52 protein-coding genes and 1 tRNA gene (2 of these 53 cut by a window edge) are annotated in these 55,527 nt (G+C 63.0%); 33 read left to right on the top strand and 20 right to left on the bottom strand.

The features are described from left to right. From clpX to ACLEJU_RS05645, 4 genes are all read left to right on the top strand, one after another. Positions 1-1,269: the 3' portion of an ATP-dependent Clp protease ATP-binding subunit ClpX gene (gene clpX, locus ACLEJU_RS05660; RefSeq protein WP_054883550.1), read on the top strand. 15 nt of this gene lie to the left of the window's left edge; the window shows 1,269 of its 1,284 coding nt (coding positions 16-1,284); the start codon falls outside the window, past its left edge; its stop codon occupies positions 1,267-1,269. A gap of 165 nt (positions 1,270-1,434) precedes the next feature. Further along, positions 1,435-3,831, top strand: coding sequence for an endopeptidase La (lon, locus tag ACLEJU_RS05655; protein WP_435422494.1), 2,397 nt, complete (start codon positions 1,435-1,437; stop codon positions 3,829-3,831). 152 nt (positions 3,832-3,983) lie between these two features. Then, on the top strand, positions 3,984-4,256 hold the full coding sequence (hupB, locus tag ACLEJU_RS05650) for a nucleoid-associated protein HU-beta (protein ID WP_159409582.1): 273 nt from the start codon (positions 3,984-3,986) through the stop codon (positions 4,254-4,256). Between the two features lie 183 nt (positions 4,257-4,439). Beyond that, a complete protein-coding gene (locus ACLEJU_RS05645) occupies positions 4,440-6,311 on the top strand; it encodes a SurA N-terminal domain-containing protein (protein WP_435422495.1) in 1,872 nt (623 codons plus the stop codon). Positions 6,312-6,377: 66 nt separating this feature from the next. Here ACLEJU_RS05645 and ACLEJU_RS05640 read toward each other — a convergent pair whose 3' ends face one another. Beyond that, a complete protein-coding gene (locus ACLEJU_RS05640) occupies positions 6,378-7,418 on the bottom strand; it encodes a patatin-like phospholipase family protein (RefSeq protein WP_435422496.1) in 1,041 nt (346 codons plus the stop codon). 154 nt (positions 7,419-7,572) lie between these two features. Here ACLEJU_RS05640 and ACLEJU_RS05635 point away from each other — a divergent pair, with 154 nt between their 5' ends. The 3 genes from ACLEJU_RS05635 to ACLEJU_RS05625 all read left to right on the top strand — a co-directional run bounded on the left by ACLEJU_RS05635 (position 7,573) and on the right by ACLEJU_RS05625 (position 9,525). Continuing rightward, positions 7,573-7,851, top strand: coding sequence for a hypothetical protein (locus ACLEJU_RS05635; RefSeq protein ID WP_056800193.1), 279 nt, complete (start codon positions 7,573-7,575; stop codon positions 7,849-7,851). Positions 7,852-7,865: 14 nt separating this feature from the next. After that, a complete protein-coding gene (locus ACLEJU_RS05630; protein WP_435422497.1) occupies positions 7,866-8,645 on the top strand; it encodes a CHAD domain-containing protein in 780 nt (259 codons plus the stop codon). Between the two features lie 82 nt (positions 8,646-8,727). After that, the gene (locus ACLEJU_RS05625; RefSeq protein WP_435422498.1) at positions 8,728-9,525 is read left to right on the top strand and encodes an acyl-CoA thioesterase; all 798 of its coding nucleotides are present in this window, start codon (positions 8,728-8,730) and stop codon (positions 9,523-9,525) included. 3 nt (positions 9,526-9,528) lie between these two features. On the opposite strand, the gene ACLEJU_RS05620 is transcribed toward ACLEJU_RS05625, so the two are convergent. From ACLEJU_RS05620 to ACLEJU_RS05610, 3 genes are all read right to left on the bottom strand, one after another. Beyond that, positions 9,529-9,897, bottom strand: coding sequence for an Mpo1-like protein (locus ACLEJU_RS05620; RefSeq protein WP_435422499.1), 369 nt, complete (start codon positions 9,895-9,897; stop codon positions 9,529-9,531). A 99-nt stretch (positions 9,898-9,996) separates the two neighbouring features. Next, complete coding sequence (locus tag ACLEJU_RS05615) at positions 9,997-11,475, bottom strand: methyl-accepting chemotaxis protein (RefSeq protein WP_435422500.1); 1,479 nt, start codon at positions 11,473-11,475, stop codon at positions 9,997-9,999. Positions 11,476-11,563: 88 nt separating this feature from the next. Continuing rightward, the gene (locus ACLEJU_RS05610) at positions 11,564-12,361 is read right to left on the bottom strand and encodes a TatD family hydrolase (RefSeq protein ID WP_435422501.1); all 798 of its coding nucleotides are present in this window, start codon (positions 12,359-12,361) and stop codon (positions 11,564-11,566) included. A gap of 158 nt (positions 12,362-12,519) precedes the next feature. Here ACLEJU_RS05610 and ACLEJU_RS05605 point away from each other — a divergent pair, with 158 nt between their 5' ends. The 4 genes from ACLEJU_RS05605 to greB all read left to right on the top strand — a co-directional run bounded on the left by ACLEJU_RS05605 (position 12,520) and on the right by greB (position 15,492). Then, entirely contained in the window at positions 12,520-13,926 is a 1,407-nt protein-coding gene (locus tag ACLEJU_RS05605; RefSeq protein ID WP_435422502.1) for a transglycosylase SLT domain-containing protein, read from the top strand. A gap of 113 nt (positions 13,927-14,039) precedes the next feature. After that, complete coding sequence (locus ACLEJU_RS05600) at positions 14,040-14,474, top strand: DoxX family protein (protein WP_435422503.1); 435 nt, start codon at positions 14,040-14,042, stop codon at positions 14,472-14,474. Positions 14,475-14,698: 224 nt separating this feature from the next. Further along, positions 14,699-15,007: a hypothetical protein gene (locus ACLEJU_RS05595; protein ID WP_103448157.1), complete on the top strand. Its 309-nt coding sequence runs from the start codon at positions 14,699-14,701 to the stop codon at positions 15,005-15,007. Positions 15,008-15,018: 11 nt separating this feature from the next. Further along, positions 15,019-15,492, top strand: a complete 474-nt coding sequence (greB, locus tag ACLEJU_RS05590; RefSeq protein WP_435422504.1) for a transcription elongation factor GreB — start codon at positions 15,019-15,021, stop codon at positions 15,490-15,492. A gap of 44 nt (positions 15,493-15,536) precedes the next feature. Here the strand turns inward: greB and ACLEJU_RS05585 are convergent, their stop codons facing one another. Further along, the gene (locus ACLEJU_RS05585; protein ID WP_435422505.1) at positions 15,537-18,044 is read right to left on the bottom strand and encodes an ABC transporter permease; all 2,508 of its coding nucleotides are present in this window, start codon (positions 18,042-18,044) and stop codon (positions 15,537-15,539) included. Beyond that, positions 18,044-18,727: an ABC transporter ATP-binding protein gene (locus ACLEJU_RS05580; RefSeq protein WP_435422506.1), complete on the bottom strand. Its 684-nt coding sequence runs from the start codon at positions 18,725-18,727 to the stop codon at positions 18,044-18,046. Before ACLEJU_RS05580 ends, ACLEJU_RS05585 begins: the two co-directional genes overlap by 1 nt. A gap of 10 nt (positions 18,728-18,737) precedes the next feature. Between ACLEJU_RS05580 and ACLEJU_RS05575 the strand changes: the two genes are divergently transcribed. The 3 genes from ACLEJU_RS05575 (at position 18,738) to ACLEJU_RS05565 (ending at position 20,792) form a co-directional block, all read left to right on the top strand. Continuing rightward, complete coding sequence (locus tag ACLEJU_RS05575; protein ID WP_294333510.1) at positions 18,738-19,343, top strand: arylesterase; 606 nt, start codon at positions 18,738-18,740, stop codon at positions 19,341-19,343. Between the two features lie 58 nt (positions 19,344-19,401). Beyond that, positions 19,402-19,683 carry a hypothetical protein gene (locus tag ACLEJU_RS05570; protein WP_027919636.1) on the top strand — a complete coding sequence of 94 codons (282 nt, stop codon included), beginning with the start codon at positions 19,402-19,404 and terminating at the stop codon, positions 19,681-19,683. Between the two features lie 131 nt (positions 19,684-19,814). Beyond that, complete coding sequence (locus ACLEJU_RS05565; protein WP_110631653.1) at positions 19,815-20,792, top strand: L,D-transpeptidase family protein; 978 nt, start codon at positions 19,815-19,817, stop codon at positions 20,790-20,792. 139 nt (positions 20,793-20,931) lie between these two features. On the opposite strand, the gene ACLEJU_RS05560 is transcribed toward ACLEJU_RS05565, so the two are convergent. Continuing rightward, entirely contained in the window at positions 20,932-21,183 is a 252-nt protein-coding gene (locus tag ACLEJU_RS05560; protein WP_003250288.1) for an Lpp/OprI family alanine-zipper lipoprotein, read from the bottom strand. Positions 21,184-21,694: 511 nt separating this feature from the next. Between ACLEJU_RS05560 and ACLEJU_RS05555 the strand changes: the two genes are divergently transcribed. Further along, a complete protein-coding gene (locus ACLEJU_RS05555) occupies positions 21,695-21,976 on the top strand; it encodes a GNAT family N-acetyltransferase (RefSeq protein WP_008095521.1) in 282 nt (93 codons plus the stop codon). 65 nt (positions 21,977-22,041) lie between these two features. On the opposite strand, the gene ACLEJU_RS05550 is transcribed toward ACLEJU_RS05555, so the two are convergent. Continuing rightward, positions 22,042-23,118 (bottom strand): 3-deoxy-7-phosphoheptulonate synthase, encoded by a 1,077-nt coding sequence (locus ACLEJU_RS05550; RefSeq protein ID WP_435422507.1) that lies wholly within the window; start codon positions 23,116-23,118, stop codon positions 22,042-22,044. A gap of 234 nt (positions 23,119-23,352) precedes the next feature. Here ACLEJU_RS05550 and ACLEJU_RS05545 point away from each other — a divergent pair, with 234 nt between their 5' ends. The 3 genes from ACLEJU_RS05545 to cysB all read left to right on the top strand — a co-directional run bounded on the left by ACLEJU_RS05545 (position 23,353) and on the right by cysB (position 26,006). Further along, positions 23,353-24,300, top strand: a complete 948-nt coding sequence (locus ACLEJU_RS05545; RefSeq protein ID WP_435422508.1) for a putative 2-dehydropantoate 2-reductase — start codon at positions 23,353-23,355, stop codon at positions 24,298-24,300. 104 nt (positions 24,301-24,404) lie between these two features. Beyond that, positions 24,405-24,902, top strand: coding sequence for a universal stress protein (locus ACLEJU_RS05540; protein WP_435422509.1), 498 nt, complete (start codon positions 24,405-24,407; stop codon positions 24,900-24,902). 129 nt (positions 24,903-25,031) lie between these two features. Further along, the gene (gene cysB / locus ACLEJU_RS05535; protein WP_027593928.1) at positions 25,032-26,006 is read left to right on the top strand and encodes an HTH-type transcriptional regulator CysB; all 975 of its coding nucleotides are present in this window, start codon (positions 25,032-25,034) and stop codon (positions 26,004-26,006) included. Positions 26,007-26,060: 54 nt separating this feature from the next. Here the strand turns inward: cysB and ACLEJU_RS05530 are convergent, their stop codons facing one another. The 5 genes from ACLEJU_RS05530 to rloA form a co-directional block, all read right to left on the bottom strand. Continuing rightward, positions 26,061-26,795: a phosphoadenylyl-sulfate reductase gene (locus ACLEJU_RS05530; RefSeq protein ID WP_435422510.1), complete on the bottom strand. Its 735-nt coding sequence runs from the start codon at positions 26,793-26,795 to the stop codon at positions 26,061-26,063. 90 nt (positions 26,796-26,885) lie between these two features. After that, positions 26,886-28,229 (bottom strand): aminodeoxychorismate synthase component I, encoded by a 1,344-nt coding sequence (gene pabB / locus ACLEJU_RS05525; RefSeq protein WP_435422511.1) that lies wholly within the window; start codon positions 28,227-28,229, stop codon positions 26,886-26,888. Between the two features lie 117 nt (positions 28,230-28,346). Beyond that, positions 28,347-29,327: an alpha-L-glutamate ligase-like protein gene (locus ACLEJU_RS05520; RefSeq protein ID WP_435422512.1), complete on the bottom strand. Its 981-nt coding sequence runs from the start codon at positions 29,325-29,327 to the stop codon at positions 28,347-28,349. Continuing rightward, entirely contained in the window at positions 29,327-30,862 is a 1,536-nt protein-coding gene (gene rloB / locus ACLEJU_RS05515; RefSeq protein WP_294333384.1) for an osmotic stress tolerance membrane protein RloB, read from the bottom strand. The genes ACLEJU_RS05520 and rloB overlap by 1 nt, the downstream gene beginning before the upstream one ends. A 5-nt stretch (positions 30,863-30,867) precedes the next feature. Then, the gene (gene rloA / locus ACLEJU_RS05510) at positions 30,868-31,404 is read right to left on the bottom strand and encodes a retropepsin-like aspartic peptidase RloA (RefSeq protein ID WP_027919647.1); all 537 of its coding nucleotides are present in this window, start codon (positions 31,402-31,404) and stop codon (positions 30,868-30,870) included. 300 nt (positions 31,405-31,704) lie between these two features. Between rloA and ACLEJU_RS05505 the strand changes: the two genes are divergently transcribed. The 6 genes from ACLEJU_RS05505 (at position 31,705) to prpD (ending at position 39,923) form a co-directional block, all read left to right on the top strand. Continuing rightward, positions 31,705-32,421: a GntR family transcriptional regulator gene (locus tag ACLEJU_RS05505; RefSeq protein WP_435422513.1), complete on the top strand. Its 717-nt coding sequence runs from the start codon at positions 31,705-31,707 to the stop codon at positions 32,419-32,421. Further along, positions 32,418-33,308, top strand: coding sequence for a methylisocitrate lyase (gene prpB, locus ACLEJU_RS05500; RefSeq protein ID WP_060507956.1), 891 nt, complete (start codon positions 32,418-32,420; stop codon positions 33,306-33,308). The genes ACLEJU_RS05505 and prpB overlap by 4 nt, the downstream gene beginning before the upstream one ends. A gap of 62 nt (positions 33,309-33,370) precedes the next feature. After that, entirely contained in the window at positions 33,371-34,498 is a 1,128-nt protein-coding gene (gene prpC, locus ACLEJU_RS05495; protein ID WP_435422514.1) for a bifunctional 2-methylcitrate synthase/citrate synthase, read from the top strand. A gap of 79 nt (positions 34,499-34,577) precedes the next feature. Further along, positions 34,578-37,166, top strand: coding sequence for a Fe/S-dependent 2-methylisocitrate dehydratase AcnD (gene acnD, locus ACLEJU_RS05490; protein ID WP_435422515.1), 2,589 nt, complete (start codon positions 34,578-34,580; stop codon positions 37,164-37,166). A gap of 13 nt (positions 37,167-37,179) precedes the next feature. After that, positions 37,180-38,370, top strand: coding sequence for a 2-methylaconitate cis-trans isomerase PrpF (gene prpF, locus ACLEJU_RS05485; RefSeq protein ID WP_435422516.1), 1,191 nt, complete (start codon positions 37,180-37,182; stop codon positions 38,368-38,370). A gap of 68 nt (positions 38,371-38,438) precedes the next feature. After that, positions 38,439-39,923: a 2-methylcitrate dehydratase gene (prpD, locus tag ACLEJU_RS05480; RefSeq protein WP_435422517.1), complete on the top strand. Its 1,485-nt coding sequence runs from the start codon at positions 38,439-38,441 to the stop codon at positions 39,921-39,923. A gap of 73 nt (positions 39,924-39,996) precedes the next feature. Here prpD and acnB read toward each other — a convergent pair whose 3' ends face one another. Further along, positions 39,997-42,606, bottom strand: coding sequence for a bifunctional aconitate hydratase 2/2-methylisocitrate dehydratase (acnB, locus tag ACLEJU_RS05475; RefSeq protein WP_435422564.1), 2,610 nt, complete (start codon positions 42,604-42,606; stop codon positions 39,997-39,999). Between the two features lie 404 nt (positions 42,607-43,010). On the opposite strand from acnB, the gene ACLEJU_RS05470 reads away from it, so the two are divergent. Together ACLEJU_RS05470 and ACLEJU_RS05465 are read left to right on the top strand one after the other, a co-directional pair. Further along, a complete protein-coding gene (locus ACLEJU_RS05470) occupies positions 43,011-43,478 on the top strand; it encodes a DUF1289 domain-containing protein (RefSeq protein WP_435422518.1) in 468 nt (155 codons plus the stop codon). Between the two features lie 67 nt (positions 43,479-43,545). Beyond that, entirely contained in the window at positions 43,546-44,142 is a 597-nt protein-coding gene (locus ACLEJU_RS05465; RefSeq protein ID WP_435422519.1) for a hypothetical protein, read from the top strand. Between the two features lie 20 nt (positions 44,143-44,162). Here ACLEJU_RS05465 and queD read toward each other — a convergent pair whose 3' ends face one another. Both queD and ACLEJU_RS05455 read right to left on the bottom strand, forming a co-directional pair. Next, positions 44,163-44,519 (bottom strand): 6-carboxytetrahydropterin synthase QueD, encoded by a 357-nt coding sequence (gene queD / locus ACLEJU_RS05460; RefSeq protein ID WP_043202104.1) that lies wholly within the window; start codon positions 44,517-44,519, stop codon positions 44,163-44,165. Positions 44,520-44,570: 51 nt separating this feature from the next. Further along, positions 44,571-45,650 (bottom strand): patatin-like phospholipase family protein, encoded by a 1,080-nt coding sequence (locus ACLEJU_RS05455; protein ID WP_435422520.1) that lies wholly within the window; start codon positions 45,648-45,650, stop codon positions 44,571-44,573. 152 nt (positions 45,651-45,802) lie between these two features. Between ACLEJU_RS05455 and ACLEJU_RS05450 the strand changes: the two genes are divergently transcribed. From ACLEJU_RS05450 to ACLEJU_RS05430, 5 genes are all read left to right on the top strand, one after another. Beyond that, positions 45,803-46,111 carry a PepSY domain-containing protein gene (locus tag ACLEJU_RS05450; protein WP_435422521.1) on the top strand — a complete coding sequence of 103 codons (309 nt, stop codon included), beginning with the start codon at positions 45,803-45,805 and terminating at the stop codon, positions 46,109-46,111. After that, complete coding sequence (locus tag ACLEJU_RS05445; RefSeq protein ID WP_435422522.1) at positions 46,111-46,425, top strand: PepSY domain-containing protein; 315 nt, start codon at positions 46,111-46,113, stop codon at positions 46,423-46,425. Before ACLEJU_RS05450 ends, ACLEJU_RS05445 begins: the two co-directional genes overlap by 1 nt. Position 46,426: 1 nt before the next feature. Further along, on the top strand, positions 46,427-47,095 hold the full coding sequence (locus tag ACLEJU_RS05440) for a response regulator transcription factor (RefSeq protein WP_435422523.1): 669 nt from the start codon (positions 46,427-46,429) through the stop codon (positions 47,093-47,095). Further along, a complete protein-coding gene (locus ACLEJU_RS05435; protein WP_435422524.1) occupies positions 47,092-48,411 on the top strand; it encodes an ATP-binding protein in 1,320 nt (439 codons plus the stop codon). The genes ACLEJU_RS05440 and ACLEJU_RS05435 overlap by 4 nt, the downstream gene beginning before the upstream one ends. 227 nt (positions 48,412-48,638) lie before the next feature. Next, positions 48,639-49,787, top strand: coding sequence for an HPP family protein (locus tag ACLEJU_RS05430; protein WP_435422525.1), 1,149 nt, complete (start codon positions 48,639-48,641; stop codon positions 49,785-49,787). Here ACLEJU_RS05430 and ACLEJU_RS05425 read toward each other — a convergent pair. After that, positions 49,761-50,627 (bottom strand): LysR family transcriptional regulator, encoded by an 867-nt coding sequence (locus ACLEJU_RS05425; RefSeq protein ID WP_435422526.1) that lies wholly within the window; start codon positions 50,625-50,627, stop codon positions 49,761-49,763. The two genes, ACLEJU_RS05430 and ACLEJU_RS05425, sit on opposite strands and share 27 nt — an antisense overlap. Positions 50,628-50,807: 180 nt before the next feature. On the opposite strand from ACLEJU_RS05425, the gene ACLEJU_RS05420 reads away from it, so the two are divergent. Continuing rightward, positions 50,808-52,697 (top strand): propionyl-CoA synthetase, encoded by a 1,890-nt coding sequence (locus ACLEJU_RS05420; protein WP_435422527.1) that lies wholly within the window; start codon positions 50,808-50,810, stop codon positions 52,695-52,697. Positions 52,698-52,791: 94 nt separating this feature from the next. Here ACLEJU_RS05420 and zapE read toward each other — a convergent pair whose 3' ends face one another. Both zapE and ACLEJU_RS05410 read right to left on the bottom strand, forming a co-directional pair. Continuing rightward, positions 52,792-53,877: a cell division protein ZapE gene (gene zapE, locus ACLEJU_RS05415; RefSeq protein ID WP_435422528.1), complete on the bottom strand. Its 1,086-nt coding sequence runs from the start codon at positions 53,875-53,877 to the stop codon at positions 52,792-52,794. A 108-nt stretch (positions 53,878-53,985) separates the two neighbouring features. After that, the gene (locus ACLEJU_RS05410) at positions 53,986-54,228 is read right to left on the bottom strand and encodes a hypothetical protein (protein WP_435422529.1); all 243 of its coding nucleotides are present in this window, start codon (positions 54,226-54,228) and stop codon (positions 53,986-53,988) included. Positions 54,229-54,497: 269 nt separating this feature from the next. On the opposite strand from ACLEJU_RS05410, the gene ACLEJU_RS05405 reads away from it, so the two are divergent. Next, positions 54,498-54,572, top strand: a tRNA-Gln gene (locus ACLEJU_RS05405). 131 nt (positions 54,573-54,703) lie between these two features. On the opposite strand, the gene ACLEJU_RS05400 is transcribed toward ACLEJU_RS05405, so the two are convergent. Beyond that, a protein-coding gene (locus tag ACLEJU_RS05400; RefSeq protein ID WP_435422530.1) for a response regulator crosses the window boundary here: on the bottom strand, positions 54,704-55,527 show its final stretch. It continues 1,564 nt past the right edge of the window; 824 of the gene's 2,388 nt are visible here — the last part of the coding sequence; its start codon lies beyond the right edge, outside the window — the gene reads right to left on this strand; it ends in the stop codon at positions 54,704-54,706.

Below are 55,527 nucleotides of genomic sequence, written 5' to 3'. Positions count from 1 at the left end.
AACGGCGAGGACAGCGGCAAATTGCTTTATTGCTCCTTCTGCGGCAAAAGCCAGCACGAAGTGCGCAAACTGATTGCCGGGCCCTCGGTATTTATCTGCGACGAGTGCGTCGACCTGTGCAACGACATCATCCGTGAGGAGGTGCAGGAAGCCCAGGCCGAGAGCAGCGCGCACAAATTGCCTTCGCCGAAAGAAATCAGCGGCATCCTGGACCAGTACGTCATCGGTCAGGAACGCGCGAAAAAGGTGCTGTCGGTGGCGGTGTACAACCACTACAAGCGCCTGAACCAGCGTGACAAGAAGGGCGACGAAGTCGAACTCGGGAAGAGCAACATCCTGCTCATCGGGCCTACCGGCTCGGGCAAGACCCTGCTCGCCGAAACCCTTGCACGGCTGTTGAACGTACCGTTCACCATTGCAGACGCCACCACCCTGACCGAAGCCGGTTATGTGGGTGAGGACGTCGAGAACATCATTCAGAAACTGCTGCAGAAGTGCGACTACGACGTGGAAAAGGCCCAGATGGGCATTGTCTACATCGACGAGATCGACAAGATCTCGCGCAAGTCGGACAACCCGTCCATCACCCGTGACGTTTCGGGCGAGGGCGTGCAGCAGGCGCTGCTGAAGCTGATTGAAGGCACCGTTGCTTCTGTTCCGCCGCAGGGCGGCCGCAAGCACCCGCAACAGGAATTCCTGCAGGTTGACACCCGCAACATCCTGTTCATCTGCGGTGGCGCCTTCTCTGGCCTGGAAAAAGTCATCCAGAACCGCTCCACCAAGGGTGGCATCGGTTTCGGCGCCGAAGTACGCAGCAAGGAAGAGGGCAAGAAGGTTGGCGAATCGCTGCGCGAAGTCGAGCCGGACGATCTGGTCAAGTTTGGCCTGATCCCTGAGTTCGTCGGCCGCTTGCCGGTTCTGGCGACCCTCGACGAGCTGGACGAGGCTGCACTGATGCAGATCCTCACCGAGCCGAAGAATGCCCTGACCAAGCAGTACGCCAAGCTGTTCGAGATGGAAAGCGTGGACCTCGAGTTCCGCACCGACGCCCTCAAGGCCGTCGCGCGCAAGGCCCTGGAGCGCAAGACTGGCGCCCGTGGCCTGCGTTCGATCCTCGAAGGCGTGCTGCTCGACACCATGTACGAGATTCCTTCGCAGAAGGATGTCAGCAAGGTGGTGATCGATGAGAGCGTCATCGAAGGCACTTCGCAGCCGCTGATGATCTACGAGAACAGCGAGCCGCAAGCCAAGGCCGCGCCCGACGCCTGATTTCAGGTAAATGCCGGGTGATGGCAGCTAGCAAGAAAGGGGCCTACGGGCCCCTTTCTGCTTTTCCTATGCAAGCGCTTGTAATTTCCCAAGCGTGCCCCCACATTAGGTCCAAGCATCATTTCCACCGGTTTCCGGCCATAAGGCCGCTGTAGAGGCGAAATCATGAAGACCACCCTCGACTTGCCTCTTTTGCCATTGCGCGATGTCGTCGTCTATCCGCACATGGTCATCCCACTGTTCGTGGGGCGTGAGAAGTCCATCGAAGCCCTCGAGGCTGCGATGACGGGCGAGAAGCAGATCCTGCTGCTGGCCCAGAAGAACCCGGCCGATGACGATCCAGGCGAAGATGCCCTGTATCGGGTCGGTACCGTCGCTACCGTATTGCAACTGCTGAAGCTGCCCGATGGCACTGTCAAGGTGCTGGTCGAGGGCGAGCAGCGCGGTGCGGTCGAGCGTTTCACCGAAGTAGAAGGGCACATCCGTGCCGAAGTCTCCCTGATCGACGAAACCGACGCTGCCGAGCGCGAGTCGGAAGTCTTCGTGCGCACGCTGCTGTCGCAGTTCGAGCAATACGTGCAGCTGGGCAAGAAAGTCCCCGCCGAAGTGCTGTCGTCGCTGAACAGCATCGAAGAGCCTGGTCGCCTGGTCGATACCATGGCCGCGCACATGGCGCTGAAGATCGAGCAGAAGCAGGAAATCCTCGAGATCGTCGACCTGGCGACCCGTGTCGAGCACGTGCTGGCATTGCTGGATGCCGAAATCGACCTGCTGCAGGTCGAGAAGCGTATCCGTGGCCGGGTCAAGAAGCAGATGGAGCGCAGCCAGCGCGAGTACTACCTGAATGAGCAGATGAAGGCCATTCAGAAGGAACTCGGCGATGGTGACGAAGGCCACAACGAAGTCGAAGAGCTGAAAAAACGCATCGAAGCCGCCGGCCTGCCGAAAGATGCCCTGGCCAAGGCCCAGGCCGAGCTGAACAAGCTCAAGCAGATGTCGCCAATGTCCGCCGAAGCCACCGTGGTGCGCTCGTACCTCGACTGGCTCGTGCAGGTGCCGTGGAAGGCCCAGAGCAAGGTCCGTCTGGATCTGGCCAAGGCCGAGGAAATCCTCGATGCCGACCACTATGGCCTGGAAGAGGTCAAGGAGCGGATCCTCGAGTACCTCGCCGTGCAGAAGCGGGTGAAGAAGATCCGCGGCCCGGTACTGTGCCTGGTTGGTCCGCCTGGCGTGGGCAAGACCTCGCTGGCGGAGTCGATCGCTGCCGCGACCAATCGCAAGTTCGTGCGCATGGCCCTGGGCGGCGTGCGTGACGAGGCCGAGATTCGCGGTCACCGTCGTACCTACATCGGTTCGATGCCTGGCCGCCTGATCCAGAAGATGACCAAGGTGGGTGTGCGCAACCCGCTGTTCCTGCTCGACGAGATCGACAAGATGGGCAGCGACATGCGTGGCGACCCGGCTTCGGCGCTGCTGGAAGTGCTCGACCCGGAGCAGAACCACAATTTCAATGACCACTACCTGGAAGTCGACTACGACCTCTCGGACGTGATGTTCCTGTGCACCTCGAACTCGATGAACATTCCACCGGCGCTGCTCGACCGCATGGAAGTCATCCGCCTGCCGGGCTACACCGAGGACGAGAAGATCAACATCGCGGTCAAGTACCTGACGCCCAAGCAGGTCAAGGCCAACGGTTTGAAGACCGAAGAGCTGGACATCGACGTCTCGGCGATTCGCGACATCATCCGTTATTACACCCGCGAAGCCGGTGTGCGTGGCCTGGAGCGCCAGATCGCCAAGGTCTGCCGCAAGGTGGTGAAGGAACATACCGGGCAGAAACAGGTCAAGGTCAAGGTCACCAGCGAACAGCTCGAGCATCTGCTCGGCGTGCGCAAGTTCCGCTACGGCCTGGCCGAGCAGCAGGACCAGATCGGCCAAGTCACCGGCCTTGCCTGGACCCAGGTGGGCGGCGAATTGCTGACCATCGAGTCGGTGGTCATCCCTGGCAAGGGCCAGCTGATCAAGACCGGCTCGCTGGGTGATGTCATGGTCGAGTCGATCACTGCCGCGCAGACCGTTGTCCGCAGCCGCGCCCGCAGCCTGGGGATTGCCGCCGACTTCCACGAGAAGCACGACGTGCATATCCACATGCCCGAAGGCGCCACGCCGAAGGATGGCCCGAGCGCCGGTATCGGCATGTGCACCGCGCTGGTGTCCGCGCTGACGCAGATTCCGGTACGCGCCGATGTGGCCATGACCGGTGAAATCACCCTGCGCGGCCAGGTGCTGGCCATCGGCGGGTTGAAGGAAAAACTGCTGGCCGCACATCGTGGCGGGATCAAGACAGTGATCATTCCCGAGGAGAATGTTCGCGATCTGAAGGAAATTCCGGAAAATATCAAACAGGATCTGCAGATCAAACCGGTCAAATGGATTGACGAAGTCCTGCAAATTGCGCTGCAATACGCCCCGGAGCCCTTGCCAGATGTGGCTCCGGAGATTGTCGCTAAAGATGACAAACGCGACGGCGATGCTAAGGAAAGAATCAGCACGCATTAGTAGTTTTTGGCTGGGGGGCTTTCCTTGACAGTTTTTTCTGGGCCTTGCTATAAAGCGGCACGCTATTGTCAAGCTGCCACCCGGCACACGTTTCATAAGCTTTTCTTTACATACTTAGAAACAAACTCAATAGAGAAATAAGGGGACTTAGAGTGAACAAGTCGGAACTGATTGACGCTATCGCTGCATCGGCTGACATTTCCAAGGCTGCCGCCGGCAAAGCTCTGGACGCTGTGATCGACTCCGTGACTGGCGCCCTGAAACAAGGCGACGACGTCGTTCTGGTTGGCTTCGGTACCTTCTCGGTCAAAGAGCGCGCCGAGCGCACCGGCCGTAACCCACAAACCGGCAAAGCGATCAAGATCGCTGCTGCCAAGGTTCCAGGTTTCAAGGCAGGCAAAGGCCTGAAAGACGCCGTCAACTAAGTCGTCTCTTTCAGCCGGACCAGGCCTGGCCAGGTCCGAGCACGCTGATGGCGGGCCGCAAACGTTCCCGCCTGACACGTTTGCTAAGAAAAGGCGCATCCTCGGATGCGCCTTTCTTTTATCAGGATTCTACCCACGCTCCGCGGTTGTCGACGCAGTGGTACAGCCGTTTCTGGGGGACGCATGCTGCAAAATATCAGGGACAATTCACAAGGTTGGATTGCCAAGACCATCATTGGCCTCATCGTCGTGTTGATGGCGTTGACCGGCTTTGAAGCCATTTTCAAGGCCGCTACCCACAGCCAGGACGCGGCCAAGGTGAACGGCCACACCATCAGCCAGAACGAGCTGAGCCAGGCCGCCGACATGCAGCGCCGCCAGCTGATGCAACAGCTGGGCAAGGATTTTGACCCAGCGCTGCTGGATGACAAATTGCTGCGCGAGTCTGCGCTTAAAGGCCTGATCGATCGCAAACTGCTGCTGCAGGGTGCCGAAGACGCCAAGTTCGCCTTCTCCGAAGCCGCGCTGGATCAAGTGATCCTGCAGACGCCGGAATTCCAGGTCGATGGCAAGTTCAGCGCCGAACGTTTCGACCAGGTCATCCGCCAGATGGGCTATGGCCGCATGCAATTCCGCGACATGCTCGCGGAAGAGATGCTGATCGGCCAGCTGCGCACCGGTATCGCCGGCAGCAGCTTCGTCACCGACCAGCAGGTCGACGCCTTTGCCCGCCTGGAAAACCAGACCCGCGACTTCGCATCTCTGACCTTCAAGGCAAACCCGGCAGCGGTCAAGGTCAGCGATGACGAGGTCAAGGCGCACTATGACCAGCACGCCAAGGAGTTCATGACCCCGGACCAGGTGGTCATCGACTACATCGAGCTGAAAAAGTCGGCGTTCTTCGACCAGGTCAAGGTCACCGACGAAGAGCTCAAGGCCCAGTACGAGAAGGAAATCGCCAACCTCGCCGAGCAGCGCCATGCCGCGCATATCCTTATCGAGGTCAACGACAAGGTCTCCGACGCCCAGGCCAAGGCCAAGGCCGAAGAGATCGAGCAGCGCCTGGCCAAGGGTGAAGACTTCGCCAAGCTGGCCAAGGAGTTCTCCCAGGACCCAGGTTCTGCCAGCAATGGCGGTGACCTCGGCTTTGCGGGCCCAGGCGTGTATGACCCGGCCTTTGAAGACAGCCTGTACAAGCTCAACGATGGCCAGGTATCGGCCCCGGTGCGTACCGAGTTCGGTTACCACCTGATCAAGCTGCTGGGCAAGCAGGCGCCGGAAGTCCCGAGCTTCGCCAGCCTGAAGGACAAGCTGATCCGCGACCTGAAGACCCCGCTGGTCGAGCAGCGTTACGTCGACGCCAGCAAGCAGCTGCAGGATGCTGCCTACGAGGCTTCCGACCTGGCCCAGCCGGCCCAGGACCTGAACCTCAAGGTGCAGACTTCCGCTGCGTTCGGCCGCGAAGGCGGCGAGGGCATCACCGCCAACCGTGGGGTGATTCAGGCTGCGTTCTCCGAAGAAGTGATGGATGAAGGTGCCAACAGCACCGCCATTGAGCTGGACCCGGAAACCACTGTGGTGCTGCGCGTCAAGGAACACCGCAAACCGGAGCAACTGCCGCTGGAAGCCGTGGCCAAGAACATCAGCGAACACCTGGCCAAGGAGAAGGCGACCGCCGAACTCAAGACCAAGGCGGACAAGCTGATTGCCGGCCTGCGTGACGGTTCCATCGCTGCCGCTGGCGCTCACGACGGTCAGCAATGGACGGCTCACGAAGCCGTGACCCGTGGCCAGGACGGTATCGACCCGGCCGAGCTGCAGGCGCTGTTCCGCCTTGCCAAGCCGCAAGCCAAGGACAAGCCGGTGTACGGTAGTGTGGTGCTGGCCGACGGCAGCCTGGTCGTGCTGCAACTCAAGGGCGTCAACGAAGGTGCCGCCGCCAGTGACGACGAGAAGCAGCAAATTCGCCGCTACCTCGCATCGCGTGCTGGTCAGCAGGACTTTGCGGCCTACCGCAAGCAGTTGGAAGGCACTGCCGACATCACCCGTTACTGAGTGGTGGATGCATCATGAAACAGGCCGCTTTATGCGGCCTGTTTCATTTCTATTGCCTGTACTGGCCTAGCGTTTTACACCTTCATAGTTATCCAGCGTATCGCGCGCAATCTCACGCCCCAACGCAATCAGTTCAGGCGCCTTGTAGAACTCGAAGAACCGGCATACCCGCTTGGGCACGTTGATCAGCACATCCGGCGGATACCCGGCAATCTTGTACTGCGCCAGTGACGTCTGCATCACTTCGAAGCTCTGGTTGATCAGGTCGAGCAGCGAGGCCGGCCCGACGTTGTCGATGATGAACGAGCCGGTCGCCGACTTCGGCGCGCCTTCACGCTCAGGCGCTGCGGCAGGTTGCTGGGACTCAGGGTCGGCCGTGTCGGCCAGCCACGGGTTGGGCGGCGCCAGCCCTTCGGCGACGATCTCCTGCTCGATACGAATCAGCTCTTCGGCAGGCTTGCGTCGAAACGGCAGGCGCGACCCGAGTGAGCTGAGCAGGGCGTCAAAGCGCATCTTGAAGGCTGCGGGCCGCTCGATCACCGGCAGCTGGTAATGCTTCTGGTTGGTGGCGTTGAGGTTGACCGCGATGATCAGGTCACAGTGGCTGGACACCACCGGGACGATTGGCAGGGGGTTGAGAATGCCGCCGTCGACCAGCATGCGGTTGCCCTGCATCACCGGCGTGAACAGGCTCGGAATCGCCGCCGAAGCACGCATGGCCTGATGCAGGCAGCCCTCCTGGAACCAGATTTCCTGCTGGTTGGTAAGGTCGGTTGCTACCGCCGTGTAGGGGATTCGCAGCTGCTCGATGTTCATGTCGCCGACGATCTTGCGAATCTGGCCGAACACCTTGTCGCCGCGGATGGCGCCCAGGCGGAAGCTGACGTCCACCAGACGCAGCACGTCCAGGTAGTCCAGGCTTTCGATCCAGTTGCGGTATTGCTCGAGTTTGCCTGCCGCGTAGATGCCGCCAATCACCGCGCCCATCGAGCAGCCAGCGACACAGGCGATGTCGTAGCCGCGCCGTTCTATTTCCTCGATCACGCCGATATGGGCATACCCACGAGCGCCTCCCGATCCCAACACCAATGCCACGCGTTTGCTCATGAACTTTCCCCGGCTTGTGCAACCATGGTCCTACAATGCACCGAGCGTTGCCTGTGCTTCAATAAACACTCTAGGCAAAGCATGTCAGGCGCGGCACTTTTCATCCGGCCGGGCGTCGAACAGCCACTCTATTTCAACCGTTGAGGTACCACCGATGAAAGCCTGGATCTGCCTTCCACTAATTGCCCTGGCGCTGGCCGGTTGCGCGGGTAAGACGGCTTATCGTGAAAGCTGCGCGACTCAGCTCGATGCCGCCTGGAAGGAACTTGACCTGGCCAAGGCCGAAGGCTTTGCCGGCGCCGTAAGCTACTCCAAGGCGCTGTCGCTGTTGACCGGCGCCAAGACTCAGCAGCAGTTCGAGGGGTACGAGAGCTGCACCAACAAAGCCGAAAAGGCCCGGTTCTACATTCGTGAGTCGCGCGCCGGGCGCTGACCGAGGAGCGTCACATGTCCGCCATGCTCGATCATGTCGTTGCCCAATTGCTGGCCTTGCAGGTGCGTCTGCTCGCCTGTCGCGAGCGCTTGGCCGCCAATACCGACAGCGAGGCCCTGCACGACCTGCGGACCACTCTGCGGCGCCTGCGCAGCCTGCTGCGGCCGCTGCAGGGGTTGCCGGGGGTGGAGCAACTGGAGGAGGCGGCCAAGTCATTGGGTACGTTGACCACGCCCCTGCGTGATCGTGAGGTGCTGGCCGCCGAGCTGATCGGTCGCGGCCATGCCGAAGCCGGGCAGCGGCGCCTGGCAGGGCGCGACCGGACCTTCGCCAGCGTTGCCGCCAGCCCGCAGCTGACCCGGGTGCTGGCGATCGTCGATGCGTTTCCGCTGTTCATGCGGGCAGCGGAACGAGAGGGGCTGGCCAAGTCGCTGGACAAGCGAATCGACAAGCGCCTGGTCAAACAGTGGCACAAGCTGCGCGAGGCCCTGCAGGACCTGGCCCATGATCGCCATCGCTTGCGCCTGCTGATCAAGCGTGTGCGCTATGGCGATGAGGCCTATCCGCAGCTCGATCATGCCGGCAAGAAACTGCAGCGCCTGTTGAAGAAGGCCCAAGGCGATCTGGGTGATTGGCATGACCGCCTGCAGTGGTTGCTGCAGGCCAAGGACCACCCCGACCTGGCGCCTTGCACGGTCGACTGGGAGCAGGAACTGCACGAGGCCGAGCGCACCTCCGATGTAACCCTTGATGCGCTGCAGGTCGCGCTAAAGCGGCGTCAGCCCGGCAAATGACCGATATGCGGGCTGATCGGCCGGGGTTTGCTGGCTAGTATTGGCGGATCTTTTGGTACAGGTAAGAGCGAGGAGCCGGCCGATGAATTTCAACCAACTGCTCGAAGCCGTTCGGGAAAACCCTGACGCGGTCAGCATTCCGCCAAGCTGGGCCCAGGGGCGCGCCGTATTCGGCGGCCTGATGGCGGCCCTGGTTCATGAGCGCATGCGTCTGAAGCTCGCAGATGATCGCCCAGTGCGCTCGCTGGCCATCAGCTTCGTCAGCCCGGCGGCAGCGGATATGCCCATTCGATTCGAGGTCGAGGTGCTGCGGGAGGGCAAGGCGGTCAGCACGCTGCTAGGTCGTGCCATTCAGAATGGTCAGGTGGTAACGCTGGTCCAGGGTAACTTCGGTGCGGGCCGGCCATCGATGGTCGATGTTGCGGCTGCACCCGCCGTGGAGATGAAACCGCTTGAACAAGCGGCCCCGGAGTTGCCTTACATCAAGGGCGTCACCCCGGAGTTCATGCGTCATGTCGCCTTGCGCTGGGCGGTGGGCGGCCTGCCGTTCAGCGGCAACTCGTCGCGTCACATGGGCGGCTGGGTGCGCTTGCGCGATGTTGCCGAGGAGCAGGTCAACGAGGCGCACCTGCTGGCGTTGGTGGATGCCTGGCCACCGAGCCTGTTGCCGTTCCTCAAGCAGCCAGCAGCGGGCAGTACGCTGACCTGGACCATCGAATTCATCCAGCCGATGGCGAAACTGTCCACGCTGGACTGGTGCCGTTATCGTGTCGAGACCGAGCATGCGCGTGACGGCTACGGCCATGCGGCGGCGGCATTGTGGAGTGCAGAAGGAGAGCTGCTGGCCTTGAGCCGGCAAACGGTCACGGTGTTCGCCTGATCATCAGCGCCGATGCTTGTGCCGTTCGCGCCACGCCTTCCACCAGGCACCGCTGAAGACGAAGCGTGGGAACGTGATGAACTGCTCGGTGAGCAGCCTTTGCACGGCGTCCTTGCGGTTGGCGAACGGTTCCGGCTGTTCGGCTTCCAGGCAATGGCCGTGGCGTTGCAGGCCCAGGCCGGCGATCAGGGCAATGACGCCGACGGCAATCTGGCCCAGGTCCAGGGCGAACAGGCCTGACAGCACCAGCAGGGCACCGAGGATGAACAGCGGTACGGCAATCAGGTGCAACACCAGGTTGGTCGGGTGCCGGTGATTGTGGTGGTAGCCACGCCATTGCCAGGCGTGCAGGTTGGGCAGTCGTTTGCTCATGGGCAGATCCTCGCGATGTTCGTCGCGCTGTACGTTACAGGCATGCCCAAAGCTTAGTGCGGCCCCGGTTACGGGGCCAATCGAGGCTGGCTATGGCGACTATAGCTTGAGCTGGCCAATGGCCCTGCTCAGCTCGCCGGCCAGGGTCGCCAGCTGGTTGCTGGTGTTAGCCGAGCCGACGGTCTGCTGCACGGTCTCTTCGGTGACATCGCGGATGCTTACCACCGCGCGGTTCATTTCTTCGGCCACCTGGCTTTGCTGCTCGGCGGCGACGGCAATCTGCGTGTTGCTCTCACGCATCTGGGCGACCGCGCCGGTAATCTCGGCCAATGCCGCGCCGGCCTCCTGGGCCTGGCGAACGCAGTCGTCAGCCTTGTACGAACTTTCCTGCATGAACTCCACGGCGTCGCGGGTGCCGGCTTGCAGGTCGGCAACCATTCGGGTGATTTCGTCGGTGGAGGTCTGCACGCGCTTGGCCAGGTTGCGTACTTCATCGGCAACCACGGCAAAACCACGGCCCAGGTCGCCAGCGCGGGCGGCTTCGATGGCGGCGTTGAGTGCCAGCAGGTTGGTCTGCTCGGCAATGCTGTGAATGACCCCGACCACGCTGTTGATCTTCTGGCTGTCGTCGGCGAGCTGACGAATCATTTCGGCGGTTTGCTGAACGCCGCTGGAAAGCCCGGCGATCGAATCCTGCACCCGGCTGACCACTGCCTTGCCGCTGCCGGCAAGGGTGTCGGCGGTCTGCGACAAGTCCCGAGTAGCGCCAGCATGTTGGGCAATGTGGTGCACGGTGGCCGACATTTCATTGATCGCCGTGGCCGCCTGGTCGGTCTCGCTCTGTTGGCCGAGCATGCCGTGGCGCACTTCACTCATGCTCGCGGCCAGCTGCGCGGCCCCGGAGTCCAGCTGCGCGGCGGTGTGGGCGACGGTGCTGACCACGCGGTGGTAAGTGGCCTGCATGGCGTTGAAGGCGCCGGCCATCTGGCCGACTTCATCGCCGCAGGCCAGGGGCACGCGGGCCGACAGGTCGCCAGTCTTCTCCACGTGCAGCATCACGTCCTTGAGGGTATTGAGCTGGCTGAGCAGGAAGCGGATCAGCAGCTGAGAGGCACCGAGCATCGCCAGCATCAGGATCAGCACGCAGAAGGCGTAGTTGCTGAAACGTTCGAAGAACACCTGGCGCAGGCTTGGCGCGGCTGCCAGCACGGCCAGTTGCTGGTCTCCATGGCGCAGCACCTGGGCGCCGCGCAACGGGTTGTCGCCGAGGATCCAGGCAGCCGACAGGGCTACCCAGCCTTGTGCATTGGCCAGGGCTTCGAGATCTTCACCCGCGTAAGTCGGGGTCTGGCCGGGTTGCCAGGTGATCAGGTTGGCCTGGCGGGGCAGGGCCTGCCCGGTGGGCCAGGCGGCCAGCAGTTCGGCCTGGGCTTGCGCCTGGGCCTGGGCGGCATCGGCGCGGGCGCGCTGCTCCAGGTGCACTGCATACAGCACCAGCAGCAAGGTCGTGACGAAGGCCACCGCGTTGACGGCCCAGAATTTGTACTTCAGGGAAATATTGCTAAGCCAGGCACCCATGTGTAGGTCTTCTCTGAGTTGAGCGGAAACATTATTGGCAAGGTGCCATCATTGTGCCCGCTCACTCGAGAAACGCTTATGACATGGGTCAAGGAAGTTGGAAGAAGGCCTTGGCCGTGGCACTGGTGTGCTGGGCGCAGTGTTCGATGCTCTCGTTGCGATGCAGCGCCACTTCGCGCAGCACCTCGGTCAGGAATGCCGGCTCGTTGCGGCCGTTTTTCGGCTTCGGCCGCAGGCTGCGTGGCAGCAGGTAGGGCGCGTCGCTCTCCAGCATCAGCCGGCCTTCGGGAATATTGCCCACCAGCGGATGCAGGTGGGTGCCGCGACGCTCGTCACAGATCCAGCCGGTGATGCCGATATGCAGGTCCATGTCCAGATAGGCGAACAAGGCTTCGCGCTCACCGGTAAAGCAATGCACCACGGCGGCTGGCAGGTGGTCGCGGTAGTCCTTGAGGATGGCCAGCAGCCGCTCGCTGGCGTCGCGTTCGTGCAGGAATACCGGCAGGCGCAGTTCGGCGGCCATTGCCAACTGGGCTTCCAGGGCTTTCTCCTGCAATGGGCGAGGGGAGAAATCACGGTTGAAATCCAGCCCGCATTCACCCACGGCACGCACCCGTGCTTCAGCGAGGAGTTGGCGCAGTTGCCGCTCGCTGTTGCCATCCCAGGACTTGGCATCGTGTGGGTGCACGCCCGCTGTGGCGAACAGGTGCTGGCCGTCGCCATCGAGCTGCTGGCACAGCTCCAGCGCCTGTTCGCTGACCTCCAGGCTGGTGCCGGTCAGGACCATCTGGGCTACACCGGCTTCGATGGCGCGCTCGACGATGGCGGCCTGCTGGTCGTGGAAACTGCTGTTGGTCAGGTTGACGCCGATATCGATCAGTTGCATGGTGCTACCTCGTGCCGCGGGGCGGCCAGCATAGCAAAAAGCGTGATATTCGGAAAAAACCAAGAACTTCAGGCGTTTGCCATGGTCTTTTACCGTCATTTCTCACGACCACGCCTACCACCATGGGTGCCTCCCACCGACCACGGACACGAATTCGCATGCTGCGATACCTGCTAACCCTGTTGCTGATGCTTGGGCTGACCACGGTCGGTCCGGCCTATGCACGGCTGCCGGGGCCACAGCAGAACGTGCCGGTGAACACGGTCCGTGACCTGCAGCAGATCCGCAGTACCAAGGTGCTGCGCGTGCTGGTCAACCAGAGCCGTAACAGCTCCGGTGAGATCAAGGGCGAGCCGGTGGGTATCGAGTATTACCGCCTGCGTGGGCTTGAGCATTACCTCAATGCCAGGGCCGGCGATGGCCAGCAGATCCGCCTGAAGATCATTCCACGGGCCAAGGAGCAACTGCTGGGTGCCTTGCAGCGCGGCGAGGGTGACCTGGCCGCACCGGGCGAACTGCTTGACCCGGCCGTGACAGGTGGGGTCAACAGCAGTGCGCCGGTGCTGGACCAGGTGCCGTTGCTGCTGGTCGGGCGCAAGGGAGAGCGCAGCTACACCCGTGCCGAGCAACTGTCCGGGCGTACGGTTGCATTGACCAGCGCCAGCGCCGCAGGGGCGGTGATTCAGCAGCTCAACCAGCAGCTGGCGCTGCGTAAGCGAGCGCCGATCAAGATCGAATGGGTCGATTCGACCCTGGCGGTGGAAGATGTGCTGGAGATGGTCCAGGCCGGTATCTATCCATTGACCATGGTGGAGCGCCCGATCGCCCAGCGCTGGGCCAGGGTCATGCCTAACCTGCGCCTGGACACCCGGGTGCAGCTGGGGCAGGCGCAAGCCATGCGTTGGTATGTGCGGCGTGATGCGACCATGCTGCTGGCCACGGTTGACCGCTTTCTGCAGGGTTATCGCGCACCGGAAAACCAGGATGCGGCCTTCGAGCGCATCTACCGGCGCCAGTACCGTGTGCACAACCCCTTGGCGCGCAAGGACCGCCAGCGCCTGAACGCGCTGCGCCCGGTGTTGCAGAAGCATGGTGACGCGCAGCAGATCGACTGGTTGAACCTGGCGGCCCTGGCCTTCAAGGAATCCACCCTGAACCCTGCGGCACGCGGCAGCGGCGGGGCACATGGCCTGATGCAGATCACCCCATCGGCAGCGCAACGGGTGGGGGTCAGCGACACCGGCTCGGTCGATGGCAATGTCCAGGCCAGTGCGCGCTACCTGGCGCTGATCCGCCGCAAGTTCTTCGCCAGCCCGCAGATCAACGAGCGTGAGCGCATGGCGTTTGTTCTGGCGGCCTACAACCTTGGCCCGGAGCGGGTCCAGGCCATGCGCGCCGAGGCCCGCAAGCGCGGCCTCAACGGCAATCAGTGGTTCTTCCAGACCGAGCGCATCGCCATGGAGCAGGTCGGCATGGGGCCAGTCAATTTCGTCAACAGCGTCAACAAATATTTTCTGGCGTTCAATCGCGAACGCCCGTCACTGGAGCGTGTGGTCAGTCGCTGACAAATCTATTTTATCGATTGTTATGTTGGGTTTTTTGCGATTTTCATATCAGATGAATTGATTATGATGGCGCCCATCCCAACACAACATCCCAGTTTCAAGGACGCTTCGAAATGAACAACGCAATCAGCAAACTGCTCTCCACCCGGGCTGGCCTGGGCCTGAGCGTGATCCGCATCTTGGTCGGTGTGATCTTCATGGCGCACGGTGCGCAAAAACTGTTCGGCCTGTTCGGCGGCTACGGCCTGGAAGGCACCGGCCAATGGATGAAAAGCATCGGCCTGGCGCCGGGCTACCTGATGGCCCTGTTGTCCGGTAGCGCCGAGTTCTTCGGCGGCCTTGCCCTGGTGATCGGCCTGCTGGCCCGCCCTGCAGCACTGGCACTGACGGTGACCCTGGTGGTGGCGATCTTCTCGGTGCACATCAACAATGGCCTGTTCATGTCCAACAACGGCTATGAGTTCGCCCTGGCGCTGCTGGCCGGCACCGTGGCGGTACTGATCGAAGGCGCTGGCCGCTTGTCCCTCGACCGCCTGATCGCCCGCTGACAGACCACGAACTGCAAGCTGCAAGCCCCAAGCCGAACACTTTTCAGCTTGGGGCTTGCAGCTTGTGGCGTGTCGCTCTAGCATACCGCCTGCGCCGATTTAAACAGCTACTTGCGGGGCGCAGGACTGGCCCCTCTCCGGGTCATCCGAAATACCGCTAAAGCGCTGGTTCGGTGACGCCTCCCACCGCTGCCCAGCGGGATTCGCGAGGCGGAGAAAACTCCATGAGTTGCCCACGTACCAGTGTCTGTTTGAGCCCATTGCCTGCCAGCCAGGCGTCCCGCACACCGCGCATCCTGCTCGGTGGTCAGCACCAGCCCACGCTCTTGCGTCACCTTGAAGGCTTGTCGCGCCGCAAGGGCCAGGCCCGCGCCTTTCTCATCCAGTTCGCCGAAGACGCCTGCCGCCTGGAACAGTTCGGCAACGACCGCTTTGACCTGGCGGTGATCCAGGCACCCGCCCGGGAAGACGCGGCCGAAGTCATTGGCCAGCTTACCCGCATCGCGCGTCAGGGCCTAATTACCCGACGCTGAGGAGCGCGCCGTTGAGCACCAACATCATCACCACGGAAGGTCACGAGGCCCTGAAGAAGGAGCTGGATCACCTGTGGCGGGTGTATCGCCCGGAGATCACCCAGAAAGTGGCCTGGGCCGCTTCGCTGGGTGACCGCAGCGAGAACGCCGACTACCAGTACAACAAGAAGCTGCTGCGCGAGATCGACCGCCGGGTCCGCTATCTGCGCAAGCGCCTCGAGGACGTGAAGGTGGTCGCCTACTCGCCGCAGCAGGAAGGCAAGGTGTTCTTCGGCGCCTGGGTCGAAATCGAGAACGATGACGGCGAGACCATGAAGTTTCGCATTGTCGGGTACGACGAGATCTATGGCCGTAACGACTATATCTCGATCGATTCGCCGATGGCCCGCGCCCTGCTCAAGAAGGAGGAGGGCGATGAAGTGCTGGTGAATACGCCGACCGGTCAGGCTACCTGGTATGTGAACAGCATCCATTACGGGCAATGAGTTGATATCGCCTGTACCGACGGCAAGGCCGGTACAGGCAAGCATCAGGTCTCCCTGAGTACTGCCAACGGGCTGGCGTTCAAGGCTCGCTGAGTCCCCAGTACCCCGGCCCCCCCCACCAGTAGCGCCCCGACCAGCGGCAGCACCAGCAGCCATGGATGTGGGCTCCACTGCAGGTCGAATGCATAGCGATACAGCACCAGGGTGATCAACTCGCACCCCAGCGCCGCCAAGGCACCACTGGCCGCCCCCAGCAAACCGAACTCGATGCGCCGCGCCTTGACCAACAAGGGGCGAGCGGCGCCCAGTGCGCGCAGCAGGGCGCCTTGGCGAATCCGTTCGTCGAGCGTCGCCTGCAGTCCGGCGAACAACACGGCAAGCCCCGCCGCCAGCACGAACAGCAACACATATTCGACCGCCAGGGTGACCTGGGCGAGGATGCTGCGTAGCTGCTCGAGCAAGGCATCGACCTGCAGGATGGTCACCGCCGGAAACGCCCGCGACAACGCCACTACATCCAGGTCATGGCCTGGGCCCAGGTAGAAGCTTGTCAGGTAGGTGGTTGGCAGCCCTTGCAGGGTGCCCGGCTGGAAGATCATGTAGAAGTTTGGCTGAAAGCTGTCCCAATGCACGCTGCGCAGGCTGCTGACTCGCGCCTGGCGTTGCTCGCCGCCGATGTCGAAGGTCAGCAGGTCGCCCAGTTGCAACTTGAGGCTGGCCGCCAGCTCGGCCTCGACCGAAACGCCGGGGATCTCATCGCTGCCAGGCAACGCTTGCCACCAACTGCCTGCGCTCAGCGCATTGCCCTGAGGCAGGTCGGCCGCCCAGGTCAGGCTGAGGTCGCGTTGCACGGCTCGCTCGCCGGCGGAATCCTTGCTGACGATCTGCTGCACCGGTTGGTCGTTGATCTGAATCAGGCGGCCGGGGGTCACTGGATACAGCGGTGCCGAGTGGGCATTCACCTCGTGCAGGCGCTGGGCGAACGGTTTGCGGTCAGCGGGCAGGATGTTCAGGGCAAAATGGTTGGGGGCGTCCTTGGGTAGTTGGGCCTGCCAGTTGTCGAGCAACTCTGCCCGCAACAGCGCAACCAGGGCCATGGCCAGCAGGATCAGGCCAAAGGCCAGGGCTTGGCCGGCAGCGGCCATCGGGTGACGCAGCAACTGGCCGAGGCCCAGGCGCCAGGCCAGCGGCGCGCCGGCGAGCGCCTTGCGCAGGCTCTGCAAGCCGAGCAGAAGCAGCCCGCCCAGCAGCAGCGCGGCGATCAGGCCGCCGCCCAGCAGAGCGAAGGTCAATAGCAGGTCAAGGCTCAGGCGCCACATGATCAGGCCAAGGGCGAGCAGGGCGGCGCCATACACCAGCCAGCTGCTCGGTGGTACGGGCAGCAGATCGCGGCGCAGTACGCGCAGCGGTGGCACCTGGCCCAATGCGGCGAGCGGTGGCAAGGCAAAGCCGGCCAGGGCCACCAGGCCGGTGGCGATGCCGGCCATTGCCGGAACCGTGCCCCCGGCCGGCACCTCGTTGGGCAGCAGGCCATGCAGCAGGCGGAACAGGCCCAGTTGCGCCAGCCAGCCGAGCAGGGCACCGACCAGGGCGGCGACAAGGCCAAGCATCGCCAGCTGCAGGCAATACAAACCCAGCGCCTGGTGCCGCGATAGGCCCAGGCAGCGTAGCAAGGCGCTGGCATCCAGGCGGCGCGCAGCGTAGCGGCTCGCCGACAGTGCCACGGCGACGCCCGCCAGCAGCACGGCGACCAGGCTGGCCATGTTCAGGTAGCGTTCGGCTTTGCCCAAGGCCCCGCCGATCTGCCGGTTACCATCACGGGTATCGAGCAGGCGCTGGTTGGCGGCAAGGTGTTTGTCCACGCCCTTGTGGTACTGCGCGAGGGCTTCGGCATCGCCGCGCCAGAGGTCGCGGTAGGTGACTCGGCTGCCTGGCTGGATGACCCCGGTAGCCTGCAGGTCGGCCAGGTTCATCATCACGCGGGGTGTCAGGCTGTAGAAGTTGTTGGCACGGTCTGGCTCGTAGGTCAGCACGCGGCTCATGCGCAAGGTCTTCATGCCGACGTCGATGCTGTCGCCAACCTTCAGCCCCAGGGCCGCGAGCAGGCGGGGTTCGACCCAGGCTTCTCCGGGAGCCGGGCCGCCGCCAGGGGTTTCCTCGGCATAGGGGGCGGCGGCACTGCGCACCTGGCCGCGCAATGGATAGGCACCGTCGACCGCCTTGATGCTGGAAAGCTGGATGCCGGCATCGCCGCCCACCACGCTGGTGAACTCCACGACCTGGGCATGCCGCAGCCCCAGTGCCTGGCCCTCGCTGAGCTGTTCTTCACGGGCCGGTGCGCTGCCTTGCAATACCAGGTCGGCGCCGAGGAACTCGCTGGCGCGCAGTTGCATCGCGCCATTCAGGCGGGCGCCGAAATAGCCGATGGCGGTACTGGCGGCGACCGCCACCAGCAAGGCAAAGAACAGTACGCGCACTTCGCTGGCGCGGATGTCGCGCAGCAGCTGGCGCAAGGCCAGGCCGCAAAGGCGGGAAAGCGGCATATGCTTCATCAGGCCTCCACCGGCGCCACCAGGCGACCTGCGTCCAGGCGGATCTGGCGCCGGCAGCGCCGGGCCAGGCGCTCGTCATGGGTGACCAGCACCAGAGTGGTGCCGCGCTCCTTGTTCAGATCGAACAGCAGGTCGCTGATGCGCTCGCCGGTATGGCTGTCGAGGTTGCCGGTGGGTTCGTCGGCAAACAGCACTGCCGGTTGTGCGGCGAAGGCGCGGGCGATGGCGACCCGCTGTTGCTCGCCACCGGAAAGCTGGCGCGGGGTGTGGGTCAGGCGCTTGCCAAGGCCGACCCGCTCCAGCAGGGTGCGGGCGTGCTCGCGAGCATCGCGCCGACCGTCCAGCTCCAGCGGTAGCATCACGTTTTCCAGGGCGTTGAGGCTGTCGAGCAGCTGGAACGACTGAAAGACGAAACCGACATGCTCGGCACGGACCCTGGCGCGCTGGTCCTCGTCCAGCGGGCCGAGGTCGTGACCGGCGAGGGTGACCTGGCCGGCGCTGGGGCGGTCGAGGCCGGCGAGCAGCCCGAGCAGGGTCGACTTGCCCGAGCCGGAGGCGCCGACGATGGCCAGGCTGTCGCCCTGGGCGAGGTCGAGGGAGAGGGCGTGGAGGATGGTCAGGTCACCTTCCGCGCTGGGGACCACTTTGCTAAGGTTCTGCGCAACGAGAATGCTGGGGCCCATGGAGAATCCGATGCGAGTGTGGTGGTTGAGTGCCGGTCTGGCCCTGTATTGCCTGGCCCAGAGCGCGGCGGCGGGAACATTGCTGGTTGTCGGCGATAGTATCAGCGCGGGTTTTGGCCTGGATACCCGCCAGGGATGGGTCTCTTTGTTGCAGACCCGGCTCAAGGACGAAGGTTTCGACGATCAGGTGGTCAACGCGTCGATCAGTGGCGACACCAGTGCAGGTGGCCAGGCGCGGCTGCCGGCGCTGCTTGCAGCGCACAAGCCGAGCCTGGTGGTGCTGGAGCTGGGGGGCAACGATGGCCTGCGCGGGCAGCCTCCGCAGCAATTGCAACAAAATCTTGCCTCGATGATCGAGAGTGCCCGCAAGGCGGGGGCCAAGGTGCTGCTGCTGGGCATGCGCCTGCCACCGAACTATGGCGTGCGTTACACGACGGCCTTCGCCAATGTCTATGAACAGCTGGCAACGGAAAAACAGGTGGCGCTGGTGCCGTTCTTCCTCGAAGGGGTGGGGGGGGTGCCGGGGATGATGCAGGCCGATGGCATCCATCCGGCACAGGGTGCCCAGCAACGTTTGCTGGAAAATGCCTGGCCGGCGATAAAACCCTTGTTATGACGCTTTAAACGGGGCCGGCTTTCGGCTAATGTTGCGCCCCCCGTTTCGAGAGCCCCCGATGCCGCGCCCTGCCTGGTCCTTGTTTGCCTACCAACTGATCGAGCCCGATGAACAGCTCGACCTGTTCGCTTGCCAGGAAATCCGCGTCCACCTCGTGGCCCGTCAACTCGAACTCGGCGTGCCGGTCGATCGTACCTTGTGCGGCGGCCTGCTGCCTGCGCAGCCACGCTGGTCCGGTGTGCCCCGCAGCATCTACCGTGACGGGCGCCTGTGCGACCTGTGCCGGGCGATTCTCGATGCCCAGCGTCGCGGCATGCGGCCGGTCTGGCCCGAGCTCTGAGGTGAATTGCAGGTGCGCGACTGTGTGCACCTTTCATCATCTGAAACGCTTGTAAGGTGCCAATGCCTCCCGCTTGCAGCGAGGCGGGTGTACAATCGTGCTTCTTGACTACCTTTCGAAGGATTTACCGGATGTTGCCGCGCTTTCCCGCCGTCACCCGTTGCCTGTCCCTGGCCGCCCTGCTGGTAGCGGGCCCTGCTGCTGCGCTGGAACTGCCACTGCCACCACCCGGTGAAGACGTCGTTGGCCAGGTCCAGACGATCAAGGCCAAGTACGAAGACACCTTTGCCGACATCGGCACTGCCAACGACCTCGGCTACCTGGAAATGATCGCCGCCAACCCGGGTGTCGACCCGTGGCTGCCGGGTGCCGGCACCGAGATCGTCCTGCCGACCCGCTACATCCTGCCGCCGGGGCCGCGTGAAGGCATCGTCATTAACCTGGCCGAGTATCGCATGTACTACTATCCGAAAGGGCAGAACGTGGTGCATACCTTCCCGTTGGGTATCGGTCGTGAGGGCTGGGGGTCGCCTGTAGCGATGACCAAGATCACCGCGAAGACGCCGAACCCGACCTGGACCCCGCCCGCGTCGATCCGTGCCGAGCACGCTGCGGACGGTGACATCCTGCCGACCGTCGTGCCTGCCGGCCCGGACAACCCGCTCGGGCCGTTCAAGTTTACCCTGGGTGTACCGGGCTACCTGATCCACGGTTCGAACAAGAAGTTCGGTATCGGTATGCGCACCAGCCATGGCTGCTTCCGCATGCTCAATAACAACGTGCTTGAACTGTCGAAGATGGTGCCGGTGGGGACGCCGGTGCGCATCATCAACGAGCCTTACAAGTTTGGCATCAGTGGCGGCAAGGTGTACCTCGAGGCGCATACGCCGCTGGACGATCATGGCAACCCGTCCGTGGTCGACAAGCACACGGCCGTCATCAATGCCTTGCTCAAGCGTGAAGACCTGGCCAACAACCTGCGCATGAACTGGGACATGGTGCGTGACGTGGTTGCGGCGGAAGACGGTATGCCGGTGGAGATTGCCGTGCCCGTCAATAACCAGGGTGCCGCACCCATGGTGTCGAGCATTCCGCCCGAACTGCAGTAACGCTTTTGCAACACCTCCGAGGCCCGCTCAGGTTAACAATCTGATGCGGGCCTCTTCGTTTCCGGAGGAGGGCTTTCGTCCAGGCAATAAAAAAGCCGACCCACAAGTGGGTCGGCTCCATAACAATCCGTGAGGATTATTACTTGCGGCTGGCTTTGTCCAGCATACGCAGAGCGCGCTCGTTGGCTTCGTCAGCAGTCTGCTGAGCCTTCTGAGCGGCTGCCATTGCGTCGTCAGCCTTACGGTAGGCTTCGTCAGCACGGGCTTGAGCGCGAGCTGCTGCGTCTTCAGTCGCAGTCAGACGAGCTTCGGTTTCTTTGGATACGCTGCTGCAACCGGTAGCCAGAACTGCGGCCAGAGCCAGAGCAGAGAATTTCAGAACGTTGTTCATCGTGTTCCCCTTCAAGGACTTTCTATTAAATAGCCATCTCTCGGAAAAGAGAAACTGGCCGGCGTACATAGTACCCATTACTTGTAGTAAGTAAACTGACAGAGCGCAAGAACTGCAAAAAAAATGTTGCACGGGGTCAGGCCGACAAGATTTGCGGGGGGTTTGTGAAAAAACCGTGTAGCGGGCGCAAGCGATTGTAGAACAGGAACTTTTTTGTTGAACTAAGGGTGACTTTAACTGTCCCTTTGCGTCTTAAGCATAACAACATCCGGTTGCTGTTGCAGCGTGCGCCAGGGCAAGGACACTGGCGTGGGCTCCTGCTACTTTTTAACGCTGGCCACCTTGAGAAATCCCGCTTGCGGCGCCTACTATTTGGAGGTGCCCCGACCGGGTCGAACGATTGCTGTCGGCTTATGGTCCAAGGGGCAAGAGGTGGCGTTGAGGTTCCTCCGCCGGATAAACCACATCGGTTAAGGTAAGGGTCTGCCAGAAAGACCAGCGAGGAGTAGTGATGAGTGAAGCGCTGACCATCCACCATGACCAGGCCGGTCATCAGTTCGAAACCAACGTGGACGGTCATCGTGCCTACCTGACGTACATGGACCTGGGCAAGCAGACGCTGGACATCTATCGCACTTTCGTCCCCAACGCTCTGAGAGGCCGCGGAATCGCAGCAGCGTTGACCGAGAAGGCCCTCGAGTACGCCGACCAGATGGGTTACACGGTGATCCCTTCCTGCTCGTATGTGGAGCGCTACATGGAGCGTCAACAGCGCCATTCGAGCAAGGCCTGAACGGGCGACAAACGCCAGATAAAAGAACGCCGGGCAATGCCCGGCGTTTTTCATTGTGCTGAAACTCAGCCGCGCTTGCGCTGTGGCAGCACATCCTTGAGTTTGGCGTGCATGCTGCGCAGGGTTTTCTCGGTGGCCGACCAGTCGATGCAGGCATCGGTGACCGACACGCCATACTGCAGTTCGTCGAGGTTTTTCGGGATCGACTGGCAGCCCCAGTTCAGGTGGCTTTCGACCATCAGGCCGATGATCGACTGGTTGCCTTCGAGGATCTGGTTGGCGACGTTCTCCATGACCAGTGGCTGCAGGGCCGGGTCCTTGTTGGAGTTGGCGTGGCTGCAGTCGACCATGATGTTGGCCTTGATCTTGGCCTTGGCCAGGTCTTGTTCGCACAGGGCGACACTGACCGAATCGTAGTTCGGCTTGCCGTTGCCGCCACGCAGTACCACGTGGCCATACGGGTTGCCCTTGGTGGTGACGATCGACACGCCGCCTTCCTGGTTGATACCGAGGAAGCGGTGCGGCTTGGACACCGACTGCAGGGCATTGATGGCCACGGTCAGGCCGCCATCGGTGCCGTTCTTGAAGCCGACTGCCGAGGACAGGCCCGAGGCCATCTCGCGGTGGGTTTGCGATTCGGTGGTGCGCGCACCGATGGCCGACCAACTGATCAGGTCCTGCAGGTACTGCGGGGAGATCGGGTCGAGTGCTTCGGTAGCGGTCGGCAGGCCCATTTCGGCCAGGTCCAGCAGCAGCTTGCGGCCAATGTGCAGGCCGTCCTGAATTTTGAACGAGTCATCCAGGTACGGGTCGTTGATCAGGCCTTTCCAGCCGACAGTGGTACGTGGCTTTTCAAAGTACACACGCATGACCAGGTACAGCGTATCGGAGACTTCTTCGGCCAGCACCTTGAGGCGCTCGGCGTATTCGTGGGCAGCCTTGATGTCATGGATGGAGCAGGGGCCGACCACCACGAACAGGCGATGGTCCTTGCCGTCGAGGATATTGCGCACCACTTCGCGGCCGGCAGTCACGGTCTGCAGGGCCTTGGTGCTGAGGGGGATTTCCTTCTTGAGCTGATCGGGGGTGATCAAGGTCTCGTTGGAAGCAACGTTAAGGTCGTCGATCGGTAAATCAGCCATCGTGTTACTCGTCAGGTCACGGGTGCCGGCCGCCAGCAATCCCCGTGCGGCCCAGCAGCAATAATGTTCGCAGCGGGGAGCAGAACCTTAGCGCGTTACTGGGGGCGCGACAATGGCCTGAGCCACGCAGTGCAGGGTTTTTCCCTGGCGCAAGGGGCTTGAGCTGCATTCAGGGTGCGCAGAAAGCCGCGAACGGTGTAAAAAAGCGCACCAGAATCAGAGATGGAGAGCAGCATGAACCCTCGCAAACTGCGTATCGGCATCATCGGCAGCGGTGCTATCGGTGGCTTTTATGGGCTGATGCTGGCACGCGCCGGTTTCGATGTGCATTTTCTGCTGCGTAGCGAATATGACGTGGTGCGCGAACAGGGCCTGAAACTCGAGCATGCGCTGCATGGCGCGCTGCAGATGCCGGTCAATGCCTATGCCAGCGCTGCCGACATGCCGCCCTGCGACTGGCTGCTGGTGGGCGCCAAGGCGACCAGCAATGCCGAGATAGCAGCGCTGATCGTCCAGGCCGCCGCTGCCGATGCCAAGGTGGTGCTGTTGCAGAATGGCCTCGGTGTGGAGGAGCAGATGAGGGCGGCTTTGCCGGGTAACCTGCATTTACTGGGAGGCCTGTGTTTCATCTGCGTCAATCGCCAGGCCCCCGGAGTGATTCGGCACCAGGCGCTGGGTGCGGTCAATCTCGGCTATCACAGTGGGCCAGCCGAAGATGGCGGTGCGGCGATCGTCGAAGCGGGCGCCGGGTTGTTCCGTGCGGCGGGCATCGACTCCCAGGCCATGGCCAATCTCGGCCAGGCGCGCTGGCAGAAGCTGGTGTGGAACGTGCCGTACAACGGCCTTTCGGTGTTGCTGGGGGCCAGTACCGCGCCGCTGATGGCCGATGCCGACAGCCGCGAGCTGATCCAGACGCTGATGGCTGAAGTGGTGCAGGGAGCCGCCGCGTGCGGGCATGAGTTGCCAGCGGGCTACGCCGAGCAGCTGCTGCGCATGACCGAACAGATGCCCGATTACTGGCCGAGCATGTACCACGACCATGTCCAGCATCGCCCACTGGAGCTGCAGGCGATCTATGCCGAGCCGATTGCTCGCGCTCAGGCGGCCGGCTGCAGCCTGCCCCGAATGCACATGCTGCATCAGGCCCTGGCCTTCATCGACCGCACCAACCGGGCTGGCTGAATCCTCTGCAGGCCGCATCAGCAGTGCGCCGGACGGCAAAGCGCGGGTGCGGTGCGCTGCTAAGCTGAAGCTTGCTCTGCCGCAACGGCAGTCGAGGAGGTCGAATGATCCGCTCCATGCTGTACGCCACCGACCTCGGTGTCTACGCACCTTTTGTCATGCAGCACGCCCTGACCCTGGCTCGCGCCTTCAGCGCGGAGCTCTACGTGATTCATGCGGTGGAGCCCATGGGGCAGTTCGCCGAGTCCCTGCTGCAGAGTTACCTCGATGAGCAGACGCTGGATGAATTGCACAGCGAAGGCGTGAATACGGTGATGGCCAATATAGAACAGCGGGTGTTGGAAAACTTTCGTGACGAATTGGGCGAGGACGCAGACCTGGCACTGATCAAGGCAGTACGGGTGCGCCAGGGTGACCCGGCGCAGGTCATCCTTGAGCAGGCGCAGAGGCTGAGTGTCGACCTGTTGGTCTTCGGCAGCCACACGGCCGGTGCTGGGGTGGATGTGCCGATTGGCCGAACGGCGGTGCGCTTGCTGCAACTGTCGCCGGTGCCGGTGTACATGGTGCCGCTATCGCAGCACCTTGGGCGTAGGAAATCGTGAAGCTGACGGTAGGTTAGTTCGGAGATGCGTGTAACAAAATAGTTCTAGTTTTATTTCGAGAACCACTAATATAGTTATATCTCGTCGCTGCCTGCTGCCGCTGACTTATCGCCGATTCGAGGGAAACCTATGAAGCTTCAACAACTGCGCTACATCTGGGAAGTGGCGCACCATGACCTCAACGTCTCCGCGACGGCGCAGAGCCTGTACACCTCGCAGCCGGGGATCAGCAAGCAGATCCGTCTGCTCGAGGATGAACTGGGTGTTGAAGTCTTTGCCCGCAGCGGTAAGCACCTGACCCGCGTAACCCCGGCCGGTGAGCGCATCATCAACACCGCTGGCGAGATCCTGCGCAAGGTCGAGAGCATCAAGCAGATCGCCCAGGAGTTCTCCAACGAGAAGAAGGGCACGCTGTCCATCGCCACAACTCACACTCAGGCACGCTATGCGCTGCCACCGGTGATCAGCAGCTTCATCAAGCAGTACCCGGAAGTGGCCTTGCACATGCATCAGGGCTCGCCCATGCAGATCGCGGAAATGGCGGCAGACGGCACCGTCGATTTCGCCATCGCCACCGAGGCGCTGGAGCTGTTCGGCGACCTGATCATGATGCCGTGCTATAAGTGGAACCGTTGCGTGGTGGTGCCGCAAGGTCACCCGCTGACCAAGTTGCCGAAGCTGACTCTGGAAGCCGTTGCGGAATACCCGATCGTTACCTACGTGTTCGGTTTCACCGGTCGCTCGAAACTGGACGAAGCCTTCAACCACCGTGGCCTGACGCCGAAAGTGGTGTTCACCGCCGCTGACGCCGACGTGATCAAGACGTATGTGCGCCTGGGGCTGGGCGTGGGCATCGTGGCCAAGATGGCGGTCGACACCAAGCTCGACAGCGACCTGGTGGCATTGGATGCCAGCGAGCTGTTCGAAGCCAGCATCACCAAGATCGGCTTCCGCCGTGGCACCTTCCTGCGTGGGTTCATGTGCGACTTCATCGAGAAGTTCGCACCGCACCTGACCCGTGAAGTGATGGCCAAGGCGATTCAGTGCCACAACAAGCAGGAGCTTGAAGAGCTGTTCGAAGGCGTCGAGCTGCCGGTGCACTGAGTACGGCAGAAATGAAAAAACCGGCCCTCGGGCCGGTTTTTGTTTGCCTGCGAATCAGGCCTTGCTGATCAGGTTGCCAGCGTGCAGCCCGCATTCCTTCTGGGTCGACTCTTCCCACCACCAGCGGCCTTCGCGCTCATGTTGGTTCGGCAGCACCGGGCGCGTGCAAGGCTCGCAACCGATGCTGATGAAGCCGCGTTCGTGCAGGCTGTTGTACGGCAGTTCGAGCATGCGGATGTAGCCCCACACTTCCTCGCTGGTCATCTGCGCCAGCGGGTTGAACTTGTACAGGGTGCGCTCGGGCGTGGAGAACGCGCCATCGACTTCCAGTGCTGCCACCTGGCTGCGGGTGCCTGGGCTCTGGTCGCGACGCTGGCCGGTGGCCCAGGCGCTGACGGTGGCGAGCTTGCGCCGCAGCGGTTCGATCTTGCGGATGCCGCAGCACTCACCGTGGCCGTCCTTGTAGAAGCTGAACAGGCCTTTCTCCTTGACGAACGGGTCGAGCTTGGCGCGATCCGGGCTGAGGATTTCGATCGGCAGGTTGTACTGCTCGCGCACCTGATCGATGAAACGGTAGGTCTCCGGGTGCAGGCGGCCGGTGTCGAGGCTGAACACCTTGACCTGCTTGTTCAGCTTCCAGGCCATATCGACCAGCACCACGTCTTCGGCGCCGCTGAAGGAGATCCACAGGTCATCGCCAAAGTGCTCGAAGGCGAGCTTGAGGATGTCCTGCGGGGACTTGTTGGCATACGTCGCGGCCAGGGCGGCGACGTCGAAGGGTTGGCTCATCAGGCGGTTTCCATCTTGGCTGTGGCGCTGTGCGCTCGTAATGGGGTGATGGTAACAAAAAATGGCGGGGTAGACGCCTGGCGATGAGCCTCAAAGGCTCTGCAGCGTTTCCATCAGCACCCGCACCTTGGCAATCGATTCCTCGTATTCGGCCTGCCAGTTCGAGTCGGCCACCACTGCGCCGCCGCCCCAGCAACTGACCTGGCCATCCTTGACCAGCAAGCTGCGGATGGCGATGGAGCTGTCCATCTCGCCGCGCACGTCCACGTACAACAGCGAGCCGCAGTACAGCGCGCGGCGGGTGGGTTCCAGTTCGTCGATGATCTGCATGGCGCGGATCTTCGGCGCGCCGGTGATCGAGCCACCCGGGAAGCTGTCGCCGATCAGGTCCAGGGCGTCCTTGTCGCGGGCCAGCTGGCCGGTGACGCTGCTGACCAGATGGTGGACGTTGGGGTAACTTTCCAGGCTGAACAGCTCCGGCACCTTCACCGAGCCGATTTCGCAGGTGCGCCCCAGGTCGTTGCGCAGCAGGTCGACGATCATCAGGTTTTCCGAGCGGTCCTTGGCGCTGTGGCGCAGCTCTTCGGCATTGCGCGCGTCTTCGGCCGGGTCGGCCGAGCGCGGGCGGGTGCCCTTGATCGGGCGGGTTTCCACCTGGCCCTGGCTGACACGGATGAAGCGCTCCGGGGAGAAGCTCAGCAGCGCGCTGCCATCCTCCAGCTGCTGGTAGCCGGAGAATGGGGTCGGGCAGGCTTGGCGCAGGGCCTGGTAGGCGTGCCACGGGTCGCCCTGGCAGGGGGCGCGGAAGCGCTGGGTGAGGTTGATCTGGTAGCAGTCGCCGGCCTGGATGTAGCGCTGCACCTGGTCGAAGCCGGCCTGGTATTGTTCGGGCTGCAAGTCGCCCCGCATCGGGGCAAGCAGTTGGAAATCGCCGAACGTCGAAGTGTCGACAGTCTCGAACAATGCCGTAAGGCGAAGCCGCTCTTCAGGCGCCAGGCTCGGGTGGAACACCAGTTGGCTGGTGCCAAGCTGGTGGTCGGTCACTAATGCCCAGGCGTACAGGCCCAGCTGCGCATCGGGCAAGGCCAGGTCGTCGCTCGCAAGGCTGGGTAGCTGTTCCAGGCGGCGGCCGAAGTCGTAGCTCAGGTAGCCGATCAGGCCGCCGGCGAAGGGCAGCTCGATGCCCGCGGGCAGTTGTGCCTCACCCAGTTGCGCCAGGCTGGCGCGCAGGCGTTCGAGGAAGGCGCGGCCATCCTCGTCGGGCTGGGCCCGCAGGTGTTGCACGGGCCAGGCGCTGAACAGGTCGAAGCGGCCGCGCTCGGCGCCGGGGCGGGCGCTGTCGAGCAGGATCGCGCCGGGGGCCTGGCGCAGGCGGGCGAAGTAGGCAGCGGGGTCGGGCTGGTAGGGCAGGGGGTGGAGCGTACAGGTCGGCATCAGTGTGGACGGCGATGTAAAAGCGAGGAGGGCGATTGTAGACCTGTGTAGGAAATGCGCCTAGCACCAGGCGCGACATTAAACATTGCCTGGGGCCGCAAAGCGGCCCCAGCTTGATTAACGCGGATGCACGTGCCCGAATAGATTCTGTGTCACCCGTACACGCTGCTCGGCGTCTTCGGTAATGCCTTCCTTGGCCAGCGCTTCGATGTGCGCTTCGATGGCATGGGTGCGCTGGGTCAGCCCGGTGTCATTGGCGATCTGGATGTTCAGGCCGGGGCGGGCGTTGAGTTCGAGAATCAGCGGCCCCTTGTCCTGGTCCAGCACCATGTCCACGCCGATGTAGCCCAGCCCGCACAGCTCGTAGCAGCCGGCGGCCAGCTTCATGAAGCCGTCCCAGTTCGGCAATTGCACGCCGTCCACCGCGTTGGTGGTGTCCGGGTGCTTGCTGATGATGTTGTTTAGCCAGGTGCCGCGCAGGGTCACGCCGGTGGCCAGGTCCACGCCCACGCCGATGGCGCCCTGGTGCAGGTTGGCCTTGCCGCCGGACTGGCGGGTCGGCAGGCGCAGCATGGCCATCACCGGGTAGCCCATCAGCACGATGATGCGGATGTCTGGCACGCCCTCGTAGCTGATGCTCTTGAAGATCTGGTCCGGGGTCACCCGGTACTCGATCAGCGCACGGTCGCGGTGGCCACCGAGCGAGTACAGGCCGGTGAGGATGCTCGACACCTGGTGCTCGATTTCCTCGTGGCTGATGATCTTGCCCGACACCGTGCGATAGCGGTTCTCGAAGCGGTCGGCGATCACCAAGATGCCGTCACCGCCGGCGCCCTGCGCCGGCTTGATGACGAAGTCGTTGCGCCCTCCGATGATCTCGTGAAGCTTTTCGATCTGCTTCTCGGTCTCGATGATGCCGTACATCTCCGGGACATGGATGCCGGCAGCAAGCGCACGCTCCTTGGTGATGATCTTGTCGTCGACGATCGGGTACAGGCTGCGCTTGTTGTACTTCAGTACATAGTCCGCGTTACGCCGGTTGATCCCCATGATGCCCCGGGCCTCCAGGGCCTTCCACGTCTTGATCAGGCCAAACATCAGGCGTCAGCCTTCTTCAGGAATGCCTTGAAACGCACGAGCTCGGTCAGGCGGTAGCCGCGGTAGCGACCCATCGCCAGCATGAAGCCCACCAGGATCAGCAGCACGGCAGGGAAGGTGAAGACGAAGTACACCAGCTCCGGCACCATCATCAGCAGGTGTGCCAGGGAGGCGGCGAACAGGGTGCCGATCGCCACTTTCATGGCATGGCCACCACCGCGCTCTTCCCAGGTGATCGACAGGCGTTCGATGGTCATGGTCAGGATCACCATCGGGAACAGCGCCACCGACAGGCCGCGCTCCAGGCCCAGCTTGTGGCTGAACAGGCTGATGGCGGCAATCAGGACCACGACGAAGGTCAGCACCACCGACAGGCGCGGCAGCATCTGCAACTTCAGATGTTCCAGGTACGAGCGTAGCGACAGGCCCAGCGCGGTGATCACCGTGAACAGCACGATGCCGAAGCCCAGCTGGGTCTCGCGGAAGGCCAGGGCGATCAGCACCGGGGTGAAGGTACCCAGCGTCTGGATGCCGATCAGGTTGCGCAGGATCAGGATCACCAGCACGCCGATCGGGATCATCACCATGATCATGAAGGTTTGCTGGGTCTGCAGCGGCAGGCCGTACAGCGAGTACTCGAGGAAGTCGGCGTCGGTGTTCTCGTCGGTCAGCTTGGCCAGGCGGATGGCGTTCATCTCGCTGTTGTTCATGCTGAAGGTGACGTTGGCCTTCTTGCCGCCATCGACGGTGATCAGGTTGTCGTCACCGGTCCACCACAGCAGGCGGTCGGCTGGCAGGCCCTGTTCGCCGGTGTCCGGGTTGAAGTACAGCCAGTCGTTGCCGTTGAAGCTGCGCAGCCACAGTTCAGGCGTTTGCGGAGTGTCGGCCACCAGCCGGATGGTGTGGACCTTTTCCATCGGCACGTGGGCGATCGACAGCAACAGGTCGATGACCTGGGCCTTCTTCATCGGCGAGGTGTCGCCGGCCAGCAGCAGCTTGACGTTGTCGTCGTTGAGGTTGTTGACCCGTTTGATGGTCTCGCTGACGAAGGTCTCGACGTCGGCCGAGTGCTGGCGGATCGGTGCCATCAGGGCTTCGGCGGCGATCTTCTCGGGGCCGTCGATGGCCAGGCTGTCACGGAAGGTCGGGCCCTTGATGGCGGATTTTTCGTTGCTGTAGCGCTTGGTCAGCACCAGGCGGTAGTACAGGGTCTGGTTGCCGCTGACGCGGCGCGCCGACCAGGTTACCTTGCGGTTGCCGTCGACGCGGTTGACGCTGACGCCGTAGTTGTTGGAGATGAAGCTCTCGTTGAGGCTGACGTAGTCACGGTTCAGCGGCGGCACGAACATCTGGATCTTGACCGGGTCCTTGGAGCTGGCGACGAACTCGACCTTGGCGTCGATGTTCCACAAGTCGTCGGTCTCGTCCTCGGTCACCGGGATGCCGAGCACGAAGATCTGATAGGCCGTGACCGCCACGCCAAGCAGCACCAGCACGGTGATCAGGACTTTCAGATGGAGGGTAAGAGAGCGCATCGGGGTTACTCTGCTTTGGGAGCGTCGGTGGCACAGGCAGGTTTGCCGGCCGCGTATTTAAGGCTTGGGTCGACCAGCGCGTCGAAGTGCTTGAGCGCCTCGGAGCCGATCAGCAGCGGGAACTGGAAGGCGCTGCGGTCGGTGAGGTTGACTTCGATGGTGCGCCGGGCCTGGCCCATGCAGATTTCAAGTTCGATGACCGGGCGGGCGGTGTAGGCCTTGCCGGATTCCGCATCATAGTCGCCGGCGCGGCGCTTGATCTTGCTCACGCGCGCCAGCGGGCGTTCGATGGGGTGCGAATGGGCGGCGTCGATGGCCAGATAGAAGCGCACCCAGCTTTCGCCGTTGCGCTTGAAGCGCTTGATATCACGGGCACTAAGCGACGCGGTCTTGGCGCCGGTGTCGAGCTTGGCGGCCACTTCCAGGTCAAGGTCGCCGAGCCGGGCGTATTCGTTCAGACCGTACACGGTCTTGCCCGCCGCCTGGCCAAGGGCCGGCAGCAGAGTGAGGCATAACAGCAATAATACGGGTGTAAGTCTCATAGTCCTGGCGTGGTGCTGAGCTGTGCAGTGTTCGGGGGCAAAGGTGACTGGCAACGACTGCGCAAGCTTCCTCGTTCATCTGTCAACAACATGAATTGATGCCAAATACACTATCGATACCCCGTTGGAGGCGCGGCATTCTATCACGCCGACGTCTTGACGCCAGCGTGAAGCGATCTGACAACGCCATCACTGGGTAAGTTCGTTCTTAGACGATTGTCGACAATATTCATTTTGTCTTTGACTGCGCGCCTCTGATTCGCTAGTTTCTGCTCAAGCGATTAGCGAGGTGTCGACAATATGCTGGACCTCCCCACTCCAAGCCCCGTCGAGTCAGACGAAACGGAAACCTTGTCCGAGAATGTCTTCCGGCGTATCCAGGCGGCGATCGTCAAGGGCGACATCGCCCCGGGCAGCAAGATCTCCGAACCGGAGCTGGCGCGCACCTATGGCATCAGCCGCGGCCCGCTGCGCGAGGCCATTCATCGGCTGGAGGGCCAGCGTCTGCTGGTGCGCGTGCCGCATGTCGGCGCGCGGGTGGTGTCGCTCAACCACGCCGAGCTGATCGAGCTGTACGAAATCCGCGAATCGCTGGAGGGCATGGCTTGCCGCCTGGCGGCCGAGCGCATGAGCCAGGCTGAAATCGACGAGCTGCGCCGGGTGCTCGATACCCATGAGCGCGATGCTGCGTTCCAGGCCGGGCTTGGTTATTACCAGCAGGAAGGCGACTACGACTTCCACTACCGGATCATCCAGGGCAGCGGCAACCAGACTCTGGTCAAGATGCTTTGCGGCGAGCTGTATCAACTGGTGCGCATGTACCGCATCCAGTTTTCCGCCACGCCCAACCGGCCGCGCCAGGCCTTTGCCGAACACCACCGCATTCTCGATGCCATCGCCGACCGTGACGGCGAACTGGCCGAACTCCTGATGCGCCGCCACATCGGCGCGTCCAAGCGCAACATCGAGCGTCACTACCTGGACGCCAACAACAACAGCCCACGAGGTGAGAAATGACTGTGAAGAGCACCCCCGGTCAGCGTTTCCGCGACGCCGTTGCCGCCGAACACCCCCTGCAAGTGGTCGGCGCAATCAACGCCAACCATGCGCTGCTGGCCAAGCGTGCCGGTTTCAAGGCCATCTACCTGTCCGGTGGCGGGGTTGCCGCTGGCTCCCTGGGCCTGCCTGACCTGGGCATCAGTGGCCTGGATGATGTGCTGACCGATGTGCGCCGCATCACCGACGTCTGCGACGTGCCGTTGCTGGTGGATGTCGACACCGGTTTCGGCGCATCGGCCTTCAACGTCGCGCGCACCGTGCGCTCGATGTGCAAGTTCGGAGCAGCAGCGATCCACATTGAGGACCAGGTTGGCGCCAAGCGCTGCGGCCACCGCCCGAACAAGGAGATCGTCACCCAGCAGGAGATGGTCGACCGCATCAAGGCCGCGGTGGATGCCCGCACCGATGACAGCTTCGTGATCATGGCGCGTACTGATGCCCTGGCGGTGGAAGGGTTGAACGCCGCCCTGGACCGTGCCGCCGCCTGCATCGAGGCTGGTGCCGACATGATCTTCCCGGAAGCCATTACCGAACTGTCGATGTACAAGACCTTCGCCGACCGGGTGAAAGCGCCGATCCTCGCCAACATTACCGAATTCGGCGCCACGCCGCTGTACACCACAGAAGAGCTGGCCTCGGTCGACGTGTCGCTGGTGCTGTACCCGCTGTCGGCGTTCCGCGCCATGAACAAGGCGGCGGAGAACGTCTATACCGCACTACGCCGCGACGGCACGCAGAAGAACGTGATCGACACCATGCAGACCCGCATGGAGCTCTACGACGCCATTGGCTACCACGCCTTCGAGCAGAGCCTCGACGCGCTGTTTGCCCAGAAGAAAGGTTGAGCGCACCGCTCCCGAATTAGCCAGATCGCTTCCTATAACAAATTCAAGAAAGGAGAAACACCATGGCCGAAGCAAAAGTACTCAGTGGCGCTGGCCTGCGCGGCCAGGTGGCCGGCCAGACCGCACTGTCGACCGTGGGCCAGGCCGGTGCAGGCCTGACCTACCGTGGCTACGACGTCCGTGACCTGGCCGCCGGTGCCGAATTTGAAGAAGTCGCCTACCTGCTGCTGTACGGCGAGCTGCCGAGCAAGGCCGAACTTGCCGACTACAAGCACAAGCTAAAGGGCCTGCGTGACCTGCCGCAGGCACTGAAGGAAGTGCTCGAGCGCATCCCGCGCGATGCTCACCCGATGGACGTGATGCGCACCGGTTGCTCGGTACTGGGTACCCTGGAGCCGGAGTTGACCTTCGAAGCCCAGCGCGAAAAGACCGACCGCCTGCTGGCGCTGTTCCCGGCAGTGATGTGCTACTGGTACCGCTTCACCCACCACGGCGTGCGCATCGATTGCACCAGCGACGAAGACACCCTCGGCGGCCACTTCCTGCACCTGCTGCATGGCAAGAAGCCGAGCGAGCTGCACGTCAAGGTGATGAACGTGTCGCTGATCCTCTATGCCGAGCATGAGTTCAACGCCTCGACCTTTACCGCGCGGGTCTGTGCTTCGACCCTATCCGACCTGTATTCCTGCGTCACTGCTGCCATCGGCTCGCTGCGCGGCCCGCTGCACGGCGGTGCCAACGAAGCGGCGATGGAACTGATCGAGCGCTTCCAGAGCTCGCAGGAGGCCACCGCCGAACTGCTGCGCATGCTTGAGCGCAAGGACAAGATCATGGGCTTCGGCCACGCGATCTACAAAGAGTCCGATCCGCGCAACGAGGTGATCAAGGGCTGGTCGAAGCAGCTGGCCGACCAGGTCGGTGACACGGTCCTGTACCCGGTTTCCGAAGCCATCGACAAAACCATGTGGGAGCAGAAGCGCCTGTTCCCCAACGCCGACTTCTACCATGCCTCGGCGTACCACTTCATGGGCATCCCGACCAAGCTGTTCACCCCGATCTTCGTCTGCTCGCGCCTGACCGGCTGGGCCGCGCACGTGTTCGAACAGCGCGCCAACAACCGCATCATCCGCCCGAGCGCCGAGTACGTCGGCGTCGAACAGCGCCAGTTCGTGCCGATCGAACAGCGCTGAATAGATAAAGAGAGGCAACCCGCTTCCCTTGTGGAAGCGGGGCAACCTTCCGAATCCTGTGACCGAGCCTGATTCCAAGATGAATACTGCATTCCGCAAGAACCTGCCAGGCACAGCCCTGGACTACTTCGATGCCCGCGCTGCCGTCGAGGCCATCAAGCCCGGTGCCTACGACAGCCTGCCGTATACTTCCCGCGTGCTGGCCGAGAACCTGGTGCGCCGCTGCGACCCGGCCACCCTCGAAGCCTCGCTGGGCCAGCTGATCGAGCGCAAGCGCGATCTCGACTTCCCGTGGTTCCCGGCCCGCGTGGTGTGCCATGACATCCTCGGCCAGACTGCCCTGGTCGACCTCGCCGGCCTGCGTGACGCCATCGCCGACAAGGGCGGTGACCCGGCCCAGGTCAATCCGGTGGTGCCGGTGCAGCTGATCGTCGACCACTCCCTGGCCGTCGAGTGCGGTGGCTTCGACCCACAGGCGTTCGAAAAGAACCGCGCCATCGAAGACCGCCGTAACGAAGACCGCTTCCATTTCATCAACTGGACCAAGAAGGCGTTCAAGAACGTCGACGTGATCCAGCCCGGCAACGGCATCATGCACCAGATCAACCTGGAGAAGATGTCGCCGGTCATCCACAGCGACCGCGGCGTGGCCTACCCGGACACTTGCGTCGGCACCGACAGCCACACCCCGCATGTCGACGCCTTGGGCGTGATCGCCATTGGTGTTGGCGGCCTGGAAGCCGAAAACGTCATGCTGGGGCGCGCCTCGTGGATGCGCCTGCCGGAAATCGTCGGCGTCGAGCTGTCCGGCAAGCTGGCACCGAACATCACCGCCACCGACTTGGTACTGGCCCTGACCGAATTCCTGCGCAAGCAGAAAGTGGTCGGCGCCTATCTCGAGTTCCATGGCGAAGGTGCGCGCGCCCTGACCCTGGGCGACCGTGCCACCATCTCCAACATGGCCCCGGAATACGGCGCCACCGCTGCGATGTTCGCCATCGACCAGCAGACCATCGACTACCTCAAGCTGACCGGCCGCGACGACCAGCAGGTGCAGTTGGTGGAGACCTACTCCAAGGTCGCCGGCCTGTGGGCCGACAGCCTGGCCAAGGCCGAATACGAGCGCACCCTGAGCTTCGACCTGTCGAGCGTGGTGCGTAACATGGCCGGCCCGTCCAACCCGCATGCCCGCGTCGCTACCAGCGACCTGGCGGCCAAGGGCATCGCCGGTGCCTGGGAAGAAGTGCCGGGGCAGATGCCCGACGGTGCGGTGATCATCGCCGCCATCACCAGCTGCACTAACACCAGCAACCCGCGCAACGTGATTGCCGCCGGCCTTTTGGCGCGCAATGCCAACAAGCTCGGCCTCAACCGCAAGCCGTGGGTCAAGTCGTCGCTGGCACCCGGCTCCAAGGCCGTGCAGCTGTACCTGGAAGAAGCGGGGCTGGAAAAGGAGCTGGAACAACTGGGCTTCGGCATCGTCGCCTTCGCCTGCACCACCTGCAACGGCATGTCCGGCGCACTGGACCCGGTGATCCAGCAGGAAATCATCGACCGTGACCTGTACGCTACCGCCGTGCTGTCGGGCAACCGCAACTTTGACGGGCGCATCCACCCTTATGCCAAGCAGGCGTTCCTTGCCTCGCCGCCGCTGGTAGTGGCCTACGCGATTGCCGGCACCATCCGCTTCGACATCGAAAAGGACGTGCTGGGCGTGGTCGACGGCAAGGAAATCCGCCTCAAGGACATCTGGCCGAGCGACGAGGAAATCGACGCGGTCGTGCGTGCGGCGGTCAAGCCGGAGCAGTTCCGCAAGGTCTACATCCCGATGTTCGCCATCGAGGAAGACCGTGGGCCGAAAGTCGCGCCGCTGTACGAATGGCGCCCGATGAGCACCTATATCCGCCGTCCGCCATACTGGGAAGGCGCCCTGGCCGGTGAACGCACCCTGCGCGGCATGCGCCCGTTGGCGGTGCTGCCGGACAACATCACCACCGACCACCTGTCGCCGTCCAACGCCATCCTGCTCGACAGCGCCGCGGGTGAATACCTGGCGAAGATGGGCCTGCCGGAAGAGGACTTCAACTCCTACGCCACCCACCGTGGTGACCACCTGACCGCGCAGCGCGCCACCTTCGCCAACCCCAAGCTGTTCAACGAAATGGTGCGCAAAGACGACGGCAGCGTGCAGCAAGGCTCGCTGGCGCGCATCGAGCCGGAAGGCAAGGTCACGCGCATGTGGGAGGCCATCGAAACCTACATGGAGCGCAAGCAGCCACTGATTATCGTTGCAGGTGGCGACTATGGCCAGGGCTCGTCCCGTGACTGGGCGGCCAAGGGTGTGCGCCTGGCTGGTGTCGAAGCGATCGTTGCCGAGGGCTTCGAGCGCATTCACCGCACCAACCTGGTGGGCATGGGCGTGTTGCCGCTGGAGTTCAAACCGGGCACCGACCGCAAGACCCTGGGCCTGGACGGCAGCGAGACCTACGACGTGCTCGGCCAGCGCAAGCCACGCGCGACATTGACCCTGGTGGTCACACGGCGCAATGGCGAACGTGTGGAAGTGCCGGTCACCTGCCGCCTGGACACTGCCGAGGAAGTGTCGATCTATGAGGCGGGCGGCGTGCTGCAGCGCTTTGCCCAGGACTTCCTCGAAGCGACCGCTTGAACAGGACTTGAACATGGCACATCCAGCGCAAGTGAGAATCCCCGCCACGTACATCCGTGGCGGTACCAGCAAGGGCGTGTTCTTCCGCCTGCAAGACCTGCCGGAAACGGCCCAGGTCCCAGGCCCGGCGCGCGACGCTTTGCTGTTGCGGGTCATCGGCAGCCCCGACCCTTATGCCAAGCAGATCGACGGCATGGGCGGCGCCACCTCGAGCACCAGCAAGACGGTCATCCTGTCGAAGAGCATCAAGCCTGGGCACGATGTCGATTACCTGTTCGGCCAGGTCGCCATCGACAAGGCCTTCGTCGACTGGAGCGGCAACTGCGGCAACCTGTCTGCGGCGGTCGGCTCGTTCGCCATCAGCAATGGCCTGGTCGACCCGGCGCGCATTCCGCGCAACGGCGTCGCCACCGTGCGTATCTGGCAGGCCAACATCGGCAAGACCATCATCGCCCATGTGCCGATCACCGAAGGCGAAGTGCAGGAAACCGGCGACTTCGAGCTCGACGGCGTGACCTTCCCGGCCGCCGAAGTGCAGCTGGAGTTCCTTGACCCGGCCGCCGACGAGGAGGGCGACGGTGGGGCGATGTTCCCCACCGGCAACCTGGTGGACGACCTCGAAGTGCCAGGTGTCGGCACCTTCAAGGCGACCTTGATCAACGCCGGCATCCCGACCGTCTTCGTCAATGCCGCCGACATCGGCTACACCGGTACCGAATTGCAGGATGCGATCAACGGCGACCCACAGGCGCTGCTGCGTTTCGAGACCATCCGCGCCTATGGCGCCGTGCGCATGGGCCTGATCGAGCATGTCGACCAGGCTGCCGGGCGTCAGCACACGCCGAAGGTGGCTTTCGTTGCGCCACCGAGCACCTACACTGCGTCCAGTGGCAAGGCGGTTGCGGCCGGTGACATCGACCTGCTGGTGCGTGCGTTGTCCATGGGCAAGCTGCACCACGCGATGATGGGCACCGCAGCCGTGGCCATCGGTACCGCCGCGGCCATTCCGGGCACCTTGGTCAACCTCGCTGCGGGCGGGGGTGAGCGCAGTGCCGTGCGTTTCGGTCATCCGTCCGGCACGTTGCGGGTCGGGGCCGAGGCGCGCCAGGTGGATGGCCAGTGGACGGTGACCAAGGCAATCATGAGCCGCAGTGCTCGCGTGCTGATGGAGGGCTGGGTTCGCGTGCCTGGCGATAGCTTCTAACGCACCACTGGCGCTCGGCTTGGGATGATTAGGGCTGCGCAGCAGCCCCACATTCACAGGAGCTGGCTATGAGCGCCAACGTTGACCTGAACGACCGCCCGGACTACGACCGGGTGCTGCAAACCCTCGCCGACTACGCCCTCACATACCGGGTCGAATCCCCTGAAGCCCTGGACACCGCACGCAACTGCCTGATGGACACCCTCGGCTGCGGCCTGCTGGCCCTGCGCTTTCCTGAATGCACCAAGCTCCTCGGCCCGCTGGTGGAAGGTACTGTGGTGCCCAATGGCGCGCGCGTTCCCGGAACCGCCTATCGCCTCGACCCGGTCAAGGCCGCCTGGGACATCGGCTGCACCGTGCGCTGGCTGGACTACAACGACACCTGGCTGGCCGCCGAATGGGCGCACCCCTCGGACAACCTTGGCGGCATCCTGGCGGTTGCCGATCACCTGTCACAGAAGCGTGTGGCCAGCGGCGAAGCACCGCTGCTGATGCGCGACGTGCTCGAAGCCATGGTCATGGCCCATGAGATCCAGGGTGTGCTGGCGCTGGAGAATTCATTCAATCGTGTGGGCCTCGATCACGTGATACTGGTCAAGGTGGCCTCGACCGCCGTGTGCGCCAGGGTGATGGGTGCCAACCGCGAGCAGATGCTTTCAGCCTTGTCCCATGCCTTTGTTGATGGCCAGGCGCTGCGTACGTATCGCCATGCGCCCAACGCCGGCTCGCGCAAGTCCTGGGCGGCTGGCGACGCCTCCAGTCGTGGCGTGCGCCTGGCCGATATCGCGCTACGTGGCGAAATGGGCGTGCCCGGGGTGCTGACGGCAGCGCAGTGGGGATTCCATGACGTCTCGTTCAGTCACACCAACAAGGACCTGGCAGTAAAACCGGCCGGCCAGTATGAGCTGCGCCTGCCGCAACCTTTGGCCAGCTATGTGATGGAGAACGTGCTGTTCAAGGTCAGCTTCCCGGCCGAGTTCCACGCCCAGACGGCCTGCGAGGCGGCGGTCACCCTGCACCCGCTGGTGCGTAACCGACTGCATGAAATCGACCGCATCGTCATTACCACCCAAGAGTCGGCGATCCGCATCATTTCCAAGAGCGGCCCGTTGGCCAACGCCGCCGACCGTGACCACTGCCTGCAGTACATGGTGGCGGTGCCGCTGATCTTCGGTCACCTGGTGGCCGAGCATTATGAAGATGCCTTCCATGCCAATCACCCGAGCATCGATCGCCTGCGCGAGAAGATGGAGGTGGTCGAAGACCCGCGCTTCAGTCGCGAATACCTGGAGGCGGACAAGCGCTCGATTGCCAATGCCGTGCAGGTGTTCTTCAAGGATGGCAGCAGTACCGAGCAGGTGTCGGTGGAGTATCCGATCGGGCATCGGCGGCGGCGGGAGGAGGGGATACCGTTGCTGGAGGCCAAATTCAGGGAAAACCTGGCAACTCGCTTTGTGCGGCAGCGCTGTCAGCAGATTTTCGAGTTGTGCAAGGATCAGCAACAGCTGGAGCAGATGGCGGTGCACAGGTTTGTCGACCTGTTCGTGATTTGAGGCCAGCACAAGATGAACAAAAAAAGCCCCGGCATTTCTGCCGGGGCTTTGTTTTACAGCCTACAACCGATGCTTACGCCTGAACAACCGGGATCTTGGCGTTGGCAGCCGCTTCGCGGAACTCGGCGATCTGGTCGAAGCTCAGGTAGCGGTAGACGTCGGCAGCCATGCTGTCGATGTCCTTGGCGTACTGCATGTACTCTTCGACGGTCGGCAGCTTGCCGATGATCGAAGCGACTGCAGCCAGCTCGGCCGAGGCCAGGTACACGTTGGTAGCGTCGCCCAGACGGTTCGGGAAGTTACGGGTCGAAGTGGAGACCACGGTCGAACCGGTCTGCACACGTGCCTGGTTACCCATGCACAGCGAGCAGCCTGGCATTTCCATGCGCGCACCGGCCTTGCCGTAGATGCCGTAGTAGCCTTCTTCGGTCAGCTGGTGGGCGTCCATCTTGGTTGGCGGGGCCAGCCACAGACGGGTCGGGATACCGCCCTTGACCTTGTCCAGCAGCTTGCCGGCAGCGCGGAAGTGACCGATGTTGGTCATGCACGAACCGATGAACACTTCGTCGATCTTCTCGCCCTGTACCGAGGACAGCAGGCGGGCATCGTCCGGGTCGTTCGGCGCGCAGAGCACAGGCTCTTTGACGTCGGCCAGGTCGATTTCAATGATTTCGGCGTATTCGGCATCGGCGTCGGCCGACAGCAGCTCAGGCTTGGCCAGCCAGGCTTCCATGGCCTGGGCGCGGCGCTCCAGGGTGCGGGCATCGCCGTAGCCTTCGCCGATCATCCAGCGCAGCAGGGTGATGTTGGACTGCAGGTACTCGGCGATGGCCTTTTCCGGCAGCTTGATGGTGCAGCCCGCAGCGGAACGCTCGGCCGAGGCGTCGGACAGCTCGAATGCTTGCTCGACGGTCAGCTCGTCCAGGCCTTCGATTTCCAGGATGCGGCCGGAGAAGGCGTTTTTCTTGCCTTTCTTCTCAACGGTCAGCAGGCCCTTCTGGATGGCGTAGTAAGGGATGGCATGCACCAGGTCACGCAGGGTGATGCCTGGCTGCAGTTTGCCCTTGAAGCGCACCAGGATCGATTCTGGCATGTCCAGCGGCATGACGCCGGTGGCGGCGGCGAAGGCCACCAGGCCGGAACCGGCCGGGAACGAGATGCCGATCGGGAAGCGGGTGTGCGAGTCGCCACCGGTACCCACGGTGTCAGGCATCAGCATGCGGTTCAGCCAGCTGTGGATGATGCCGTCGCCTGGGCGCAGCGACACACCGCCACGGGTGCGGATGAAGTCTGGCAGGGTGTGGTGGGTGTTGACGTCGATCGGCTTCGGATAGGCCGCGGTGTGGCAGAACGACTGCATCACCAGGTCAGCGGAGAAGCCCAGGCACGCCAGGTCTTTCAGCTCGTCGCGGGTCATCGGGCCAGTGGTGTCCTGGGAACCGACGGTGGTCATCTTCGGCTCGCAGTAGGCGCCTGGGCGCACGCCCTGGCCTTCTGGCAGGCCGCAGGCACGGCCGACCATCTTCTGCGCCAGGGTGAAGCCCTTGCCGGTGTCGGCAGGCTGCTCTGGCTTCTTGAACAGGTCGGAAGCACCCAGGCCCAGTTCGGCGCGAGCCTTTTCGGTCAGGCCACGGCCGACGATCAGCGGAATACGGCCGCCAGCGCGGACTTCGTCCAGCAGCACTTCGGTTTTCAGCGCGAACTCGGTAACCAGCTCGTCGCTGCCGTGACGGCGCACTTCACCTTTGAACGGGTAAACGTCGATGACGTCGCCCATGGCCAGGTTGGTGCAGTCGAATTCGATCGGCAGGGCGCCGGCGTCTTCCATGGTGTTGTAGAAGATCGGGGCGATCTTGGTGCCGAAGCAGAAGCCACCGGCGCGCTTGTTCGGCACGTAAGGGATGTCGTCGCCGAAGAACCACAGCACCGAGTTGGTGGCGGATTTACGCGAGGAACCGGTACCGACCACGTCACCGACGTAGGCCACCGGGAAGCCCTTGGCCTTGACCGCTTCGATCTGTGCCAGCGGGCCGACCGAACCTGGCTGCGACGGCTCGATGCCGTCACGGGCCATTTTCAGCATGGCCAGGGCGTGCAGCGGGATGTCAGGGCGCGACCAGGCGTCCGGAGCAGGGGACAGGTCGTCGGTGTTGGTTTCGCCAGGCACCTTGAACACGGTCAGGGTGTACTTGTCGGCGATGGCCGGGCGCGAGGTGAACCACTCGCCGGCAGCCCAGGATTCCAGCACGGCCTTGGCGTGAACGTTGCCGGCCTTGGCCTTTTCGGCCACGTCGTGGAAGGCATCGAACATCAGCAGGGTGTGCTTGAGCTGTTCGGCCGCGACGGCGCCCAGTTCGGCGTCGTCGAGCAGCGCGACCAGCGTCTCGATGTTGTAGCCGCCCTGCATGGTACCCAGCAGTTCAGCAGCGTGCTTGCGGTCGATCAGTGGCGACTTGGCTTCGCCCTTGGCGACGGCGGAGAGGAAAGCGGCCTTGACGTAGGCAGCTTCATCGACCCCTGGCGGAACGCGGTTGGTGATCAGGTCTACGAGGAAGGCTTCTTCGCCGGCTGGCGGGTTTTTCAGCAGCTCGACCAGGCCTGCAGTTTGTTCGGCGTTCAGCGGCTGGGGCACGATACCCAGGGCGGCACGCTCTTCGATGTGTTTGCGGTAGGCTTCAAGCACAGTTATTACCCTCATCAGTGGTCCCTAAAGGGAGTCCGGGACGCTCATCCAGCATTCAATGCACCCATGCGCTGCCACGGCTTTGTGGGCCGCCCAGCCAGAGTCGCAGAGAATCCTTACAGAAGCTGCTTTCAAAGTTTTACGCCTGCAGAACGGGAGCTGATGAGGGCTGGCGCGGGCATGCGAGGGTTGCATGGCCCGGGCCAACGCCGTTCTACCGGATGAACTGTGCTCGTGACGCTTTGAAAACAGCTTCCAACGGACATTGTTGCCTTGAAAAGGCGGGATGATTCTACGGCAAAAAAAGCCCGAAGGTAAGGCAGCGATCATGACTTTAACGGGTGACCCTGGTTAGACAAAGGGCTAACATGACGCCGTGTTCCACCGCCAAGCTGTTGTTTTCAATGTCCAACCAGTCCATCAAGACCCCTTGCGTCGGCCTCTGTTCCACTGTCTATGGAGACACGGTTTGCCGTGGCTGCAAGCGTTTCCACCATGAAGTGATCAACTGGAATGGGTACGACGACGAGCAGAAGCGCGCCGTCTGGCTGCGCCTGGAACAACTGCTGGTACAGGTGATGATGGCCAAGCTCGAAGTGTTCGACAAAGGCCTGCTGCGCCAGCAGTTGCAGCAGCGCTCGATCCGCTTTGTCGAGCAACAGTCGGAATACTGCTGGGCCTACCAGCTGATCGCCCGTGGCGCACGGATGATCCGGGACTTGGAGGCCTATGGAATGGCGTTGCTCCCGGAGTTCCGCGACTGGGAGCTGCCACAGCTGCGCGATGCCATCGATCGGGAGTTTTTCCTGTTGTCCGAGGCGCACTACGAGCGCTACATCGCACCTGCGTTCCTGAAGATGTCGATGGAGTGATCAGCTTCCCTCTGACGGTTCAGCTCGCGGCTCGGTAGCGTCCCGTCTTTTCCAAAGGGAAGCGCCAATGTATGGGTTCAACTTTCAGCCGGACCTGTCGTTCAATGCCCGTGTGCACTGGCAGTCTGGCAAGGCGGACGTTGACGCTGCGTTCAGTCTCGAGGGTAGTTTCGATCCGCTCTGGGCAGAATTGAGCGCAGCATCGCAAAAGCGTGAATGGGTTCAGGCCGAGCCTCGGCCCCGATATTCCAAAGACGATCTGAACGTGATTTGCGATGTGTTCTGGTTCGGTGTGTACAAGCTCGCTGACCATTACGCCTACGAAGTGCGGGCCGCTTACGCAGATGAGAACAGCGACGCCTGGCCGCATTTGGAATATGTCCTGCAAACCAATTGGGACCGATGGATGATCTTCGAGCCTATCTCCACCCCGGCCGGTCGAGCGAGCCGCTCACTGTGGGGTATCGAGGGCTTGTCGCCCGCCAGTCTTGCCAAGGGTGTCTGGTATCCCAACCTCATGCTGCTCAGCCCGGCAGGAAGAAAAATCAAGCGCTTCAAGCAGTATGGGCATCACTATCTGGGAGACTGGCACGGATACGGCGGCAAGATTGCTCTTGAGGTGATCGATTTTCCTGTCCCCCCGCACCGTAGCCCTCGTTCCTGAGGCGCGCCGGCCTGCGCGTCTCAATCGCCGGTATATTCGCAACCGCTGGTGCAGGTCTCGTGAATACGCACCTTCGACAGCTCCGGCATCAGTGGCTTGACCTGTTCCCAGATCCACTTGGCGATCACTTCGCTGGTAGGGTTTTCCAGGCCTGGAATGTCGTTCAGGTAGTTGTGGTCCAGTTGCTCGTAGATCGGTTTGAAGATCGCCTTGACCTCGGCGAAATCGCGGATCCAGCCGGTGTGCGGGTCGAGCGGGCCGGTCAGGTGCAGGCCGACCTTGAACGAGTGGCCGTGCAGGCGGCCGCACTTGTGCCCTTCAGGAACGTGGGGCAGGCGGTGGGCCGATTCGAATGTAAATTCCTTGAAGATTTCCACTGTCTTAACTCTGCGTGAATCAATAATGCGCGCAGTCTACCAGCATGGTCGCTACAAGGCTTGCAGGCGTTCGTGCAACCGCCCGGTGGCGATCAGTTCGAGCAGTTCGTCACCTAGCCGCTGGCTTTCGGCAATGGCCTTGTACCAGTAGCGCTTGCGGCTCGGCGCATCGCCCATGAAACGCTTGAAATCGTTGCGGTCCGGTAGCTTGCCGAAGGGCAGGGCGGCCAGGTACTGCGGCGAGGGGGTCATCAGCAGCACGTTCTGCAGGCGCGTGGCATCGCCCTTGCGCCAGGGCAGCGCCTTGTCGAACCACCCGGGCACCACCTTGTCGGTGAAGTGCGGATACAGCACCAGGTCGTCACCGCGGTAGGGCAGGTCGAGGTGGTAGTCGAGCAGGCCGCCGTCGCGGTAGGTGCCAGCACCGGCGCCGGGAATGTCACGCACGCCTTCCATCACCATCGGGATCGAGCCCGAGGCGAGCAGGGCGTGGCGCAAGTTGGCCAGGTCCAGCGGCAGGCAGCGCGAGGGGAAGTCGGTCAGCGCATCGAGTGGTGGCACGCTGCGCTCATCATGCAGGATGATCCGTTCAAAGTGCCGGGCCAGGCGCGAGCGCCCCAGCAGGTTGCTGGCGATCACCGAGCCCAGGCCCATGCCCAGGCGGCCACGGTGGTCGTGTGCGAGATTGCCGTGGCTCTTTACCACCAGGATGTTCAGGCGGTAGTGCGGATTGGCGAGGATCTGCCCGTCGCGGCCCTGCAGCAGGTCGTCGAGCATGCGCTGGCAGCTGCGGCTGATCTCGGCGGGAGTGACACCCTTGGCGAAGTCCTGTTCGGTATACAGCTCGCCCAGGCGGCGGATGCCGGCGACCGGGTCGTCGAGGCAGGCGCTGGCGAAGCGCCAGGAGCCGATCGAGGCACCGATCAGCGCACGTTGCCGCGGCGCCGATGGCAGCCATTCACCGAACAGCGCGAGGTCCAGGCCCTGGATACCCAGGGGTTTGGGCCCACCTGCCGCACCTGGCAACACGCCCACATCGGCTGCCTGCAGACCCTGCTCGCGAATTTGCTGCAGCGCACGCCGGCCAGCCTTGAAGCTCAGTGCAGGAAATTTGATGTGAATGGCGCTCATGACGGATCTCGCGACTGACAAGCCGGTCATTATAGGGGCTTGATCCCGTTGCAGCTGGGCTATCATGGCGCCAGCTGTTTTCAGGTTGAATTAAGGACCGCTGGTTAGTCTTAACCCCGTAGACAACTTGAACGTCGCTCAGGAGAGCCCCCATGAAAACCTTGACTGCCCTGTTTACCGCCGCCGCCCTTGCCCTGGGCGCCAATGCCGCTTTCGCCAAGGACGTCCAGCCGGACGAAGTGGTCAAACTGGTCAATGCCAAGACCATCAAGTCGCTGGACGAACTCAAGGCCACCGCCGTGGCCAAGCACCCGGGTGCCACCGTCACCGACTCTGAGCTGGAAAATGAATACGGCCGCTACATCTACAAGGTCGAGCTGCGCGACACGCAGAACGTCGAGTGGGATGTCGACCTGGATGCCAAGACCGGTGAAGTGCTGAAGGACGAGCGGGACAGCTGATGATCCATTTATCCCGGCCGGCACGATACCTGGCGTTGTCGCTGCTGGCCGTGTGCTCCCTGGCCGTTGCCCGCGACCTGGACCAAGACCAGGCCCTGAAGCTGCGCCAGAAAGGCGTCATCCTGCCGCTCGAGCAATTGCTGGAAGCCGCCCTGGGGCGTTACCCCGGGGCGCGTCTGCTGGAGGCCGAGCTGGAAGAACACGACGACCGCTACGAATATGAAGTCGAACTGCTGACCAACGACGGCGTGGTGCGCGAGATCAAGCTCGATGCCAGCAGCGGTGCCCTGCTCAAAGACGAGGAAGACGACTGACATGCGCCTGTTGCTTGTCGAAGACAACGTGCCCCTGGCGGACGAACTGACCACCAGCCTGCAGCGCCAGGGTTATGCCGTGGACTGGCTGGCCGATGGCCGTGATGCGGTGTACCAGGGCCAGAGCGAACCCTACGACCTGATCATCCTCGATCTTGGCCTGCCCGGTTTGCCGGGCTTGGAAGTGCTGGCGCAGTGGCGTGCCGGCGGCCTGGCCACGCCGGTGCTGATCCTGACGGCGCGAGGCTCGTGGGCAGAGCGGATCGAAGGCCTGAAAGCCGGAGCCGACGATTACCTGAGCAAGCCTTTCCACCCCGAGGAATTGCAGCTGCGCATTCAGGCGCTGCTGCGCCGTGCCCGGGGCCTGGCCAACCAACCCACGCTGGAAGCTGCAGGCCTGCACCTGGATGAAAGCCGCCAATGCGTGAGCCGTGACGGTGTCGACGTCCAGCTGACGGCGGCGGAGTTTCGCCTGTTGCGTTATTTCATGCTGCACCCGCAGCAGATCCTGTCCAAGAGCCACCTGGCCGAGCACCTGTACGACGGCGAGACCGAGCGCGATTCCAATGTGCTGGAGGTGCACGTCAACCACCTGCGGCGCAAGCTGGGCCGTAGCGTCATCGAGACGCGCCGCGGGCAGGGTTACATCTATGCCGGGAGCGGCGGATGAAGTCCATCCAGGCGCGCCTGAGCCTGGGCCTGGTCGCCGTGCTGGTGGTGGTCGGGGTGGTGCTCGCGCAGCTCACATTGTGGTTGTTCGAGGCGGGTTTGCAGCGCTACCTGGAAAACGGCCTGCGCAAGGAGAGCGAGAACCTGCTGGTGGCACTGGTGCGTGGTCCTAATGGCCTGCAACTGGATGAGCGGCGCATCTCCGCGGCTTACCAGCGGCCTTTTTCCGGTTACTACTTCCGTATCGATTTCGAGCAGGGCACCTGGCGCTCGCGTTCGCTGTGGGACCTGGACATGCCCAGGCCGGCCGCGCCAGGACTGTCCGATAGCCACGAGCTGGGCCCGGAAGGGCAGCTACTGCTGGCCTTGCGCGCCGATTACCGGCGCCTTGGCCAGGACATCTCGATCAGCGTGGCGCAAGACTACTCGCCGGTGCGCGAGGGCTTTCGTCGTCTGCAGCAGATCGGCCTGGGCATGGGCCTGGTGGCATTGCTGATCGTGCTGGTGCTGCAGCGCATCACCGTTACCCGCTCGCTGCGCCCGCTGGAACGCGCGCGCCAGCAGATCGCCCAGCTGCAGCAAGGCCAGCGCTCGCAGCTCGATGCCGAAGTGCCCAGTGAGCTGGCACCGCTGGTGGACCAGGTCAACCACTTGCTCAGCCACACCGAAGACAGCCTGCGCCGTTCGCGCAATGCCTTGGGCAACCTCGGCCATGCGCTGAAGACACCGCTGGCGGTGCTGCTCAGCCTGGCCTCCAGCGAGCGATTGAAAGACCTGCCAGAGGTGCAGGCGCAGTTGCGTGAACAGCTGGAGCAGATCCAGCAGCGCCTGGCCCGTGAGCTGAATCGGGCGCGCCTGGCGGGCGATGCGTTGCCTGGGGCGCAGTTCGATTGTGATGCCGAGCTGCCGGGCTTGCTGGCAACCTTGGGCATGATCCATGGCGAAGGCTTGCTGCTCACGCGTGATATGCCGCCGGGGCTGCTGCTGCCGTGGGATCGCGAAGACGTGTTGGAGCTGCTCGGCAACCTGCTGGACAACGCCTGCAAGTGGGCGGACAGCGAAGTGCGGCTGGGGATTGCGCCGATGGCGGAGGGCTATCAGTTGTGGGTCGATGATGATGGCCCCGGCATTCCGGAGAACCGGCGCCTGCAGGTGCTGGAGCGCGGCTCGCGGCTGGATGAGCAAGTCGATGGGCATGGGCTGGGGCTGGGCATCGTGCGCGATATCGTCGAGGCGTGGGGCGGGCAGTTGGCGCTGCTGCAGAGCCCCATGGGTGGGTTGCGGGTGAGTATCGAATTATCGCGCAAGGCTCGCTAGCGGCCCCCGTGGCCAGATCAGCACTGCAAAAAAATTGCAGTACAGCCGCATTTTTTTGAATTAGCCCAATCTCCCCCCACCCGGCACAATCCCTCACACGAAACCCTGCGGTTTCCATCTCTCCACGGACGGAGCCCCTTGAGCTATTGCATCCGCAATACGAGGCCCAGGCCACTTCGGCTGGGCTTTCTTTTTAATCAGAAAAACTACAGATCCCGATTACCTAAATGTCTGCCATGCGTTCCGAAAGTCGTCTGCAGCGGCTGTTGCCAGCGCCCCTGAATACCCCCCCCAAACAATGGTTGCGTGCCGGTATCGGCGCGTTGCTCGGCCTGTTCCTCGCTGGCTGGCTGACTAGCCTGGCCTATGGCCCGGGCATTGCCCTGCACCTTCTCGGCCCGTTGGCGGCCTCGGCGGTGCTGGTGTTCGCCGTGCACTCCGGGCCCTTGGCGCAGCCGTGGCCCGTGCTCGGCAGTTATGCCCTGGCCACTGCGGTTGGCCTGGCCATGCGCCAGGGCTTTGGCCCTGAACTGTGGGTGGCGGCCGTTGCCCTGGGGGGTTCGATCCTGGTGATGTGCCTGCTGCGTTGCCTGCATCCACCCGGTGGTGGTGTGGCAGTGAGCGCGGTACTGGCCGACCCGGGCCTGACGGCCTTGGGCGATCACCTGCTCGAACCGGTGCTGCTCAACGCGCTGATCCTGGTGGCCGTGGCCGTGGTCTACAACCGCCTCACTGGCGTGCACTATCCGAAAGGCGTGGCACCGCGCAAGGATTTGCACCACACTCACGACCCGCTGCCCAGCGAACGCGTGGGCGTCAGTGGCGCCGACCTGGATCAGGCCCTGGAAGAGTTGGGCGAATTCGTCGACGTCACCCGCGACGAGCTGGAGCGCATCATCCTCGCCACCGAGCAGCACGCGCTGGAGCGCAGTCTCGGCGGCATCACTGCCGGGTCGGTGATGTCCCGCGATGTGCAGTTCGCCTCGCCGCAGACCACCCTGGAGCAGGCCTGGAAAATGCTCGCCGACCACCACCTGAAAACCTTGCCAGTGCTACAGCAGGGCAAGCTGGTGGGCATTGTCAGCCTCAGTGACCTGGTCGGCCCGGCCATGCAGCGTGGCCAGTTCAGCTGGCGTGGCCTGTTCGGCCGCAAGGCGGTACGCATGGAGCAGGTGATGAGCCGGCGGGTGGTCAGCGTCAGCAGCCAGCACCCGCTGGAGCGCCTGCTGCCGCTGCTGTGCGAGCAAGGCCTGCACTGCCTGCCGGTGCTCGACGGTGAGCAATTGGTTGGCGTGGTCACCCAGACCGACCTGATCGCCGGTCTCAAGCGCCAGTTGCTCAGCGCTGCCTCAGATAACCGGGTCCCAGCGTTGTGACCAATCGCTGGCGCCGGCTGCCACCAGCTGGCGCAGCACCGCGAAGGCCTGCTGCAGGGCCTCGCTGTCGCGCTTTCGCGGGTAGACCAGGTAGGTCGGGTAGGTGAACTCCGGCGCCTGTGGCACGCGCTCGAACACGCCGGTATCCAGGTAGGCCTGTACCACGCGGGTACGAAAATAGCCGCTGCCACCTTGGTCGAGAATGAACTGCAGGGCCAGCGGCCCGAGGTTGAAACTCAGTGCCGGACGGGCGCAGTCGGGCAGGGCGGCGTCATGCTGGCGGCGGAAGGCTTCGCCCCAGTCGATGTAGATGTACGGCTCGGGTTGATCGACCCGACGCACGCGGATCAGCTTCTCTTCCATCAACTGCTCCACCTGCAGCCCTGGGCCGTAGGTCGGCTGGTACACCAGTGCGGCGTCGAGCAGGCCCATCTCCACCTTGCGCAGCAACGACTCGCCATCGCTCACCTCACTGCGGATGGCATGGCTGGGCAGCTCGCGGTGCAGGGCACCGACCCAGTCGAGCAACATCGGGTTGCCCAGGCTCACTTCCGCGCCCACATGCAGCACCTGCTGGCAACCTTCGGGCAGTGGCAGGTCGCGGCGCGCCGCTTCCCAGGTCTGCACCAGCTGGTTGGCGTAGCTGACGAAGGCCTCGCCGTCACTGGTCAGGCTGGCCCCGTTGCGGCTGCGCACGAACAGCTGGCAGCCCAGTTGCTGCTCCAGGCGTTGCACACGGGCGGTGATGGCGGTCTGCGACACGAACAGGCGTTCGGCGGCGGCGACCAGGCTGCCGCAACGCACGATTTCCAGGAAGGTTCGGGCCTGATCGATGTCCATGAGCTGCTCTGTGGCGGGGAGGGGCGCCTATTCTAGAGGCTTTGCACCGTTGTGGGGCATTTTTGCGTTGTCTGCAAATTTGCAGGTCCGTTGTGACTTTAGTCCCATGGCGGCCCCGGCGTGGCGGGCCATACTCACTATTCGCCCTTCAATAACAACAAGTACCGGGTTTTCATCAACATGACCTACCAGCACAGCTACGCCCAATCCATTGCCGACCCTGCTGCCTTCTGGGCCGAACAGGCCGAATCCCTGGCCTGGTACCGCAAGCCCTCGCTGACCCTGCAGGACAACCCCGACGGCACCCACCGCTGGTTCGCCGACGGCCGCCTTAACAGCTGTTACCTGGCCCTCGATCGGCAGATCGAACTGGGCCGGGGCGAGCAGCTGGCGCTGATCTACGACTCCCCCGTGACCGGTGTACAGCAGGTCTTCACCTACCACCAGCTGCGCGACGAAGTGGCACGTCTGGCCGGTTTGCTGCGGCAGCTGGGCGTGGGCAAGGGCGACGGGGTGATCATCTACATGCCGATGGTGCCCCAGGCGGCCATGGCCATGCTCGCTTGCGCGCGGATCGGCGCGGTGCATTCGGTGGTGTTCGGTGGCTTTGCCGCCAACGAGCTGGCACTGCGCATCGATGATGCCCGGCCGACGCTGTTGCTCACCGCGTCCTGTGGCCTGGAGTTCGACCGGGTGATCGAGTACAAGCCGCTGGTTGATCGCGCTCTGCAGGTGGCCCGACATCAACCCCGCAATGTGCTGGTGTTGCAGCGGCCCCAGGCCCGTGCGCAGTTGCAGGCAGGCCGGGACCTGGACTGGCAGCAGGCACTGGCCAGTGCCGAACCGGTGGCGCCCGTCGAGCTGGATGCCGGCGACCCGCTGTATATCATGTACACCTCTGGCACCACCGGCAAACCCAAGGGTATCGTCCGCGAAAATGGGGGCAACGCGGTCGCCCTGTGCTATGCGATGCGACATATCTACGGCATGCAGGCCGGGGATGTGTGGTGGGGCATTTCCGATGTCGGCTGGGTGGTCGGCCATTCGCTGATTGTCTATGGGCCGCTGATGAGCGGCTGCACGACGGTGTTCTACGAGGGCAAGCCGATCCGCACCCCGGACGCCTCGGCGTACTGGCGGGTGGTCGAGCAATACAAGGTCAATGCCTTGTTCTGCGCACCGACTGCCATGCGCGCGATCCGCAAGGAAGACGCGGATGGCGAGCTGATCCGCAAGCATGATCTGAGCTCGCTGCGCCAGTTGTTCCTGGCCGGGGAAAAGCTCGATTCCAGTACCCATGAATGGCTGGAACGGGTCACCGGCAAACCGGTACACGACCACTGGTGGCAGACCGAAACCGGCTGGCCGGTCACCGCGCCTTGCGTGGGGCTGGCGGGTTGTGCGGCGCGGCCGGGATCGAGCAACCGCGCGGTGCCGGGTTATCACGTGCGCGTTCTGGATGATGACGGGCACCTGCTGGGCCCTGATCAACAAGGCGCCATCGTCATCGCCCTGCCGCTGCCGCCGGGGTGCAGCCAGACCCTGTGGGGCGACCATGATCGCTACCTGCAGGCGTACCTGCAGACCTACCCGGGTTACTACCACACCGGTGATGGCGGCTACCTGGATGAAGAAGGCTTCGTCTACATCATGGGCCGCACCGACGACGTGATAAACGTCTCAGGGCATCGGCTGTCCACAGGTGAGATGGAAGACCTGGTCGCCCGCCACCCGGCGGTGGCCGAGTGTGCGGTGATCGGCGTGCATGACGAGATCAAGGGCCAGGTGCCGCTGGCGCTGGTGGTGCTCAAGGATGGCGAGGGCATTGCCGAGGCGCAGTTGCTGGTGGAGCTGGTGGGCAGCGTACGTGAGGAAATTGGCGCGCTGGCGTGCTTCAACCGGGTGCGGCTGGTGAAACGCTTGCCCAAGACCCGCTCGGGGAAAATCCTGCGGGCGGTGCTGCGCAAGATTGCCGATGGGCAGGCGTATGTGCCGCCTTCGACCCTGGATGACCCGGCGGTGCTAGGGGAGATCGAGGCGGTGCTGGCGGATTTGCCCAGGGCTGGGTGATGGGTTGACCTGTTCGGGCCTCTTTGCGGCTAAAGCCGCTCCTACAGGTACGGCGCTATCCCTGTAGGAGCGTCTTTAGCCGCGAGAGGCCCGATCAGGCGATAGCGCTATCGGGCCCGATCTGGTGCAACTGCCCCAGGCGACTGCGGGTCCGCATCAGGTCGGCCAGCGGCCCGCCGAGGCTTTCTTCCAGAGGCCTGCGCCCGATCACGGTCACCTGCCGATCCTGGTCATACAGTACATCCACCAGGTTGACGAAGCGCTGCTGCGCCGCCAGCGAACATTCCGACAGATCATCCAGCCCATCGATGATCCACTCGTCATATTGCCCGACCAGCACCAGGTAGTCGATGACCGCCGTGGCCTTCTCGCACAAGTCGTCAAAGGCCAGCACCACCCGGCGGCCATCGATGGCGAGGGCGCGCAGCGGGCGTTTGTTCACCTCCAGCACCACCGGTTGTTCATCCGGCACGTTCAGCGCCTGGCGCTGCACGGCATCCCCCGGCCACACATAGTGCCCCTGGGTGAAGCGCTGGTGCTCGCGGTTGGCCGGCAGGCTGCGAAAGTCCGTGTCGCCACCGACTTCAAGCACTTCCATCGAGCTGTTGATCAGGCGGATTACCGGCAGGAAGCGTTCGTGGTACAGCGGGTTGGGCAGCAGCCCTTCAGGTGCGTAGTTGGAGGTCACCAATAGGAAGATGCCGCGGGCGAACAGGGCGTTGAACAGCCGGGTCAGCAGCATGGCATCGCCGATGTCATGCACATGGAACTCGTCGAAGCACAGTATCTGGCAGTCACCCAGCAGTTCGTCCAGGGTGGCGCCCAATGCATCGTCCAGCAGGCGGTGCTGGTGCATGCCCTGGTGCAGGCGGGCGAAAAAATCGTGGAAGTGCAGGCGCCTTTTGGCCTCGACCGGCACGGCCTGGAAAAAGCCATCGAGCAGCCAGCTCTTGCCGCGGCCGACTGAGCCGTACAGGTAGAGGCTGCGTGGCTGACCACCCTCCAGTTGGGCAAGCTGCCTGGCCATGCTGTCGATGACCCGACGCTGGCCGTCACTGAGCTTATAGCCACGGCTGTGTGCCTTGTCCTCGAACCAGCCGAGCAGTTCACTCTGGTTTGACGACGCGCCGCGCAAGCGCTGGCCGAGCTGGCGCAGCGGGGAAGGGATCCAGGCAGACAAAAGCTAAGCTCCTTGGGCAAAGGCAGGGCAGCGTGCAGCTTGCCCGAGGGCGGCCATTGTGACTAATAGATAAAGTGACCGGCAATGATCGCCTGGAGCGATAGGTCGCTAGACCTTGCGCTCCAGCTGGCGCTCGATCATGTACTTCACCGTTAGCCGTCGCTCCTTGAGATGGCGCAGGTCTTCGTCTACAAAATTGCCTGCCGAGATCGATTCGGCGGCCAGCACCTGGTTGTCGATGTCCACGTACTCGTCGAGCAGGCGGTCCAGGGCCTTGTCCTGCTGGCGCCGCTGCTGAACGATTTCGCGCGGGTAGTGCAGGTCCTGGTAGAGGTCGTGGGATACGGGCATGGGGTCCTCCTTGGTCAATGCAGTTCGCTTATCTGATTGGAAGGGAGGAATGCGATTGTGTTGAAGCGAGGCGGTGGAAAAACGACGGGTGGTAGCCCTGGCGGGCCATGAAAACGGCTCGGAAGCACTAACTTGCTGTTTTAAAGCATTTTTTTCACGTTGGGGGTTTACAGGCTGAATCTATGTGTTAAAGTGCCGCGCATTCCAAGACAACAACCCAGTTGTCACTCAGTTGGAATTGTCAGAGCAGCATCAGCTGCATCCGATACAGGGGCGTCGCCAAGCGGTAAGGCAGCAGGTTTTGATCCTGCCATGCGTTGGTTCGAATCCAGCCGCCCCTGCCATTTTCTCTCTTCAAATACCCATTTTTTATTCAGTGCAGACTACAGTCGGCGCTGGGTTTTGCTGTTTCTGTTTCCTGTGCCGGCCTCTTCACGGGCGTGCCTGTGAAGAGGCCGGGGCAGGCAAAGCAAATCTAACCGGCTACCCGCAGCAATTCATTCAGCACCCTGGCCAGCTCATCCGCCTGCACGGGCTTCTGCATCACCAGGCTCCCTGGCACCTCCAGCCCTTCCAGCTCTGCATACCCGGTCAGGAATACCACCGGCAACTGCGGGTAGCGGTCGCGCGCCGCCAGGGCCAGTTGCCCGCCATTGAATTCGGGCATGGCAAAGTCCGTCAGCAGCAGGTCGATATCGTCGTCCAGCAGGGCCAGCGCCTGCTCCCCACTGTGCGCCTGGCGCACCTGGTAGCCATACTGGCGCAGCACGTCACCGAGCATGTCGCGCACCAGGTGATCGTCATCCACCAGCAATACCGTGCGGTCCCGGCCACTGTCATCGCTCGGCAGGGTGGCTTTAGGCGCTACAGGATCGATGGCCATCTCCTGCTTCACCGCCGGCAGGTATACCGCCACCTGGGTGCCATGCCCAGGCTCGGTATCGATGCGCACACCGCCGCCGGACTGCTTGGCAAAGCCGAACACCTGGGCCAGGCCCAGGCCGGAGCCCTTGCCGATGTCCTTGGTGGTGAAGAACGGCTCGAACACCTTGGCCAGCACCTCTTCACTCATGCCGCAGCCGGTGTCACGGATGCTCAGCATCACGTACTCGCCGGGTTCAGGGTCTTCCGGGCGCTGCGGGCGGGCCTTGATACGGGTGTTGCGGGTCGACAGGGTGAGCTGGCCGCCTCCGGGCATGGCGTCGCGGGCGTTGATGGCCAGGTTGAGAATGATCATCTCGGTCTGGGTCGGATCGGTCAGCGCTTGCCAGAGGCCATGGTCCAGGTCCAGGCGCACCA

Source organism: Pseudomonas sp. SMN11 (assembly GCF_052041945.1).
Lineage (GTDB): Bacteria > Pseudomonadota > Gammaproteobacteria > Pseudomonadales > Pseudomonadaceae > Aquipseudomonas.
The sequence above is the reverse complement of the archived record's forward strand: the minus strand, read 5'-3'. Positions and strand labels throughout refer to the sequence as shown.

Excerpts from the sequence above, each read along its gene's own strand:
- lon (WP_435422494.1), top strand. The coding sequence starts at position 1,435 with ATGAAGACCACCCTCGACTTGCCTCTTTTGCCATTGCGCGATGTCGTC.
- ACLEJU_RS05645 (WP_435422495.1), top strand. The coding sequence starts at position 4,440 with ATGCTGCAAAATATCAGGGACAATTCACAAGGTTGGATTGCCAAGACC.
- ACLEJU_RS05640 (WP_435422496.1), bottom strand. The coding sequence starts at position 7,418 with ATGAGCAAACGCGTGGCATTGGTGTTGGGATCGGGAGGCGCTCGTGGG.
- ACLEJU_RS05635 (WP_056800193.1), top strand. The coding sequence starts at position 7,573 with ATGAAAGCCTGGATCTGCCTTCCACTAATTGCCCTGGCGCTGGCCGGT.
- ACLEJU_RS05630 (WP_435422497.1), top strand. The coding sequence starts at position 7,866 with ATGTCCGCCATGCTCGATCATGTCGTTGCCCAATTGCTGGCCTTGCAG.
- ACLEJU_RS05625 (WP_435422498.1), top strand. The coding sequence starts at position 8,728 with ATGAATTTCAACCAACTGCTCGAAGCCGTTCGGGAAAACCCTGACGCG.
- ACLEJU_RS05620 (WP_435422499.1), bottom strand. The coding sequence starts at position 9,897 with ATGAGCAAACGACTGCCCAACCTGCACGCCTGGCAATGGCGTGGCTAC.
- ACLEJU_RS05615 (WP_435422500.1), bottom strand. The coding sequence starts at position 11,475 with ATGGGTGCCTGGCTTAGCAATATTTCCCTGAAGTACAAATTCTGGGCC.
- ACLEJU_RS05610 (WP_435422501.1), bottom strand. The coding sequence starts at position 12,361 with ATGCAACTGATCGATATCGGCGTCAACCTGACCAACAGCAGTTTCCAC.
- ACLEJU_RS05605 (WP_435422502.1), top strand. The coding sequence starts at position 12,520 with ATGCTGCGATACCTGCTAACCCTGTTGCTGATGCTTGGGCTGACCACG.
- ACLEJU_RS05600 (WP_435422503.1), top strand. The coding sequence starts at position 14,040 with ATGAACAACGCAATCAGCAAACTGCTCTCCACCCGGGCTGGCCTGGGC.
- ACLEJU_RS05595 (WP_103448157.1), top strand. The coding sequence starts at position 14,699 with ATGAGTTGCCCACGTACCAGTGTCTGTTTGAGCCCATTGCCTGCCAGC.
- ACLEJU_RS05585 (WP_435422505.1), bottom strand. The coding sequence starts at position 18,044 with ATGAAGCATATGCCGCTTTCCCGCCTTTGCGGCCTGGCCTTGCGCCAG.
- ACLEJU_RS05580 (WP_435422506.1), bottom strand. The coding sequence starts at position 18,727 with ATGGGCCCCAGCATTCTCGTTGCGCAGAACCTTAGCAAAGTGGTCCCC.
- ACLEJU_RS05575 (WP_294333510.1), top strand. The coding sequence starts at position 18,738 with ATGCGAGTGTGGTGGTTGAGTGCCGGTCTGGCCCTGTATTGCCTGGCC.
- ACLEJU_RS05570 (WP_027919636.1), top strand. The coding sequence starts at position 19,402 with ATGCCGCGCCCTGCCTGGTCCTTGTTTGCCTACCAACTGATCGAGCCC.
- ACLEJU_RS05565 (WP_110631653.1), top strand. The coding sequence starts at position 19,815 with ATGTTGCCGCGCTTTCCCGCCGTCACCCGTTGCCTGTCCCTGGCCGCC.
- ACLEJU_RS05560 (WP_003250288.1), bottom strand. The coding sequence starts at position 21,183 with ATGAACAACGTTCTGAAATTCTCTGCTCTGGCTCTGGCCGCAGTTCTG.
- ACLEJU_RS05555 (WP_008095521.1), top strand. The coding sequence starts at position 21,695 with ATGAGTGAAGCGCTGACCATCCACCATGACCAGGCCGGTCATCAGTTC.
- ACLEJU_RS05550 (WP_435422507.1), bottom strand. The coding sequence starts at position 23,118 with ATGGCTGATTTACCGATCGACGACCTTAACGTTGCTTCCAACGAGACC.
- ACLEJU_RS05545 (WP_435422508.1), top strand. The coding sequence starts at position 23,353 with ATGAACCCTCGCAAACTGCGTATCGGCATCATCGGCAGCGGTGCTATC.
- ACLEJU_RS05540 (WP_435422509.1), top strand. The coding sequence starts at position 24,405 with ATGATCCGCTCCATGCTGTACGCCACCGACCTCGGTGTCTACGCACCT.
- cysB (WP_027593928.1), top strand. The coding sequence starts at position 25,032 with ATGAAGCTTCAACAACTGCGCTACATCTGGGAAGTGGCGCACCATGAC.
- ACLEJU_RS05530 (WP_435422510.1), bottom strand. The coding sequence starts at position 26,795 with ATGAGCCAACCCTTCGACGTCGCCGCCCTGGCCGCGACGTATGCCAAC.
- pabB (WP_435422511.1), bottom strand. The coding sequence starts at position 28,229 with ATGCCGACCTGTACGCTCCACCCCCTGCCCTACCAGCCCGACCCCGCT.
- ACLEJU_RS05520 (WP_435422512.1), bottom strand. The coding sequence starts at position 29,327 with ATGTTTGGCCTGATCAAGACGTGGAAGGCCCTGGAGGCCCGGGGCATC.
- rloB (WP_294333384.1), bottom strand. The coding sequence starts at position 30,862 with ATGCGCTCTCTTACCCTCCATCTGAAAGTCCTGATCACCGTGCTGGTG.
- rloA (WP_027919647.1), bottom strand. The coding sequence starts at position 31,404 with ATGAGACTTACACCCGTATTATTGCTGTTATGCCTCACTCTGCTGCCG.
- ACLEJU_RS05505 (WP_435422513.1), top strand. The coding sequence starts at position 31,705 with ATGCTGGACCTCCCCACTCCAAGCCCCGTCGAGTCAGACGAAACGGAA.
- prpB (WP_060507956.1), top strand. The coding sequence starts at position 32,418 with ATGACTGTGAAGAGCACCCCCGGTCAGCGTTTCCGCGACGCCGTTGCC.
- prpC (WP_435422514.1), top strand. The coding sequence starts at position 33,371 with ATGGCCGAAGCAAAAGTACTCAGTGGCGCTGGCCTGCGCGGCCAGGTG.
- acnD (WP_435422515.1), top strand. The coding sequence starts at position 34,578 with ATGAATACTGCATTCCGCAAGAACCTGCCAGGCACAGCCCTGGACTAC.
- prpF (WP_435422516.1), top strand. The coding sequence starts at position 37,180 with ATGGCACATCCAGCGCAAGTGAGAATCCCCGCCACGTACATCCGTGGC.
- prpD (WP_435422517.1), top strand. The coding sequence starts at position 38,439 with ATGAGCGCCAACGTTGACCTGAACGACCGCCCGGACTACGACCGGGTG.
- ACLEJU_RS05470 (WP_435422518.1), top strand. The coding sequence starts at position 43,011 with ATGTCCAACCAGTCCATCAAGACCCCTTGCGTCGGCCTCTGTTCCACT.
- ACLEJU_RS05465 (WP_435422519.1), top strand. The coding sequence starts at position 43,546 with ATGTATGGGTTCAACTTTCAGCCGGACCTGTCGTTCAATGCCCGTGTG.
- ACLEJU_RS05455 (WP_435422520.1), bottom strand. The coding sequence starts at position 45,650 with ATGAGCGCCATTCACATCAAATTTCCTGCACTGAGCTTCAAGGCTGGC.
- ACLEJU_RS05450 (WP_435422521.1), top strand. The coding sequence starts at position 45,803 with ATGAAAACCTTGACTGCCCTGTTTACCGCCGCCGCCCTTGCCCTGGGC.
- ACLEJU_RS05445 (WP_435422522.1), top strand. The coding sequence starts at position 46,111 with ATGATCCATTTATCCCGGCCGGCACGATACCTGGCGTTGTCGCTGCTG.
- ACLEJU_RS05440 (WP_435422523.1), top strand. The coding sequence starts at position 46,427 with ATGCGCCTGTTGCTTGTCGAAGACAACGTGCCCCTGGCGGACGAACTG.
- ACLEJU_RS05435 (WP_435422524.1), top strand. The coding sequence starts at position 47,092 with ATGAAGTCCATCCAGGCGCGCCTGAGCCTGGGCCTGGTCGCCGTGCTG.
- ACLEJU_RS05430 (WP_435422525.1), top strand. The coding sequence starts at position 48,639 with ATGTCTGCCATGCGTTCCGAAAGTCGTCTGCAGCGGCTGTTGCCAGCG.
- ACLEJU_RS05425 (WP_435422526.1), bottom strand. The coding sequence starts at position 50,627 with ATGGACATCGATCAGGCCCGAACCTTCCTGGAAATCGTGCGTTGCGGC.
- ACLEJU_RS05420 (WP_435422527.1), top strand. The coding sequence starts at position 50,808 with ATGACCTACCAGCACAGCTACGCCCAATCCATTGCCGACCCTGCTGCC.
- ACLEJU_RS05410 (WP_435422529.1), bottom strand. The coding sequence starts at position 54,228 with ATGCCCGTATCCCACGACCTCTACCAGGACCTGCACTACCCGCGCGAA.